The sequence below is a fragment of the Cupriavidus sp. SK-3 genome (assembly GCF_000611145.1).
Classification (GTDB): domain Bacteria; phylum Pseudomonadota; class Gammaproteobacteria; order Burkholderiales; family Burkholderiaceae; genus Cupriavidus.
Genome location: NZ_JFJV02000088.1, coordinates 192 through 57862, shown reverse-complemented (window position 1 = coordinate 57862; position 57671 = coordinate 192). Strand labels below are relative to the sequence as shown.

Here is a 57671-nt window from a genome sequence, read left to right as displayed (position 1 = left end):
GATTAACGCTGTGCGGGTATGCTTGCCTATCAGATCTGTAATTCGGATTATGGGGGTGTCGTCGCTCGGCTGCCTTACTTGGTTCGCCTACGCTCCGCGTGTTTTGAAAGCGGGGCTAAATAGATGTCAACGGGCTGGGGCAGGACGGATCTAGGTGTGGCGCGGGGAGACTCCGGAAATCCCGTCGTAGAAGGAAAAGGTGCTGTAGCCTGACTGCTACGATTTAGATTTGGTTGAAATTATGGCCAAATGGGCGGTTTGGGAATGATCGGCCCATTTCGGGACGGTGAGGATCAGGGAGGGATAACTATATGCGTGACGGTGTATGGGGACGAGATCTGCTGGCGCTGGATGGCTTGCTAAGGGATCTACGGGCAGTGGCTTCCGAAAGCAAAGCGAACTCGGCGGCATCATTCTCGTTGGGAGAAGGGCAGCTTGGTTGGGTAAGCATTGGCTGTCTGGTATCGGGCTGGGCTATATCGTTGAGCGTACCCTGGGGATTCCCGGCTCAGGCAAACTACCTTGCCCTTATCCTATTGCTGCTGGGCGCGATTGCAGCCGCGGTTTCCGCGGTCGGTGTGGTAATGAGTACCGTGCGAGAATGGGGGGAGATGGAGTCCAACACTCTAGATGCGGTAGGAGAGAACATGTCTCGCTGGTACGGGACAATTTCCAGGATACGCGCTACGTACTCTCGTGAGCAGATACTTTTTGCCCAAGGATATGTGTCGGACGTAGCTGTGCAGGCGCGCGCGCGCTTAGCCCTCTTTGTTGGCGCGCTGGAGAAGGTCGGGATCATCCCTCTGGTTGCTTCGGTTGCGCTGACACTTGCCAATTTTTTTAAAAGTGGATCGATGCCATTGTTATGGTTCACGGCGGCTGTCGTGGCAGGTGTCTTTTATGTGTTGGCATTGCGGCTAGTGGACATTGCGTTCACGCTTGAGCGCTTCGCGTTAATCCTACGGCATGCGATAGCAGAGAAGGACGGTCGCTAAACGAGTCATCGAGGCTCGCGGGCCTGTCTTCTCGAATTGCCTGAGACTAAAACTTGCGAGTGAGTAGCTATGCGGGAAGAATGGCTTCGGATTTCCTAGCTCATATCTCGCGAACTCAACTATCCGGGGACATTTACCTTGACTATGCCACAGTCTGGTTCCATTGCTTACTGGAATTACTTCCGGTGCTTGGAAGATGATATTAGTGAGCTATCCCGTTGGATCGAGCTATCGGAAGCAAACTTCGGATGCTATTCCATTGAACTTGCTCGACTGTTGATGACTGCGTCAGCGGAAGTAGACGTTCTAGCTAAACTAGTTTGTCGGAAGTCAGATCCAACTTCGACGGCAGAAACAATCAATGCGTATCAGGATGGGTTGATCAACCAGTTCCCGAACTTCCACCTAGCGACGGTCGAAATCCCTCGGCACGGTCTGTCGCTAACCCCGTGGTCCAGTTGGGGGCGTGCAAGAAATCCACCGCTTTGGTGGCAAGCGAACAACAAGGTGAAACATCACCGGTCCGAGCACTTTCAGTTAGCGACGCTGAATAACGTCCTGAACGCTGTTGCAGGGTTGCTGCTACTTCTCATCCTTTATTATGAACAAGGAATCTCGCAACTTGCCGAGATGGGAACTTTGTTTGTGCCCCGGTCACTCTGTGCAAAGCTCGGGGAGGAGCTCATATTCTTACCCAAGGCACTGTAGTCCAAGAACCTACCGCCGCCATCCGAGATGGGGTCCTCGTAGATGCCGCCTATTTCTCTTCCTGTCTAACTTTCTCCAAATCCCGCGCAATCCGCTCCCGGATAGGCGAAGTATGCCCGTGCTCCTCGTCCGTCTTCCCAGTGACGAGCCAGTACGCATACTGAGGCCAAACCGCCCCGATAGCCTCCACCATCTCCTGTGTCACGCGCTGCTGATTGCGGCAGGTGTTCTTCCAGCTATCAGATTTCACCCCGGTCAGCTCCTCCATGCGCTTGAAGCGCCGGTGCCCGCCTGCAACGAAATCTATCAATTCTTCTACCCGATCGCGCATTTCAATTGGGCTATTTAAGCTTTGCTAGGTAAATTTAGCCTCGTTCAGCGACTCGAACGAAGGAGTGGATTGGCAACTTGCGAGCAGTAGTGGCCCTTTGCCGCGCGCGCTGGTGTTGGCTTACTACTCGCGACACGCCGGCGTGGGCCAACCTATTCGCGCCGCACGACGGCGAACGCACCTTGCCACCTCTCTTGTGAGGGGGGGCGTATGCGCTCGCGTCGAGAATTATCAGCCGCATTATGGACCATGCGGAGGGGCTTCTGCGCCCTAGGGATCTGCGCAGCGTCGCGACGCTGCTTTGCAGAGGATTTCGACTGACATCCCAAACGAGGAGGCGCCCATGACCGCTCGCCAACGTCACCCCCGCACCCCCGCCGAAGCAAGAGAGGCCGCCACCGAAGCCAAGCTGATCGCTGAGCCCCTCGCCCAAGAAGGCGAAGCCGCCCCAACCCACGAAACCATCCACCAATCCTGCCACGACCTCCTGCGCGTCAGCGCAGGCCTGGAATCCCTCCTGCTCCTACTGGAGCTACAGGCCGACGAGCAAGCCGCCAACAACGGCCTGCATGCCCTGCTGGCGCCGCTAAAGCAGCAACTGGACCAGGCAGTGAACCGCGTGCAAGCACTGTACTGAGCCACACTCGTTCCCCACACCTGCACTGCAGCCCGCAAGGCCGCAGGCGGTGGGGATACACACGCCTGTTGAGGCAAGCACCCGCCGCCGCCGCGTGCCGGGACGATGGTCGCCAACGCCGCCCATCGCCATACCGATGTCTGAGATCGCCCCCCGATCACAAAACAGGAGGTACCCATGACCGCCCGCCAACGTCGCCCGCGCACCGCTGCCGAAGCACGGGAAGCCGCCATGGAAGCCAGGCTGATCGCCGAGCCCTTGCTGCCGGACAACGAAGCTGATCCGAGCCACGAGGCTACCCACCAAGGCTGCCACGAACTGCTGCGCATCAGCGCGCATCTGGAATCTGTCATCACGCTGCTGAACCTGCATGCGGGCGATAGCCGTCTGCATGCCTTGCTGACACCGCTGAAGCAGCAGCTGGACCAGGCATTGAGCCGGTGCAGGCGCTGTACCCGGGCCTGCGGGGGTCGTTCGCAATCAGCGCCTGCGTCGCGGCTCGCCAATGATGCGGGGAGGATCGAGTAGTCGGCAAGCCGAGCCAACACTGCCGCCGCCTTGCGCGGCGTCCGGATGAGAGCCCGCCTCCCAACTTCACGGCGTATTCCCGCTCACTAAGGGAATTTTCTTCGCGTTCTTGCAGACTTTTCCCAATGCCGATCAGGCGATCCGCGGGCACATTGGCAAGCCGTCCGACCACTTTGAGTGTCGGCGCCCTGACAACGGAGAATGGCATGCACGATATGCGAGAGGCCCTGAAGCATGGCGACAAGACCGGCACAGGTGGGGTGCTGATGTCCACAGTGATTGGCTTTACGCATCACGGTGTCGCCGTCGCGGCGGAAGGCGACCACGCTACTTGTCCAGCTTGCAAGGTGGGTGGCCCGGTGATGAACGACGCCTATCCGCACTTCACGCTCATGGACGGGCGCCAGATTCTGGTGCGGGGCGCCAGGGTGATGTGCCAATGCACGGACAAGCCACTGGTCATCCCGTCACAGCGGGATTTCATCATTCAGGTGAACCGGGCAGGCCGCCTCCAGCCTTCGACCGCGCCAGGCACTTACGCACCAAGCGCCGCCGAGAAGCTGTCTGACGGGCCAAGCCGCCTCGTGGACGATTCGGATCGGATCTGTGCAAACATGAGCAATGCGGAATTTCGCAGCCTCGTTCTCAGGCTCCGCGACACGGCCGTTCTGTGCTGCGGCAAGAGGTTGGTGGAGCTTCGACGGTGGGGCCACGCGGATCGGGCGCGAGTCGAGACGTGGTTTGGCGTATCCGATGAAAGGGTCCGCCAACGCCTGCTTGAGGGAATTCCCCATTGTCTAAATACTTCCGCGCGGTTGCTGCAGCAGCAGCGATCTTGGCGCAGCCCGCCCTGGCCTGCAGCTTCGATATTTCCTTCAACAGCAATTTCGAGCCCGGTGCGGATCGCCTGCCGGCTTCGGAAGTTCGCAGACTGGCGGAGTGGATGATCGACGACCCGGCAGCCTATGAGAACAAGAAGGAGTTTCACATTCTCGTCTACGAGGCCCCCACCGTTGGTGTCAGTCATGCTCTCGCACGCAAGCGCGTATCTCACCTGGAGCATTTGCTGACGACTTTTGGTGTGCCGGTGAGCATGATTTCCATGGAGATCCCCCGCTACAAACCTGGCAAGTCAGCGGAACCGCCGAATTTTGCGCATATCAATTTCATGCCGGGGTGCCCGCACCCTTGCTGCCCAGGTCCGGAACCGACCTCGCAGATTCGCTAGGCGTGCGCTAGATGACGTCTCCCTGTCCGGCAGCCTGTTGTCAAACGGCAGGCTGCGGCAAAGAACCCGCCGTGCATTGAGAACTCCGATAACGTGGCCGCCTATGTCATTGTCCAAGCACTTCCGCACGGTCGCTGCAGCAGCAGCGATCTTGGCGCAGCCCCTGGACGGCGCGCAGCTTGATCAGCACCCGATCGCCGAATAGCACGCGAACCAAGGCGGAACAGGATGGACCGATGCGCTTGGCTTCGCGCAAGCACCACTGGACATCGTGCAATTGCCAAGCCTGTGCCTCGGGTGGCAGATGGTCGGTGACGGCACTGCGGGAGGAACGCACGCGTTCGAGCAACGCTGCCGTGGACACGGCCTTTGTCCAGCCCCAACTCACCACTGGAGAAGAGATTCGGAAGGGCAGCGCGCTCCCGCGAACCGAGACGCCATCGAAAGGCCCCTCGCTGCCGGCCAACTTCTTCGGCACGCGCAGGGCCATCCAGGGTGACTGCAGCGCAACGGCGCGCGGCCCGTCAAAGCATGGCGACCGCGCTGATCTCGCTGTTGCTGTCGAAGCTCAATGCCATCCGAATCTTGCCGTCATCATGCTGAAGACGCCCAAGCCGGTCCTTTAGCTGAGTCATCATCCTGTCATAGCTCCGCTGCTGGCCCACGGCAAGCGTCAGCATGGCCTCGGCATTGTCGATGATCTCACCACGACGCACTTCCAGGGTCTCCTGCTTGTTCCAGAGCGACTTAGACAAGAGCTGATTAGCCCGATCGCGCAGAGACCCCGAGACACCGGTCATCGCCTTGAGCGGATCGTCCACGCCAGATTCAGATATCACCGGCAGTGACTGCCTGTTCAAGGGATCGACGTATGCCTTGCAAACATTCAACAAGGCCATCAAACGCAACAACAAGTTGCGTTTCTGAACCAATCGTCGGGCGGAATCGGCATGGCCTAGCAGTGCCTTGTGCGTATTCTCCGTCCCGCCCAGGGAATCAACATCATTCTGGGCGAGAATGCGCTTTGCAAGCGCCTCTCCCTCGAGCCGCAGCTGCACGATCCATTCCATGGCCTCGCGACAGATGGCTTCGAGCTGCCCACGCTTTTCCAGAGGCAATTCGTCCGGCGATCTCATGTCATTCATCAACGAAACCAAGGATCCCAGGTAGAGTACTGCCCCTTCAAGCTTGGCCTGGTCCTTGTTGTCCAGGTAGATATGCAGGTCCGAAATGCCCTGCTTGATCTCGTCAAGTCCCCTGTTGATATCGTCCAGATGCGATTGCGCCACGGCGATGCTAAGCAGCTGGAAGGCGCCGGCAGTCATCTGACGGGCACGTCCTCCCTCGATCACCCTGCCATTGCCCGCAAACTTTTTTGAACCCACTTGACGCGCCGTCGGGAACACCCCACCTTTTTGCGCAGCAATGAGCTCCAGCGTACCGTCCTTCAACCCTTGCTGTACTTTCGGATCGAACACCAGCTCCACCGTCTTGTTCGGCAGGCCGACGGCCCCTTTGAATACATCCGCTGCAAGTTGGCGAGCGCGGTGTACGGGAATATCGGCTCGCCCCGCCAACGGTTGAGCATTGGCAGGCATCGCGGCGAGCTCGCGCGTGCTGATCATGATGTTGCCGTCCTCGTCCTGCACCAGCAGCTCGGTACCTAGCACGGCTCGTACTTCCTCAGGCGCAGCGCTCGCAATGACGCCACCTGCCGCAGGGGACGCTCCGATGATCGGCTTCCCCGCGCGCTGGCTACGCTGCCCGGCGTTGTAATTGTCATCGCGGTGGCGCAACGCGATGCTGTAACCGAGATAGACAGCCACCCCGACCAATGCGATTGCCAACGCAATTCCACAAATCCACAAGATGCCCACGATCTTCCCCTGCCTCCATTTCAATTTCTAACACTGAAGGGCCCCGCTATTGCGAGAGTCGCCTCACGATACGGCCCCATCTTTTCGCTTGTTTGACAACGAGCTAAACAGGCAATGTCGCCGCTGGACCTGGCCTCTTACTATTCCACGCCGTTCACTGGACAAATTCTGGTCGGCTTTCTAGGATACGCATTCCTGCGAAGAAAAATAAATAGCAAAACATGATTGAGCCGGAACATCAAGTCGTCCTGGACGCAATGGCGTCGCACCCGAACAGGGTCTGGCGATCTACCGAGCTAAAGAAGATCATTTGGGCACGGTTTCATGGTCTTCACGACCGCAAGGTCCGACGCGTCCTTGAAGATCTCGAGCGTATGTGCCTACTGGAGCGGGAAGGCGATGGCCCGGCCACCAGTTGGAGGCTCCTCGCCAAAGGGCCAAGGCAAGCCATCCGTCCCCCGGTTGACCTGTCGTTGGCACTTCTGAAGCTCAGACAACTGGCGAAACACCATCTCCCAAACAGCGTTATCGGCGACTTCGAAGGATATTTTGAGGGCGCCACCCGCGTGTTGCACGAGAGTACGTTCGATACTCGTCTGGAAAGCGCTCGCGCATGGATGGGAAAGACCGCGCGCCTGGACCCCGGCTATCCGCTGATTCCGCCTCAGGTCCAAGAGAGCATGTTCGAGACGATCTGGGCTGCGCTATACCGTGACGAGTCACTCTACGTGCGCTACCAGAAGGCTGACCAGGATGCCGCGGAGCCGAAGGAGCACAGGGTGCTGCCCTATGCCATCGTGGAGAAAGGCCCCTATTGGTACCTGGTCGTGAGAGGCAAGCGCTCGAGCGGCAAGCAAGGGGAGGCCTTTCTCTTGCGATTCGACCGTATCGTCGAAGTCAGAAACCTTGGCCATGACCTGGTACGCGAGAGCGACTTCAACCTCGACGCGTTCATCAAGAAAGAAAAGGTCCTGGAATGGTTCCCCGAAGAGCCGGAGCAGATCGTGCTGCGCGTGCGGGAGACCCGAGCCGTGCCAAGCCAGTTCCGTTCCGTGAAGCTGTCAATCGACCAGAAGATCGAGCCAGAAGAGGGCGGCTTTGTCCTCACCGCCACGGTAACGCCATCCGTGGCGCTCAAGAACCTGCTCCTGGAGCGCTCGCCGTTTATCGAAGTCCTCGCGCCTCAGCACCTGCGCGAGGAGATCGGTAGCTTGCTTCACGCCGCCGCGCAACGTTACGCGGCGGGCCCGGCGTAGTGCGTCCCCGCCTCCCCGCCTCCCCGTTAGAAGGCCAGATCCGGCCAGGGAAAGGCCACCACCACATCGGCGTTGGACTTCTCGAACGGGCGCGCAGAGTACTTCAGGCGCCCGGCAATGACCCGGGTGGTCTGGCGAATGGCGGCTATCGCCGCTACCGGCGCTGCGACGGAGATCCAGGCGGGCGCTGCATAGCCCTTCTCGAACAGCGACACCAGGTCTGCCTCGATCTTTCCGGCCAGGCGCTCAGGCTCGGTATCGGCGTGCTGCAGGAGCAGGCAGGTCGTATCGAGCGATGCCAACTCCCGCAGCGACCTGAGCGAGGCGCCACGCCCCGCCGACAGATCCGACGGCTCCACCGTCGACCGGAACAGGATCGCAAGGGCGGAGGCCACGCTGCGGGGCCCGGCCATGATCCAGCAGCCGGCGCGCACCGCAGGCAGTTGCCTGGCGGCACCGAGAACAAGTGCGATCTCGATGCTGCCGGTCTGGCGGGCCTTTCTCATTGCCTGCACCGGCCCCATCGCATTCCATAGGGCGCCACCGTTAGCGCCGCTCAGGCGCCCGGCGTCCACGAGATGCACAACCATGTCGGCTTGCGTGGCACGCCGTCCACCGAGCACCCAATCGATGCCACCGGCAAACGTGGGGCAATCCATCATCACACCCTGTGCCTCCTGCTCGGAAAAGCCCCACCGCTGGATGGCAATCCGCAGCGGCCGGATCGGCGTCAGTTCGCCTTGGCGGATGGGCAGATCGAGAAGAGGGTTCTGGGACATAGGCGAGCTCCTGAGTTGCGATAGGCGCCAGTGTCATGTCCAGACCGGACAGGCAGTTGTCCGGTATCGCATCTAGCATTGGATCCATGCGAGGAGATGCTGCTCCGTTGATGCACTTGCTCGCACCGGAAGAGAACCGATCACGCAGTGCCGCCCTCAGGCGGAGACATTCATGGGGAAACAAGGATGAGAAGCGATCAGCACAAGATCGAAGAAGCGGCGGACTGGGTGAGGAATGCGCGGGCACTGCTGATTACGGCTGGCGCCGGCATGGGCGTCGACTCCGGCTTGCCGGATTTCCGTGGCACGGAGGGATTCTGGGGAGCCTATCCCGCGCTGGGCGCAGCGGGCCTGAATTTCCAGGACATCGCATCGCCCCAAGCCTTTGCCAGCCACCCCGCGCTTGCCTGGGGCTTCTACGGCCACCGCATGGCGCTGTACCGGCGCACGCAGCCGCATGCCGGCTTTGAGATTCTGCGGCGCTGGGCCGAGGGCATGCCGCAGGGGTATCGGGTCTATACCTCCAACGTGGACGGACACTTCCAGCGTGCCGGCTTTACGCCCGAGAAGGTCCACGAGTGCCACGGCTCCATCCACGTGCTGCAGTGCCTGCAAGCCTGCACCGAGCACACCTGGAGCGCTGACGGATTCCAGCCGGAGGTGGACGAGGCGAAGTGCAAGCTGCTGAACGACCCGCCGCGCTGCCCGCACTGCGGCGGCGCGGCCCGCCCCAACATCCTCATGTTCGACGACTTCTCTTGGGTGGAAACGCCAACGGTCGAATCGCGCGACAGGCTTGATACCTGGACCCGCACGCGCGAGAACATCCTGGTGATCGAGGTGGGCGCGGGAACGGAGATCCCGACGGCCAGGCGATTTGGCGAGCGCCATGCGACGCAGTTCATCCGGATCAACACCCGGCAGGCTGGCGTCCGGGGTGGGAAGCACAATATGGGGCTGGCGGGAACCGCGCTTGATACGCTGGCTGCAATCGATGCGGTGATGCGCCGGGCGTGAGCCCGATCCTCCCGGCCGCCATCGCGGCCAGGAGGCAAAACGGCTAGCGGACGAACCGCACTTCCACGCGGCGATTCCTCGCGTCGCGCGGATCGACACCCGGCAACGGATGCGAGTCGCCAAAGCCCGCCACAATGACCCGGCGCGCCGTCTCCGTCGTCATGCCACCTGTGAGCAAGCGGCGTGCCTCGCGCGCACGCGCAGCCGACAGCGTGTAGTTGTCGTCATAGACCGTGCAGAAGCGCGCGAAATCCGTGACCGGGCTCTGCACAGGCAGGCTGTCCGTATGTCCCTCCACGAAGATCTGCCCTTCTTTCGCTTCCGTCAGGTAATGCGTGAGCTCACGGTCCACTCTCGCGAATGCGGCCTTGGCCTCGGGCGTCACGCAGGCGCTGCCGCGAGAGAACACATTGTCCTTCAGGGTGACCTTGCCCGCCGCCGGATCGAAGGCGACCAGGCCGGCCGCGCCTTGTGCCTCGAACGCGCGCTTCATGTCGGTCAGCATGGCCTCCACGCGCTTTCGCTGCGAGGCCTCGCCTCTTTCCGCTTCTTCCTTGTGCTGGAGCGCAGCAAACTGGCTCTGAAGGATGGACACGACAAGCAGCAGCATGACCACCGCCAGGGTGCCCGCCATCAGGTCCGCAATGGATACCCATTCGTTTGGCTTGTCCTTCATCCTTTGCACCGCCCTGGTTTATTGAATTTCAGCATTCTCTGCAGCCGGCGTGGCTTGCGCGCGTTGCTGGATGCGGGCGAGGTGCGTCAGGATCTGGTCCATCTGCTTGCGGCTGTCGGCATCGCCCTTTACGCGCAGCGCCAGCATCTGGTCGAGAGCGGCGAACAGGCGGCTATCCTTGTCCTTGTCTGCGTTGAAAAGCTTGCCGGCGGCGGTGGATATGCTGTTTGCTGCAGCGCGCAGGTCTTTCGCCTGGTCTGCTCCGCTATTCACTGCCTTTTCGCTGATAGCGATCATGCCATTGCACTGCTCGATCAGGCCATCGAAACGCTTTTCCATCGATGACATACGCAGGCCAGATTCGGAGACTGCCTTCAACCCCATCTGGATGTTTGTCGCCACTTTATCGATGGTGCCTTGCATGGTCATCACCACCTTCTGCAACGTAGTGCTGATCTCGGTGAACTCGCCAATCGCACCGTTTTGCTGCGCGGTGGCTTTCGCCATCGTTTGCTCGATCTTGCCCATGGTCAGCGAAACGCTGCCCTTGAGCGCATCCACCGCGGAAGAGATGTTCGCGGTCGTGCTTTTGAGCTCCTCAGCCATGGATCTGAGGTTTTCCTGGAAGCTATCGTTCATATCGCCAATGTTCTGCGACAGATCGCGCTTGAGTCCGACGACGACTTCACCGATCCCTTTCTCGAAGGTGTCCACGCCCTTGCACAGTGCCTCCGCGGACGCCGCGACCTTAACGGCCCCGGCGGCCATCTTCTTGCCCGCTTCGCTCATGGCTTGAATGTTGGCGTCGTTGGCCTGCACGAAGTGCTCCATCGCCTCCTGCGTCTTCTTCACCGCCAGCTGCATCTCCTTTGCGGAAGCTAGCTGCGCCACGGCGCTGTCCCGAATCTCGGCGATCGCCGTCACCGTACCTGCGGTGGCTTTGGCTACGGCTTGCAGTGGCACTTGCAGCTCTGCTGTCTGCGCGCCGATCGCGGTCGCAAATTGCTTGCCGATGGATTCCATCGCCTGGATCATGCTGTCCTGCATGCGCGAATCGCGTTCACCGCTGGCTTGCCGCGCGCGCTGCAAGATTTCATTCAGCTTCGCGGAACACCAGTTCAGTCGCCTTTCTTCGTGGCGAGTGAACGTGCTAATGACCTTCAACAGCAGGAAGAAGAGAATCCCCCATGCCGATGTCCTGAACTTGGTGCCGAGCCCTTCCATCATGTGCGTCAGGCCTTGCATCGTGCCGGCCATCGCCGCACTGTCAGGTTGGGGTTTCGAGAGCATGGCGGAGGCATCGTTCAGCGCAATGCCAAGGCCAAGGAACGTGCCAAGCAATCCGAGAATCAGCAGGACGCCGGGCATGACCTCAATCGCTTTCTCCGCGCGAGACGCCACCACATCCGACATCTCCGCCAGGGAAACGGGAGCCGCCTCGGCAGCGTCCCCGCCACTGGCGGCGCGACGCTGCCAGTTGTCTTGCCAGGTGTGCGGCCGCGCGTTGCGCCAGACGCCGTAGCTGGTGCTGGCAAACATCAGGAGCATCAGTGCGCCGATCAGGCCCTGGACCAGTTCCGCACCCGGCGACAAGAAACGAAGTACGTCAAGAATGGACATCAGGCTTCCACCTCAACCAGCTGCTCGGCACGTTTCCGGCTGGCTGCTTCAAAGATGTTCGAGAAGTCGATCACCAGCGCCTGCTGGTCCTCACCAAGCTGCTCCCAGCGCTTGCCGAACTGCAGGCAATCGATCAGGATCTGCCCGGCCTCATTGCCGCTATCCACCAGGTAGTCGAAGTTTTCTTCCCGCAAAGTGGCCTCGTCCTTCTCCATAAATTGCAGAAAGCCCTCGGCAGCCTGCACGTAGATGCGGAACTCTGCGTTTTCCGTCTTGGCGGCTTCCAGTGCGCTCATGCCTTCACTAACCTGCGCCTGCAGCGCAGGCAGCTCCGCGGCGTCTTCCGGCGTCAGCGATTCGCTCTTCTGCGCGCGCAGCATACGGTTGAGCTTGATGCGGTTATCGATGACTCTGGATTCCAGACGCTTGCCGGACGCCTCGCGGGTCTGCAGATCAGCCGCCCAACCGATGATCAGCTCTTCGAAGACAAACGGGATCAGCCCCTTGCCAAACCGCACTGTCACAATGGCATCCAGGCGCTCGGCATCGGCGTCCGACAGCACGGGCGTCTCCGCCAGGAGGTCAGAGCCCACCGTGACGAGGAACATGTCGTCCGCGGTAACGGCATCTACGGTCGTCGCTTCCTGCAACTGGCTTTCCGTATTGACCAGCAGCTTCTGCGCGGCGCGCAGCCGCAAGTAGTGATCAAAATCCCGAACGGTGTCGCGCTCCATCAGCGTGTCGATCCGGCTGCGCACCAGCATGGAGTCGATCATGAACTGCGTGACCTTCAACGCGTGCTGGGCGCTCCGGGCAGCGTGGGCTTCCGCCTCTTTGACGGCTTCCTTGTGCTTCTCGGCCTCAGCCGCGGCTTCCTTGTCCAGGACTTGGTCCCGATACTTGCGGGCAGCCGCAATGACCCAGGCAACAGCATTGTCCAACCGCTTGGCGATCGCGCTGTCGCCGAATCCAATGGCGAAATCGAGTCCCTTCTCCAAGACCATAAGCGCTGACCCGATCCATGGATGGAGCTTCGCCCCGGCGCGTGCCGTGGCAACTAGTGCCTTCGCCTTGACCAGCCACGGCTTGGCCATGTTGTAGAAGCGCTTGATATCGCCGACGATCCGTTCGCCCTCCGCGGCCATCGCGCCAACCACCTTGGCCGCCACTTCCTTCACTTTTCCGTAAGCGCTTTTCGCCAAGGATGCAACACTGCTCGCGGCGCTGCTGAAAACAGAACCCACGCTCGAAACCAATTCAGAAAAAAACCCCACGTTATCCTCCCCTGTTCAGGAATCGATGCCCAGCAGCTTCTTCGCTGCCTGAGCCGTTTCACTACGTTCGCGGCCTACGGGACTGCCAACCGCTTTGCTGGCGCTCTTCACTTCCGAGATCGCTGCTTCGATATCTTCGGCGCGCAGGCGCGCCGCCACGCCGCCCGCCTTGGCTGAGAGCAGGGCCTTCGGGAGTGCCAGCCGCATGCATGTGCGGATGTCGCGCCCGCACAAGCCTTCGGAGCGGTGTGCGGCGTCGTCGATCATGGCTTGGCGGTCTTCTGCCAGCGGGATGCTCTCTATCAGCATCCGGCCCCAAATGCCCTTGCGCGTATCGAGATCGGGCAGGTCGAAGTGCACGTGGTGCGTGATACGGCTGCGGAAGGCCTCGTCGTAATTCCTGACAAAGTTCGTCGCGAAGATGACAATGCCGTCGAAACGCTCGAGCTCGATGAGCAGCGTGGAACGCATGGCATTGACCTCGTTGTCGATGCCCTGGGTCACCGAGGACAGCCGTTTGCCGAGCAGCGTGTCGGCTTCGTCGAAGAACAACACAGCGTCGAGCTCATAGGCGGACCGGAAGGCGGCCTTCAGGTTCTTCGCGGTTTCACCCATGAACTTGCTTTCGAGCTCGGCGATGCTGATCTGCACAATGTCCATGCCGAGCGTGCCGGCGAACGCCTCGGCTGCCATGGTCTTGCCGGTTCCCGGCGGGCCATAGAAGTTCAGGATGGTGCTGCGTCCCATCGGATCCACCGCGGCGAAGCCCCAGTCCACATAGATCTGATGATGAAAATGGATCTTGGCAACACTCTCGTCGAGCTGGCACCGCGTTGACGCCGCCAGCACCACGTCTTTGTCGAGCACGTAGCGCGGCGAGCGGCTTTCGAATGCAATGCCGGGCACCTGTGCCTGTGCCTGCGCCGCGAGTCCCGGGCTCCTCGGCGCCTTGGCGGCCGACTGAGCGGATTCTTCCAAGTTGCTTCTCCGTATGGGTTGCGCCGGACCGGATGCCCTCTGGCTTTCCGCAATCCCGGCCCGTCACTGGTATCAAGATCAGCCGACAACCGCCCGTAAACCAGATGGCTCATATGAGCCGCACGCGCACCGCAAGGCACGCCCCGGTTGTCTGATGCGGAAGCGATCGTATAGGGCGTTCTGGACAAGCTTTGGCCAGAACAGATAGGAATATCGGCAACTGAAACGTTAACCTGAGGCCACATGGCATTTCTGGAGAAGTGGCGCGACCTGAAGCAAGAGGTGCTGCAGGTCCTGGCCGACGGCCAGGGCTACCAGCTGACCGCCTCCGTCGTCCCCTCCGTGGAGTTCACCAGCCTGCTGCTGGAGCGCGCGCACCTTGTCGAGGTGGTGTCACCCGCTCACCTGCGCCGCGACATCGCTGCCAAGCTCGGGCAGCCCTACATGCCCTATGCCGACGATCTCGTTGCGCAAACTCCGGTACCGGACAACGTTTCGTCCGGTAGCCCGCGTAGGATCGCTGGTCGGCGTGGTTGACGCACAGCAAGCCCGCACGGCAACGCAGCGCCACCTTGCACCCCACTGTAGAGGGGGTATTCAAGGTGGGCTGCAACTTGAATCATGCGCGGGGCATTGTGTAGGCGTGGAGGTAGTCAACTTGAAAGAAAATTATCGTCGGACAGTCGTCCTCCAAGGCCGGCTGGCCGCACGTGAGTGGCGCTTGAGGGCTGCGCGCGAGCGCAGCCTAGGCTTGCACATCGTGAGCATCGAGCAGTTGGCTGCCCGCCTCGCGGGCGGATTCCTCAAGCCGCTGGACGACGAGAGCCTGCGCGCCGCCATCCAGGCGGCATTGCCCGAGACGCAACTGGGCGAGCTCGACAGCATCAAGGACTTGCCCGGCATGGTCGACGCCGCCGCCGACAGCCTGCGCAAGGCCTGGCGCGCCGGCATCGACCTGCAGGCGCACGCAGCCCGGCATCCCCGCCTGCACTCCATGGCACAGCTCGAAGCCGCGGTGCTGGCCCGTCTGCCCGCCGCCATGAAGCGGCCCACGGACCTCGCAAACGCGGCGATGCTGCGTCTTGCCCATGTACCGGCGCTGTTTGGTCCCATTGACCTGACCGGCCTTGCCGATGTGGCGCCGTGCTGGCACGCACTGATCAAGGCCATTGCCACGCGCACGCCAACGCGCTGGGTCTCCGGGCCCCACGCGGTGCCGTCCTGGCTCGCGGGCAGCGCGCTCACGATCGAGCAATCGGCGCCGCAGCAGCCCGCGTTGCAGGCGGTGAGCGCCGCCACCGCTTACCACGAGGCCATCGAGGCCATGCGCTGGGCCCGCGGCCTGCTCGCCTCCGGTCGCGCGAAGCCTGCCGAGATTGCGATTGCCGCGGTGGCTCCTGCGGAATACGACGATCACTTCCTTGCGCTGCGCGCCGATGCCAATCTCGACCTGCATTTTGTGCACGGCGTGAAGGTGAGTGCGAGCCGCGACGGGCAGGCCGCCGCCGCATTGGCCGATATCCTGGTGCGCGGCCTGTCCCAGACACGGATGCGCCGGCTGGCAGCGCTGCATGCGGGCGCGAAGGGCGCTTTCGAGACCCTGCCCGCCGGCTGGACGCGCATCTTGCCGGCGGACGCCCCGCTGACTTCGGCGCAGGCTTGGGATCGCCTGCTGGATCGCGTGTGCGCCGAGTCGTGGCCCGACCAGACCGATCACAACGCCGCGTTGTGCGCACTCATTGCATTGCTGGACAAGGGCATCCACGCAGCAGGCGAAGTCGGCGAGGCCGTGCTAAGCGGACGCGCGCTGGGCATCTGGCGCAAAGCGCTGCTGGCGGGCCCTGCCGCATCGATCGACACCACGCTGGAGAACCTGAAGCAGGATGACGGGCTGGAGGCCTGCGTCTCGGTGGCATGGATGCCGGCCAGCGAGCTGGCGGCCGCGCCACGGCGCTTCGTGCGCCTGCTGGGCCTGAACTCCTCGCGCTGGCCGCGCGGCATTGCCGAAGACCGGCTGCTTTCCGACCACATCGTGCCGGGGCAGGAGCTGGACCCGTTCCCGGTTGCCGTCGCAGACCGGCACAGCTTCAACACCATTCTCTCCAGCACCACGGACGAGGTCGTGCTGTCGCGCTCGCGGCGCGACGGGGAAGGACGTGTCATGGGACGCAGCGCCCTGTTGCAGGGCATGCCCGCCGAGACGTACCTGCGCCGCAATGCTGTCCCCGAGCACGCCTTCAGCGAGACCGACCGCCTGCTCGCGCGGCCCGCTGAGTTCCGCGAATCGGCGCAGGCGATGGCAGCCAGCCAATGCTGGCACAACTGGCATGTGGCCGAACTCACGGCGCATGATGGCCTCGTGCGCGCGGATCATCCCGTGCTGCGCGCGATCCTGGACCGCACTCAATCGGCCAGCTCGCTGCGGCAGCTGCTGCGCAATCCGCTCGGCTTTGTCTGGCAGTACGGCATGCGCTGGCGGACTCCGGGGGGCGACACCGAGCCGATCATGCTGGACGCCATGAGCATGGGCAACCTTGTCCACCTGACGCTTGACACTGCCTTGCAGACGCTGGAAGCCGCTGGCGGCATGGCGAAGGCCACTCAGGAACAAGTGGCCGCCGCCGTGCACGATGCCGCCAATGCCGCAGCCGCGCAGTGGGAGGCCGAGCAGGCCGTGCCGCCGCGCGTGATCTGGCAGCGCACGCTTGAGGACGTACGCATGCTGTCAGTACGCGCGCTGACCTGGGGAGAATCGCTGCCCGGCGCGCGCGCCTATGGAGAAGTCCCGTTCGGTGATGCCAAGCCGCGCCATGACGCCGCGCTGCCCTGGGACGCCACTGCACGCGTCGAGATTCCCGGCACGGGCTTTCATATCGGCGGGTATATCGACCGGCTGGATATCTCCCAGGACGGCCGCCACGCACTGGTGCGCGACTACAAGACCGGCCGCGCGCCCGCCACCGCGATCCGGCTGGACGGTGGCAAGGAACTGCAGCGCTGCCTCTATGCCTTCGCCGTCAAGGCACTCCTTGGCGACGACGTACAGATCACGGCCTCGCTCCTGTATCCAAGGCAGATGGTGGAGCTGCCCCTCGAAGATGCAGATAGCGCGCTGGCCGACATCTGCGGCCACCTGCGCGTTGCCAGGAGCAACCTGCTCGCCGGCACCGCGGTCATCGGCACCGACACCGGCGGTGCCTACGACGACTTCGCCTTCGCCCTGCCGGCCAACGCCGCGGCCACATACTGCAAGCGCAAGTTCGCCGGCGCGAACGCGCTGCTTGGCGACGCGACCCTCGTCTGGGGGGCCGAATAATGAACACGACTGCCATACCACTGAACGACAACCACGCGCGCCGCGCCGCCATGGCCGACCATGGCCGCTCCCTGCTGGTGGAAGCCGGCGCCGGCTCGGGCAAGACCGCGGTCATGGCCGGCCGCATCGCCATGATGCTGGCCGAAGGCATCGCCCCCCGGCACATCGCCGCCGTGACCTTTACCGAACTGGCCGCCAGCGAGCTGGTCATCCGTGTGCGCGAGTTCGTCGCCGAGCTCACCGAAGGCCGCATCCCCGCGGAGCTGAGCGCCGCCTTGCCCGATGGCCTCCATGCGCACCATCAAGGCAACCTGCACGCCGCCAGCGCGCGCATCGACGAGATCACCTGCTCGACCATCCACGGTTTCTGCCAGCGCCTGATCAAGCCCTATCCGGTCGAAGCCAACATCGACCCCGGCGCCGGCATCATGGACCGCGACCAGGGTGCACTGGCCTTCGCCGACATCATCGATGGCTGGTTGCGTGAGCAACTCGACGGCGCGCAAGCCGGGCTGATTGCCGAGCTGGTCCTGCACGATCCCGACGGCACGGTCAAGCTGGTGCACCGGATCGTCGCGGAGTTGCGCAATCACCGCAATGCGACGGTGCGGCCAGCACATCCGCTGGCCCCGTTGGTTTCCGCCTTCCGGCGCGGGGCGGCAGAACTCAGCGCATTCATGGATGAGTCGGAGATTCAGGAAGCCGAGACCATGGAGATCGCCGGGCTATTCGCGGCCATGGCGCAAGCGCTGGATTTCCGGCTCGACGAGGCACACCCCGCCGACCTCGCGCGCTTGCTGATGACCCGCCCCGACCCCGCGCTTTGCAAGGCCACCGGCGAGTTCAAGGGCTTCCGGCGCAAAGGCAAATGGGCCGACGCAGCCAGAGACGCCGGCAGGCCCCGGGCTGAAGGCGAGCTGCGCTTTGCGGCAGCCGGGCTGCTCTACCAGGCGTGCTGCGAGGCCTGGGAGGAACTGGAAGTACAGGCGGCTACCCGCGTGCTCGCCGGCCTGGTTGCCGCCGTGCAGCCCGTCATCGAGCGATTCAACGACTACAAGCGCTCCGCCGCGCTGCTCGACTTCGACGACCTGATCTTCGCCGCCCGCGACCTGCTGCGCGATCACGAACCCGTGCGCCAGGCGCTTGCTGCGCGCTACCGCCACGTGCTGGTGGACGAGTTCCAGGACACCGATCCCCTCCAGGCAGAGATCGTCTGGCGCCTGTGCGGCGAGCCGGCCAGCGCGGACGCCCGCGACGACTGGACCCGCTTCACGATCCGCCCCGGCGCCCTGTTCCTGGTCGGCGACCCCAAGCAAGCCATCTACCGCTTTCGCGGCGCGGATGTCGCTGCCTATGTGCAGGCACGCGACGCCTTTGCCACGCTGGACGCCGGCAGCGTGCTGCCGATTGCCACCAACTTCCGCTCGCGCGCGCCGATCCTCCAGTTCGTGAACGAGCGCTTCGAGGCCATCCTTCGCGCCGACGGCCAGCCGGGATTCACCGCACTCGATCCGTTCCACAATGCGGACGACGCACAGCGCTGCGTCGTCGCGCTGCACGTGGAGGTAAAAGCGGAAGGCGACAAGGTCACCGCCGAGAACCAGCGTGACGCGGAGGCCGAAGCCGTCGCCGATATGTGCGCGCGCATGATCGGCAGCCACCCCACAGCCGACCGCAAGAGCGGCGCGCAGCGACCGTGCCGGCCCGGCGACATCGCGCTGCTGGCGCCCACGGGCAGCGACCTGTGGCGCTACGAAGCCGCGCTGGAACGCCGCGGCATCCCCGTCGCCACGCAAGCCGGCAAGGGATTCTTCCAGCGGCAGGAAGTGCAGGACCTCATCGCCGTCACCCGCGTGCTGGCGGACGTGCGCGACACCCTCGCGCTTGGCGCGCTATTGCGCGGCCCGCTGGTCGGCCTGACCGAGGAACAACTGCTCGACATCATCTGGGCGCTTCCCCGCCCGGAACACGCACCCGACACGCTGCCGCGCCTCGATATCAACGTGGACCTGACGGCCATCCAGCATCCGCTGGCGCGCGACGTCATCGCAAAGCTGCAAGCGGTGCGCCGCAAGGCCAACGCCACCACGCCGTACGACCTACTGTCGCAAGCCATTGACATGCTGCGCATGCGGCCCATCCTGCAAGACCGCCACCGCGGACAAGCAGAGCGCGCGCTGGCCAATGTGGATCTCTACCTCAACCTCGCTCGCGCCTACGCCGTGCGCGGGCTGCGCGCCTTTGCCGAAACCATGACGGCAGCCTGGACCGACGCATCCCGCGCCAGCGAAGGCCGCCCCGATGCACAGGAAGAAGCCGTAGCCCTCTACACCATGCACGCCGCCAAGGGGCTTGAATGGCCAATCGTGGTGCCGATCAACACCATGACGCAGGTAGTGGCGGCGGACACCGCGGTGACCGAGCGCGCCACCGGCCATCTCTACTGCCCGGTATTCGGCATCAAGCCCGCTGGCTACGAAGTTGCGCGCAATGCCGAGAAGGCCGAGCTCGAACGCGAACGGATTCGCCTCTGGTACGTGGCCGTCACCCGCGCTCGCGAGCTGCTCGTGCTGCCGAGGCTCGACGTGCCCGTTCGAGACTCGGCGTGGATCTCTCTGCTCGACCTTTCCCTCTCACAACTCGACGCGCTGGACCTGGAAGGCCTGGAACCCGGCATCGGGGCTGCAGCTGCAACCACGGCGAACCACCAGACCCACGACAGCTTCGGGAAAGAAGCGCTCAACATCGTGCTGCAGCGCAGACACCTCAACTGGCTCGCGCCGAGCCGCGACGAAGGCGCCAACGGCCCGCTGATGCAGGAGGAAGTGCCCGAGATCCTGATTGCGTCCGTAGACGGCGAAGCAGGCCCGTCGGCCTTGTTCCCGGTGGTGCAGGGCGGGCGCGAGCGCGGGCTCATCATTCACAAGCTGCTGGAAGAAGTGCTGACCGGCGAGACCGACGATGCCGTTGAGGCGTTGGCCGCGCGCGCGGCCGAGCTGATTCCGATGCTCGGGGAAGATGCGCATGAGGACGCGGCAGTCGGCCTGTCGGCCGCGGAGATGGCCGGCTGCGTGGCACGCACGCTGGCCTTGCCCGAGATTGCGGCGCTGCGGCCGACGCTGGTGCCGGAGCTGCCGGTTTATGCGTCGACGGACAAGGTGACTACGGAAGAGGCCACAGTGGGTATCGCGGATGCCGCAAGCTTTGCGCACGACGGTACCCCGCAGGTCATTATCGACTGGAAGAGCGACGTCAATCCGGACCCGGCCACGCTTGAGCACTATCGGGCGCAGGTGCGGAGCTATCTGGGCATGACCGGCGCGGCGCGTGGGCTGATTGTTCTGGTGACGCCGGGGTTGGTGATTCCGGTGACGCCGTGGTCTGGCGCCAGCCAGCCTGCCTGCCATTGACACGGGACCCGTTCCCTTCCACAACATGCCTTCCAATCAGACTCAATGAGCGAACTTGACCCTGGCGCTACGGCCACAATGGTGCCCTCCGGGCTCCCATACTTCACGGACGCGGACCCTTCGCTGAGCCGGTCAGCGGGCGGCCGTGACCCACTTGGTCTGCTGCCGGTATGGAGCGCGTTCGGCCGCCGACTGGTACCGAACCTGGCGTCGCCAGTTTTCCAGGTCAACGGCATCAAGGCGGTAGTCCTGATCGAATGGCTTGCGCTGCAAAAGCCGATCCAGTCTCTGCTCGATCGCGACGAGCGTGTGCGCGGGTACTTTCGGCTCATGGAAGGCCTGATCGAATACTGGCTGTTCCGCAACAACCGCCCACATTGCTTCGGCACCAACTCGCTCACCGCCGCAAAGGGCGGCTTCACAGTCGACACAAGAACGACAAAGACCGTGGCGAACGGCCTCTTTCAGTACTACCGTGGCAGCTGTCGGCGAGCAGGTTTTCTTGCTGACGACGGAACGATACATCTGGGCGCGGCCAGAGAGCTGGCTCGAATCTGGCCACAAAAGGCCATAAATGAACTAGCAGGCGCGCTTGGAGATCCCCTCAAGACAACGGTTGCACTAGTTCCAGCCGTGCATCTGGAAGGCACTGCACTGTCGAGGGCCCTCGACACCGTCTTCAGCGATGAAGCGCTATCTACCATGCTGCGCGAGGAGCTGTTCGGCCAGACCGCACAACGCCAGCTAGCGCTCGATTTCCTGCAGCTCCGCAGATTAACCACCCCAGGCAAGCTGCGCCTAGACGAGCGAATTGCACGGCTTGCCTCGTCGGAGCTGCGGCACGCCATCGATTGCGTGCAGTGGTGCGAGCCCTTCCTGCTCGTGATGCAGGACGTGTTTGACCTGCTGCGTGCCTCGCCCGGGAAGCGACTTGATCAAGTCGCCGCCGAACTCAAGCACCTGCACGCCCGGATCGCAAGCCGGGCGACAAACTTCCTGCGCCTGCGTGGCGATCTGGATTCGCGGCGCATGAAGCAGATGCTCGTCCTCGCCGAGACATTGGCTGGCACCTCCGTGCCTGCCACCGGTGCCACCGACAACGCGCGCCTGGTCGCCTTCATGCGGGAAATGGTGCTCTATCACGCCCGATGCATGACCGAGCGGGCACGTGACCCGCTAGTTCTGATCGAGGGAGAAGTCGTGGTTGCCCCCGTAGCCGCAGACCGTGATCCTGCCGACGCCAAGGCGCGGCTCCAGGCTGGCTATCCGTGGATGAACGACTACTACCTCAACACCGCCTCGAGCCTCTACGGGCAAGTATTCAAGGATGCGCAATGAGCACGGCGCCCGACAAGCTGGCGCGTGTGATGCGCGGCACGCTCGAACACATACGCGATCGCTTCTCTACGGAGCATGAGCGCTACGCCCTGTTCACGACCTTCAACTTCGCTTCGCAGTTCTTCGAGGCGAACGTGCTGCCCTTGCTGGTGGGAGACTCGGTTGACGACCTCAAAGGCGCATCCGAGACCCGCTATGCGATCAACGACGAACTTGGCAAGCTCAAGTGCGTTGTCGCCTGCGACCGATCCACGGGACCGGAGCCGAAGGGCGACCTCCGCTACGGCGTACTACCGGTAGGACTGCCCAGTGGCCGCTTCCACCCGAAGATCATGCTGATGGCGGGCACGCTGAGGCAGACGCGGAAGCCGGGCTTATGGCTGTCCGTCGGTAGCGGCAACCTCTCGCTGTCGGGCTGGGCGTTGAATCGGGAAATCGTGGGCATGACGGCCGTCGGCGAGCAGCATGCCCGCGAGCTGATTCCATTGATTGAATGGCTGAAGGGTGAGGCGCAGCGCTATTTTGAAGCCGCCGAAGCCCGTGAGGAAGGCGATATACGCACCGTCCTGGACAAGCTGTTGATGGCACTCTCGGCCAAGGACCAGCTGGCCCCGGCCGCTGCCAGTGCCCCTACCTTGCACCTCTCGCTGCCCCTCGGCGAAGGCCCGCACCGCTCCCTGCTCGATTCGCTGAGCCATGCAGGGCCGTGGCAATCCGCAACCATTGTTTCGCCCTACTGGAGCAGCGTGCCGGCTCTCGTGCAAAAACTGGGGGTCAAGGAATGCTGCTTTGTGCCATCGCTGCTGCCCGACGGAACGTACCGCTTCCCCCATGAGCCGGACACCCGGCCCCAAGCGGTCAAGCGGCGTTATGGGAAATTCTCCGCCGATGGCGAGCGCTACACACATGCCAAGGCGTTGATGCTGGAAGACGCAAGCAATCGACAGGTACTGTGCATCGGTTCCGCCAACTTCACGCAAGCGGCGATGCTTGCGCCGGAAGGCGACGCGTTGGCAAACATCGAGGCCATGCTTCGCTACGATCTCGGCAAATCTCCCAACCCCTGGGCCGCACAGATTGAGCCCTTGGTGGACCCATCGCTCGTGGCGCCTGACCCGGACCAGGAAGATGAGCATGCGCCGCCGCTCCCGCCCTTCGAGGCTGTCGTCCTATGCAACTGGAAGGCACACGCGTTTAGCGGGCAACTCACGATGACCAGCAAGGAGCCAATCCGCGACATCGTACTGCACGTGGACGGTTTGTCCCATCGGCTCGCCCTAACGCCGATCCATCAGAAGCAGGTCCTGCCAGCGTTGCCGTTCCGCGGCTCGCAGCCAGTGCGCACGTTCTCGGTCTCCTACCTATCGGCGCGCGGCACCCGCGAGACGTTCCGTGGCCTCGTCACCCAGGTCAACGCCGAACCGGACCAGCTCGGCTACCAGCCGCGCCCCCGGTTGACGAAGGTCCTTGAACTGCTCCGCGGGCTCGATCCGGATGCCCCGGGCGGCAAGACGCGACGCCGCGCGGCAGGCACCGGTGAAGGCGAGGGTGACGGTGAAGAGGAATCCGCCGAGCCGACCTACGACTTCTTTGCCCTGTTCCAGGGGACATGGAAGCTGCTCGAGTACCACCGCAAGCGCAGCGCCGCTGGCGATCCGCCGGACCCCTACGATGCACTCGCGCCCTATGGCGCAAGGAACCTGTTCCGCGCCATCACGCTGCAGCCCGCTATTACCCCGGAAGAGAAGATCGGCAGGTACATCCAACTGGCCGAAATGCGCGATGTCTTGCGCCGGCTCAACACGATCGAACTGCCTCCTCCGGAGGAGTTTGAAGGCGAGATCGAGAACAGCATCGAAGACATGCGTGACGACATCGCCTCGATGCTACGCAAATCGCCCTCATTCACGGCGATGTTTGGCAGGTACACCGACGACCGCGCCGAGCGATTCCTTGAATGGTTCCACGCGCAAATCCGCGCCGAGGTCGTTACCGAATGCGACACGAACACCATATCCCGCACCCAGGCCCGACATGCCGACTAGCAAGAACCTGATACCCGAAAAGCTCACCGCGAGCATGGTTCGAGAATATATCGACTTTGACGGTATTGACGCGGTCGCACCGGAGGCAGCCAGCGCCCAAGCTAAGCTCCAGAGCGCAGGCGTTGCCGGGCTATGGCATCTGCTGGAGAGCAAAGGCTTCGCCTATCTCTGCGATGAAGTCGGGATGGGCAAGACCCGCCAGGCGATGGGGATCATCGCCACGCAATTCCTGCGCAAGCCCGATTCCCGAGTAGTCATCATCTGCTCCAGCGCAACGCTGCAGCGCCAGTGGCAGAGCGAGTGGTCGGAGTTTCTTCGCACCTGCTACAAGCTGCTGGACGGCAGGCTGCTCGACGAGGCAAACGGGCGCCAGCTCAATACCTTGCACTTTCATGGCAATCTCCGCGACTTCGTCGCAGCCCTGCGCCTGGGGGAAACGCGCATTCACCTGCTGCGCTATTCGTCGTTGCGTCGCCCCCTCAATCTTCAGGGCGACAGCCCGGAAGCCATCCTCCAGGACTACGCGAACCTGGTGGGCGTGGACGGCGTGGAGCAGTTGAGCGATGAGGAGCGCAAGATTGCCCAGGCCCACGCCAAGCCGTCGCAGACAAGCAGGGAGGACATTACCCACGCTCTGAGCGAGGAATACTGCAAACGCATCGGGGCGCTGATGACGTGTGGCAGGATCGGCGACGAGCCCGTCCAGCCGCTTGACCTGGCGATCTTCGATGAAGCGCAGTACCTGCGTCATACGGACAACTACCAGAACAGCCATATTGCCGGCATCTTCCGCCGTAACGTCCATCGCTGGCTGTTCATGAGCGCAACGCCACTGCACTCCAGCGCCGGAGACATCCGCAGTCTCGACGCCTATCTATGCCGCTTGCCTTCGCGGCTCAATGCCGAAGGCAAGTCGGCCATCCCCGGCGCGTGCGGGGATTGCAGCCACAAAGCACAATGCAGCCGCGCCACCTGGACGCTCGACCCTAAGCTTGGCCTCAAGGTCGACGTGATCGACCTGCTTGCCGAGATGATGGTGCGCCGGACCCGCACTTACGCGGACAGCCAGCATCAGCGCTACGGCAAGATCGAGTATCGGAAGTATGAGCGCGTGCGCTACACGGGAGCCGACGATCCCTTTCTGTCGCTGACTATGGCACTGGTGCAGAAGCGTCTGGTTGGCGTGCTGGCGGGCAAGCAAAACAGGTTCCGTCAGGGCGAATGCGCGTCGTTCGAGTCTCTGTCGACCTCGGTCCGGCGTTCCGAGGCCAGCCGCAAGTCCGTCGTGGCGAAAGACACCGTAGAGCGTGAGTACGAAGCCGCACTCGACCGAAAGCAAACGGGCGCTGACGACAAGGCAAACAGGGCAATGGACCGGACCGTCATCGACGAGCTGAATCACAGCTTTGTCAAAGCGATGAACGGACGCACGGGCGCGGAGCGCCCGGGGCAGCAGGCCATGGCGCTGCCCCATGCCAAGCTGAACCGGACGGCAGAGGCGCTGTTCGAGCGCAGCCTGAAGGACGGCACAGGCGACAAGACGCTGGTGTTTGTCCGCCGCATCGATACGGTCGAGGAAATCCGGGATCTGCTTCACGTGCAATTTCAGCGGCAGGTCGACCGGCGAATTGAGGCATGGGAAACGCTGGCCGGCCTCGATGCATTCGGCGGAAAGGGCAACCCGGGAATGACGCCTGATGCATTCTGGGCGAGCCGTCTGGCTGAAGATGACTCGCATGATGCGAATGAGGGCGAAGACGCTCCGAGCGACAGCCTCGACGGCAATGAAGACGACGAAGACGATGAAGACGGCGGGAACGGCGAAACATTCCGGGCCAGCGAGTTCCGCGAGGCGATCGCGTTACCGTACTTCGATGCACTGAAGCGCGCGTCGGGTGAGAGGAAGCAGAACGGCAAGCTGGTCTCGTTCAGCCAACGACTGCTTAGCGCAACCTTGCCCTCGCAGAAGCCGCTACGCGGCTTCCTGCTGAAGCGCCCCGAAGAGCCGACTGGTACCGAGGAGCAGAACGAGCGCATCTGGCGGAAGAACGCTGAACGGTGGGCGCGTTTTCTCGACATCGTTCTCGGCGCAGCCCGCATCGATGCGCTTCGCGTCGATCCGCGCAACAAATGGCTCTTCGATGACACGGATGAACCTGCGGATGCGGGGTGGAAACGCGCCGCTTTGCAACGCTGCATACTGCAGTCGATGCGGCAGACCGACTTCATCGTGGATCTGTACGTGCTGCACTCGCACGTCGCCCGCACGCCCGACAACGCAACCGAGCTGCCGGAGAAACTCCTGTGGCTGTTGGAGCATGCCGGCGACCCGGTTCTGGGTGAGCTATCCGTCTACGTAGCCAACTGGAAGGAGAAGTTTCGGCGCTGGATCGAACACTTCGACCTGATCGTCGACAAATGCCTGCGGGGCGGTGACGCCACAGACTGGAAAGGGATCTGTGAAGAGGAGATCAATCGTGCATTCAGTTTGATGTCGCCAGTGATAGGGCGATCCAGCCGGCTCAAGAACCAGAACGCGGTCAGGCAATTCAAGTTCCCCACCCATCCGAACGTGCTGATCTGCACCGACGTGCTCAAAGAAGGGGTGGACATGCACCTCTTCTGCGACTCAGTTGTGCACTACGGCGTCGCCTGGACCTCCGGCGACCTCGAGCAGCGCATCGGACGCGTTGACCGGCTCGGCAGCCTCATCGGCCGGCGCATCGAGCAGTATGCCCGGGCTGAGCAAGCCGGCGGGCCGGCCGAGCTACCACGCCTGGGCGTAGCCTTCCCTTATCTTGACGGCACGCTCGATCAATACCAGGTGGACCGAATCATCCGTGCAAAGATCACCAGCGACCTGCGGATGGATCTTGGCAAGCGCAAGGATGAGATGGGGGAGGTCGATGTTGCCTCGCTGGAAGCCGACGAGCGCCTTTTCCTGACGGCAGCAGGCAACAGCGTGTCTGATGAGCCGTTCTTCCCCGAGTCAGCCAGGTTCGTAATGAATGACGAGGCCTCGGTGCCGCTAATGTTGCCCACCAACCTCCGCGACGGGCAAGCCGAACGCGGCAGCCCGCGCGAAGCGGGCACGGTGGGAGAAGGTCAGTACCTCACCGCCATCGACGCCGTCCGCGTGCGGCGGCATGTGGACAGCCAATCGCCCTTGCTGCGCGTCGTTCCAGGCGAAGACAACGGAGCACGAAAGAAAGGCAAGGCATCGCGCAAGGAAACTGCGGTCAGGCGAACGGAAGAAGTGCTGGTACCCTGCGCACGCAATCGATGCGGCACGACTGCCGCCAGTGCCGACCGCGCCGCATCGCCCGCTGCGGAACTTTGCATCACGGTTCCGGCGGGGGTGCGCAGCGTCCATGGCCACGGATTCGCTGTCGATGACAAGTTGAAAACGCTGACATGCACGGCGGACGTGTCGTTTGCGCTGGCTGCCGCCGGCCCCATGAGCGGCAAGGTGTTGCTGGAATCCATCGGCGACACGCTCTGGCTGCTCCGCGCAGCCGTATGTGATGCATGGGATGAGAAGAACAAACTAGACGACACGCTGGCCGGCCACAACGCCATGAGGCAATGGGGCTACCTGATGAAGGATGCCGGCATCATCTGGCTAGCCGCTGTCGTCCAGAAGAGCGCAGGCGATGAATGGCACTTGCTGACGCGGCTCGCAGCCGACATCGCACGCGCAGCGCTGCATTACCGCAGGGTGCTCCCAGTCTCGGCTGACGACAAGGTGAAGAGCTTTCGATCGCGTAGCGCATTTCCCTCATTAATCGCATTCAGCAGCCCCCGCAGCAATCCGGCAATGCGCCTCTCTGCGCTAGCCGGACAATTTACCAACAATACTCTCCCAAATATGCAGAATGATGACCTGTTGGCCTGCGGCCAGATGCTCGCCGGCGTGAGGACCTGGTTCTCTGAAGCTTTCCAGGCCGTATTAGACAGCCTCCACGAAGCCAGTGGTGACAGTGCCGAGCGCAAGCTGGCCGTCGCGCCACTGGCATTCCTGGAAAACGGATTGCTGCATCTGCGCACTACCGGCAAACAGCGCTACAGCCTGCAAGGCTATCTGGATCTAAACGGCGTGATCGCAGGGAAGGGCGTGATGGACGGGCCTAAGCTTGTCTGGGAACTTACCGCCAGCCCGATCCAATCCGGCAGGTTTCCCACTCTTGAGCATTCGGGGCTTGAGCAACTGCCTCACGCCCTGCCGGACATCTGGGAGGGGCAACCCGCAGACGGCTACGGCGCATTTACGTGCAAGGACGATAGGTATCGCTATCTCGCGCTCTACCATGAGCCTGCTTTCTGGGACAGCGCCCGTGACGAGCTGCTGGGCGCTTGGCAGGTGGCACTAGGGAAGATGCAATCGTCACCCAATTTTTTACGACAAAGCTGTCGCGACGCGTTTCTCGAGGCCATGATCGCGCAGCGCATTGCGGCGTGAACCTAAGCGCATTGTGGCTGGGTTCTCTCCCCATGAGGGCTCAGGACCCACTGCCTGCCCTCTCGATTCAATAGCCATCCATGAACAATACCATTTCCACCAGCCGCGCGGTCCAGCGTGTCGCCTTGCCGTCGATCAGCAGCGCAGCGATGCCAAGGCGATTTAGTTCATCGCGGATCTCCCGCACCAACGCGCTGCCCGCAAACACCGCGGGCCAGCTGCGGTAGCCACTCGGCCAGGGCAACGTGTAAGCGACCTGCTTGCGCGTGCCGCCCCTGCCCGGCACATGGCCAATATGCTGGAGGTAAGATGGGATACCCAGCTGCCCGTCGGCAACTAACAATGCATCGATGCGCCGGATAAGCGAGTGCGCAACCCGGCTGTCCCAGATGACCAGACCGTTGTCTGCCCCAACGTGCCCGGTGGCAAACGCAGCCACCTTGGTCCAGCCGCTGTTCATCAGCGCGCCAGGCTGGGAGATGCCGCCGATGGCGGACAGGAATACCGCTTCCACCGTGCGGGCATCGAACGGCTTCTGTGGCACACCGCCCCATTTGAAGACCGCTCTGGCAAAGTCGTTTGCCTGCTCTTTCTCCTGATGCGTCCAGCGTCCTGCGGTTGCTGCAAGCGCCTGCGCAGTGTTCAACAGGGGAGTCAGACGCAGCTGCGTAGCGCGATGATCAACGTCGGGAGTTGGCCAGAAGTAGGCCTCAAGCCGTTCCGCCCAGCCTTGCACTTGGCCCCGTACGGCCTTACCGCGGTATCGCGGCTGAAACGGGTCTTGGTCAATCCACTGAACCAGGCGCGCAACCAGGTCGCCACGGCTGCCGGCTCCGCCAACAGGAGCGGCCATCACTGCCGCCGTGCCTTGCTCGACATACGGATCCAGCGATGCCGCTAGCAATTCGTCCACGCCACCAGCCTCCACCTCAATATCTGCCGCCAGCAAGGCCTCGATTTCTTCGGCCCATGCCGAATCGCTAGCAGATGTCTTTAATAGTGTCTGGGCGTCCGGCGTGAGCCGCGCCCCTTCCACAAGCCGTCCGGACGCCGGGTTGCGGACGTCGCCCAGAGGTTCCAACAGATGAGCATTCGCCGCCATCAGATCGCCGGTAGCCTGCATCGTGTTCCGGTACGGCGGCGTTGCGAGGGTCCGGCAAAGGACATTTAGCGAGAAATGTCCGCCCGCGGCAAGCTGCAGCGCCAGAGGATCTATGCTAGGCAACCTCGGCATGGCGTCAGTCAGGGGGTCAAGCGATGGCTGAAAGCGCTGGAACCAGATCGACCATGCAGCGAGGAATTTCTCATCGGGAATTTGCTGTCCATTTGCGTGGGAAAGTGTGAACACTGTCTTGTCTAAATATTGTGTGGATTGAAAGCCAATGGGGAGACTGCCTAGATCTTCTCCAGCAATGTCTCCGCAGCGCGTGCCGAGATCACCAGCACCAGCTTCATCGTCGCCCGGGTAGCGCCAACAAAGAGCCGCGGATCTCCTTCTCGGTCATCGACTCAAAGTCGATCTCAGCAAAAACAACGGCTGGCGCTGACTGCCCCTTGAGCCGAAACACCGATTCCGCCAGCACATCGCCCTGCGAGTAAATCGGCTGCCCCAGCGCATCGTAGTTACCCGTGAAAGAGCGCAGCTTGTGCGGGCCAAGCTGGTCATAACCAAGCAACCGAGAATTCTTCCGGCCACGATAGCTCAGCAGCGCGACGTCTTCCTTGCGAAAGCCCGCCGAGTAGCACATGCGGATGCCATCCTTCACCGACTGCAACAACCCCGCGTTGTCCTCATAAACCAGGAACTCCACCTCCGCCGCAGAAATCGGCGCGGTAGCTTCAATCTCCACATCCGGCGGCAGCAACGGCTGCAGCATCTTCACCACCGGCCGCGGGCTACGGAAGTTGCTCTCGGCGCGCAGGCGCACCCGCCCCGGCAACTCCGCCGGCGGGTGACCGCCCGCCAACGTCGCCTGCGCACCGCTGCCGAAGCACGGGAAGCCGCCGTGGAAGCCAGGCTGATCGCCGGGCCCTTGCTGCCAGACAACGAAGCTGATCTGATCCACGAGGCTACTCGTGGATCGGGACAGGAGTGCTGCGGCGTTATCGTTGCTGCGATCCTCCTTGGCCGGCATCACCCAAAATCAGCGAAGTCGGCTGCCTTCAAGTCGCTGCAACCATTCAACATATCGGAGGCCAGGGCGCGCTTCTTGCCGAGTAGCGCGTCTAGCCTCACATCGAAGCTTGGAAAGCTCTCGCTGACCACCCCTGGGTAGTAGACCGTAACGGTTCGTGTTTGGCCAATCCGATATGCGCGAGCTGTCGCCTGATCTTCCTTCGCCGGGTTCCACGTCCTCGTGAAGTGGATTACATGGTTCGCGGCTTGGATGTTCACCCCGAATCCCACTGCCAGCGGCGAGAGGATAATCACATTGAACCCAGGCTTTCGTTGGAAGGCATCGATCAACTGCTGCCGGTTTCCGGCGGTACGGGGATCCGCGGACGTATCGCCATTTACGATATTCGGCGCGAAGCCAAAGAAGGCTGCGATCACGCGCTGCAAAACAAGTTGGAGTTCCCTGAACTCGCAGAACACGATCACCTTGTGATTGCTGTCTCCATCGGCGGCAAGTGTCTTCAGACGCTCTACCATCCAGCCCATCTTCGGGGATTCGTTGACCAGTCGTTCGATAGAGATCTGCCGGATATCTGGCTCGGCGAACCCGTGAGGATCTGAGCAGATTTGGCGAATGGCCAGCAGCGCCTGCAACTGCGCGGATGGGTTGGTAGCGCGCTGCTCCCGGAGCACGGCCAGCGCGCCTTCATAGAGCCGTTGCTGGTAGCCGGACATAGGAAGCTGTTTGCAGACGGGATCCTCTATCGGAGTAGGCAGATCTTTGGCCACATCGGTCTTCTTCCGGTGCAGAATCTGAGGTTGAATCACCGCCTTCAATTCTTCGACTTTGGCCATCTGCTCATCGGTCTTGGCTTCGATGGGTTGGCGATAGGTTCGGGAGAAGTGATTCAATGCGCCGAGCATGCCGGGTTGGACGAAATCGAACAGACACCACAAGTCCGCCAGGGTGTTCTCCACTGGAGTCCCGGTACATGCGATACGAAACCTCACCTTCTGCTTCTTGGCTGAACGCGTGACCAGTGCCGCTGGATTCTTGATCTTCTGTGCTTCGTCACAGACCATAATCGACCACGGCTGGCTAGCCATGGCGAACTCAAGATCACGCATGGTCTCATAGGTCGTCAGCACCAGTCGCGCGTCACCCACCCAGTTCTTCTTGAGGAGCCTGGTGACGCCCTGAGATTTCAGCTCCGCATCGAGTTCGTGCTTGCTGACGCGAAGTGACTTGAGGGCGTCTCCATACAGCATCAGGAGAGGAAGTGTTCCGGGGAGAAAAAACCCGCTCAGCTCATTGCGCCAGTTTTCCAGGAGCGCTACTGGCGCGACAACCAAAGCGGGTGGCAGTGACGGATCCTGTTCGAAGCAGGAGGCGATAAACGCCAGAAGCTGAAGGGTCTTCCCCAAGCCCATGTCGTCCGCCAGCACCGTGCCGCGGCAGTTGTGCGGGGACGCCTCCCAGAGGTGCTGCATCCAGGCTACCCCGACGTGCTGATGGTCCTTAAGCAGAATTTCGGGCTTGAGCGTCTGCGGAAGGCGTGCCTTGCGGCCCTCGGGCATTTGTAGTGCCTCCGCGCGCGACTCGCTGTAGTCGATCTCCTCGAAGTTCCGTTTGATCACCAGGCGCTTCCTGGTGGCATTGGCTACATTTTCCTTCGGAGGCTTGAAGTCGTTGCGCTGCAGCGCAGCTTGCGCCTTCAGCAGTGCATCGACTGCATGACGTGCGTCGGTCACCGGTACCGGATCATCGAGTCCCGGCAAATGTAGCTTCGTATGTCCTGCCTGCTCCGCAGCCCTGACAGCCTCTTGGAGTGACGGTATCTCACCGAAGGCAATCGGGACGATATTACGAGCGCCTTCCGCATCCCGGCTGACCAGGACACCTACGGTGGTGTTGGTTTCGAACCACCCACCACCCTCGTCGTTCTTGGCGATGACTGGAACGATGAACGGCTTCTCTACCCCGATATCCTCGATACGCTCAGAGTAGTTGCTCAAGTCCAGCACTTCGGCTGCAGTCCAGAGCGCTGGATGGCTCCAATCCCGCAACCAGTTCTCGAGCGTAGCTAGGCAGGATGGCGTGTCGCCCAGGATCTCGAGATCATGCTCCCCCCATGTAACGCATTGCGACCCGTCATCGAGACAGCGGCTCAGCTTACCGGTGAACCGGGACAGTTCATCCGCAGACGCAAACCAGGTTGTGACTGGCTCACGAGCCGATGCGCTGACGTCGTCGATCGCTTCGATCAGCAATGCGACGCGCAGTACTTGTCCCGCCTCGCTCCGCTCGACTTGCGGTGCGAAACGCTTGAAGCGGACATCCGCGGCAGCCAGGCTCTCCTCAAATTGACCGGCGTCGATGACGGCATGGGCGCATTCCCCGAGCAGTGCGAAAGGGTTCCGCACGAACGCCTCCGCACGCGGGCCGGATACCCTGCGGCCGTGCATCCGCTTGACTTCCCCAAGCACGGCCTTCACCTCTGGCGTCAACACCACGCGCACGAGGGATGGGCCGTCCGGCACGTCATAGCTATCTTGGAGCGGGAGCCTGTCGAACAGGGGTAGCCACTGCGCGGGCGCCTCCGCGAAGCCAGGAATGACCTCAACTACCTTTGCGTCACCCGTGCCGCGTTGCTCCATGGCGAGTTCCAGACGCTCGGGAGTCAAGACAATCGTGCGCGCGACATAGTCTGAAACGGGGCATCCGATCGTGGTCGCAAGCCGTCGCATCTTGCCGAAGACCTGCTCCTTGAAGGCCTGGGTGCGCTCGCCTGCAGGCGTCGCGTGGAAGCGTTCCAACTCGCCTAGGATCTCGTGAATGTGCGCTGACAGCAGCGATACCGAGTTGCCGGTCTGAAGTGTGCGTCCAACTAGCTTTGGCGTTGGTTGCAGCGGTCGCCATTGCGGGTCAACCCATTCGTCTAGAAGAATCGTAAAGCTGGGATCGGCAAGAGCACCTTTGCTGTTCAGGCGCGGCCGTGCGTCGGATTCGGGAGGAAAGAGCAGCGGCTCGCGATAGGCGGAGAGCTCAGGGTGGCGTAGAACTGCATATACGCTGTCCCAAGGCAGGAAAAACTCTGCCCCACTGCATTCACCGAGACCCTCCAGCTGAATCTGGGAAAGCCGCGCGCCAAGGTCGGCGGCCTTGGGAAATGCGAAGGGCGCCGCTAGCCACTCGGCAGCCATGCCAGCGGGCGCCCGGTAACGAATGCCGTTGGCGTCAAAAGCGGCCTGCGGGGCAGTTTCAACGGGATGCGGCTCGGATTGTGTCTTACGGAACCACGCGCCAAACATGCTTTAGCCCTCTCCCTTTAGCCAAAATCCTGTACCTTGCTTGAACCGGAATCCGTGCGCTTCCAAGCGCTTCGCAAAAGTGGGATGCTTTTGCGGGTCTGGTATTAGTATCCAAAGCGCCCCATTCCTGCGGCGATTGTCTTCCCAGTCGATGCCGTGCTGCGTGCACAGGTTGCAGATGGCCTCAATGTCGCTATCGCTGAGCGACCTGGCTTGCGTCTGCGAATTTCCAGTGCGAGTGGGGGTGGGTAAAGTGCCTGGCTTCGCGGTCTGTGGAACCTTCCAGCTGGCTGCTTCTTGTTGGGAGCGCTCAGCTGCGAAGCCACGACCCGCACTCTCCTGTTGCACGCCAGATTTGTCATTGCCAGCGCCGCGCAATTCGCCCTTGGACGCAGGTACAGACTGCAACATGCTCTTCAACTCGTAGTCGAAGCGATGCTCCCAGTTCGCGATGTGGGAGAGGCGCTTGGCATGCAGACGCTGTTTCAAATCGCTGATGGAAAAGGTCGGCGCGTCCAAGTTTGTGCGGAAGTCAGAGGCAGCGAAGACATAGCATGCGTTTCCGGTGACGCCGAACTCAATAATCAGGAGCGGCCCGATTCTCATGACGAACGCGTTGTTCCTATCGTTGTTGTCGATCAGCGTTCGCTCCTGCTCCTCCATGCTCTTGCGGAGTTTGACAAAGGACGCGCTCTTGTTGCGCCGAGCATCGGATCCTAGAACGAACCACATCTGGGTGATCTTGGGTTCCCACATCAACCAATAGTTGAGGCGCCTTAGATCAGCAGCCCCATCTTCGGCCAGAAGTTGGAAGAAGTCCTTGATCTGTCGGCGCTTTACCCATCCCTCCACCATCTTGCGTGCAGGCTCATGTCCTACCTCGGCATCCCAGGCAACGCGCTTAAGCCACGGGTTGCCAATCCAGTTCACACAGGTGTCACGTAGAGATGCGTGTTCGGGCTTTTCGCTACAGTGCGAATAACGCACGACCGTCATCGCGGTCGCTCGCTTGGCTAACGTATGCGGCAGCTTCAAGTCAGAACGGCCGTTCACGAGTTGCAGTACACCTGACAAGCCATTGTGGAACGCCCCGTCCTTGCTCGCACAAACAGCGCGAACATAAGCCATGAGAGCCTCGTCCCACACCCATGAGTTGCTGGCAATGCCGAGCCCCGTGCACAGCTCCTTCAGCTCGCTCGTGTTGCCCCCGACGAGCTCGTTGGCGTACCGGCTGCAGGGATCGTCAGTGAGTAGGTTGCGGTGCAAGGTAAGTGTTTGCAGCCATGTCGGGACAACGCCCCGCCTAGAGGCTGTGTGTGCAATCGGCTCCAGCTTGCTCCCGAGGAAGCCACGCAGCGTCTTCCAGTTGACCTCGCTCGGGGCGGCGGTATCGCTGTGCGTGAAGCTGAAGTAGCCATTCAACAGCCCTTGATAGCAGCGCCGATATTGCTTTGGCCTCACCTCTTGCTCGTCGACCAGCGTCAGCAGTCTCTTGAACAATGGCCCGTTGTCGATCACGCGCCATTGTTCCTCGCCAACCGGTACGCTAATGCCATAGCAGACGTACTTCAGCTCTGTGAAGTTCTGGACTTGCTGAGTGGCACCGAAGCGTCGCAAGGATGCCTGGACTTGATCGGAGGCGGGCTCACTGGGCTCGGCTTCGCTCAAGTCGCGCTTGAGAAGACGAAGCGCCTCTGTCATGGCGTGCGGGTTGCCCCAGACCGGAGCTCGAAATACTTGCTCAGAGCCCATTTCGGCAGCCAAGCGAGATCGGAGGGCGTCTATCGGTCGGCGATCGGGCATCGTTCTTTCAGATCCAGAGCCTGGGTCAGTGCGTCATCATCTACTGGTGGGGCTGGGTGAGCTAGCTCCTCCTGGCGTTCCTGACGTGTCTTGAACTCGAGCTTGAATTCGATCCGGCGGCTATCATCGGCCGTCGAGCGCAATGAGTTGAACGACGCGCCACCGACGAAGAAGCGGGTTGCAACAAGCTTACGATCTGCTTCGGAGAGTGCGGGCTCTCCATGCGGGGGCTCACGCAGAAGTTCGCAGAGGACTCGCTCGCTACGCTCCAGACTGAGATTGAGGTTGAAGAGATACTTGCCGGTCTGGCTCGCATAGCCTTCCACTACCGCCCGCTTGAACCACTTGCGCCCAGCCTCCGTGGTCCGCAACTGCTCAAACAGTTTGGGCGTGAACTGTCGCACCAAGGTGCGTTGCTGCGCGGAAAGCGTATTTTGGCCCTCCCGCTCGAAGCGTCCCCGCGGGCCAAAATCAATGGTCCTGTCGATGACCCTCACGCCATCGAACTGTGCGGCCACTTTCTGGACTTCCGTCATGAGTTCGCTGATCTGCTCCGACCGCGATTTCTCTTCCCGTTCGTCGTCGGAAATCTTCTTCGTGACTGCAAGGAGCGCTACGCTGAGCGCCACCAGAAATAGGACCATCAATGCCGTCATCAAGTCAGAGAAAGAGATCCAGAACGGTTTCTCTCCTTCCTCGCGCCCGCGTCGGCGTGACGCCATTCGTATGCCGATCATGTTTTAGTGCCCCTTGCCTACGCCGCAGAAGGAACTGCGTCGAGCACATCGGCCAGATCCTGTATTGCCCCCTTGAGTAAGCCGGTTGCCTGCGCAAGCTCCTCGTGGAACACCTTGTTTCCCTGACGGAGTGTGATTTCCATTTGCTGGGCGAACGCGGCGTGCGCTTCTGCCAGGACCTCGTTTAGATCTTCAAGGTAAGTACCCGCCGTGTTCTGGGCCTCGGCCAAATGCTGGGAGGCAACTTGCAACTTGCTGACCAGCTCCGATGTCATTCCTGCTTCGCGTTTTGCGTTTTCCACAATGTCGCGGAGCGATGTGACCATCGTCGTCAGCGCATCCCGCACCGCCTTCTGCTCGCCGAGTGCCTGCTGGGTTGCGATGAGAGCCGTATTCAGCGTGTTCGTCGAGCTGTTAAGCTTGTCGGTGGTGCTTGCCATGCCATCGCTAGCGGACTTCATCGCATCAAGGTTCTCGCTCAAGCGGTTGGAGGCGCTTTGCAGCCGCTCCGCACCAAGACCCATGCGCTCGACGTTCACGTTGGTGGCGCTCTCCAAGCGATCAATCGTTTGCCGCATCATTGCGCTGCTTTCCTTGACAGCGTTCGTGAGACCCGTGACTTGGTCCGACTGTTGGGCTACCAGCTCACTCGTGTGAGCAGCCAGATCCGCCTGATGCTGCGTATGCGCTTGTTGTGCGTTGTGCGCTTGCTCCTGCAAACCTTTGACCAAGGCCCCGGTGCTCTCGCTGAGCTCGCGCATCATGTTTCGCGTGAGCACAGCAGACTCGCTTTGCCCATCTGCGACGTTCTGCTTCAGTTGGTCGATGAAAACTCGCATCTGGTCGTTGGCTTCTGCCTGGCGCGCCTGCATCTGCTGTAGTGCCTCGTCCATCCGCTTGGCCATGGCGTCTGCCGCGCCCGATCCCGCCTGTTGAATCTGCCCGGCAAGACGTTCGAAGCTCTGCGACGCACTCTGGATGGTGTTGGCAGTCTGCACCAGCATGTCGTTCATGCCGCGCATCTGGGAGCCAAACATGTTTTCCATCTGCGCAGTGAAATTGGCCAGCACGTCGGTCAGAAGCTTGCTGACAGCCTCTCCTTGACTGTTGCCAACCGATTGCACTGCGTGAGAAATGCGCTCCAAAGGCTCAGCCAGTCCCTCGGACAAACTGCTCGTGATCGACTGGCCAAGCTGCGCGCTGGTCGAAGTAATCGTCGCGATCTGTTGCTGCGTAAGTTCGCTGAGGACTTGCTTCAGATCGGTGACCAACGACTCCTTCATCTGCATGGCCTGCGTTGCCGAAGTTTCAGACGCCTCTACCAGGCGTTGCAGGTACTCTTCACCGGCGCCGGAATCGAACAGGCTGTCGATGACGCCACAAAGTGCTTCAACCTGGGTATAACGACCGTTGAGCATTAGCTTTTCAACAGTCGTGACGATCATAGCGAGCGCAATCGCGATGCCTGAAACGACAAATGCACCGCCAACGCTGAGGATCAGTGCCTCCAGGCTGCCCCGGACCACCGCCGCATCGTCTGATACCTGAAAGCTCTGAAGACCGAAGATTAGGCCGGAAAACGTGCCAATAATCCCCAAGCCGGTGAGAATGCCGGGCAAATGCTTATAGAACTCCGTACGTAGTGGCGAGTCGACCAGTGCTTGCTCAGTAAAGAAGCCATTCGCCATCGCGCCGGCTCGCAAGCGGACGACCTCCATCATTCCGGTCGCCGTTGCCTGCTTTTGCCCGTGCAATGTGTCGCGGTACTCGTCCCAGCAATGTCGTAGTGTGTCGCTCAACATTGCCTCATCCGCTACACGATCCAAGTCCAAAACCGGCCCTATAGCCTTGAGTTTGCTGAGTTGCTCCAGTGCATGTCTTAGCTCGCCACGGGTGCGCCAAGCTGGGCGAAGGAATTGCCAGAAGAAGGCGCAGAGTGCTACGGAGAGAAGACTCCCGACTACCCAGTGGAGAGCTGTTGACGCAAAAGCGAAGGAGTCTGGGGTCATTGCTATAGTAGTTTTTTATTGATATGACTCGCGCTATAGTCATCGGGTGATCAAATGTACATTGCGCGAGTGTAGCGGCATTGTAGCTGGCGAGGTCTTTCCGAATTTGCCGTATCCCCACTAAGTGGGGTGCACTTTGGTGAGTCCTCGACGTGCAACGGTTTCCTATGTCTTTGCAGCGTACAAATGCAAGCGTCAGATCAGATGCTCCAAGATTTCGGTAATCTCTTCGCTGAACGCGTAGTCGCCATTTTGACGCTACAGAAGATCGGAGGCCGAACAGCGCTTCTACCGGTCACTAGGATTGAGGCGCAATGTCACGCACTGGGAAACGAGATCTCTGCGTCACACGTGGCGGGAGGTAGATAACGGTTGTTACCTGTCGGGAAAACAGAAATGCGCTACCAGCGCCGACCTTGGCAGTCACTCCGACGACTTCGTTCGCGAACAGGGACAAAGCGGACGTCTCAATAGGATCAAGAGCAAGTACCGCACCGCGGACAAGAGCAAGCACCGCCGATGCGGCTCACGATCACGCCGCTAGCCGGGCAGGACCTGGAGTCCACGTACTTCATCTCTCCTCCGTCCCGCACCTGGCGATATGAAACTGCCTCAGTTTCGCCGGCGATATCTGCGGCATGTCGTACGCAATGTTTGTCGCCTCGGTGGCCGTGGAGAGAAAGATCGGATCGCCCCCGCCAATCTGACTCACCTTCTTCAGTACATCTTGCCTGGGCACCCCTGTATCGCGTTGTCGAGCGGCCATGAAAAGGAGGTCGGCTACGCACAGGCAGACCGACATCCTTTGCGCCTTGCTTACCTCGCCTTGCCTCGCTTGCGTTTGCGCATAGGCTCCGGCAGCGACAAGCAGGCCAACGGCCGCAATCATTGCGGCTCGTACAGCTTGGTGGCTCATATTGTTTCGCCCCCTCTTCTTATGAGGTGGTCTGGTCCTGCTACGCAGGATTCGCGCTTGTGACCATTATTCCCTTGTGCAGGAGGCAATCTGTCTGGAACCGAACCTTCGGTGCAGCTTTCTGCGACGACTCGTCAGAAGCTGATCGCCGCTGAGATCACGACGATCTGCTCGTGCGACGTCGGGTTGAACCAGTACACCGCGCCGGAGACGCGCTTGCCCTTTACTTGCGCAAAGACGCCGCGTTGCAGGTCGCGGCCGTTTTCATACGCGCGCGTGCGCTGTCCGGCAAGGCCGATGCGGAGCCAGCCCACGGGACGGAACGCTAGCTCGGTCCAGGCGTAGGTGTAGCCGGACGGCTCGGCGTTCGGCACGTATTCGAACTCGATATAGGCATCCGCATACCGGCCGGTCACCGTGGCCTCGAATCCGGGCACCACGCTGTGCGTGCTGCCCGTGACCACCCCCAGGATTGGCGTGACCTCGAAGCGTACGGTTTCGCCGGCGGCAAGGTTGTACCCGGCGAAGAATGAGTACGCGTTCTTGCCTTCATAGTTGCTCCGTGCTTCCAGGTGCAAGGCGCCGCGATTGGCGATGGCGATACCGGTGACATAGGCATCGCTGCTGCGCGGCAGGTTGAGGTAAGCCGAGACCGCGCCACTCCACGCGGGCGCTTCCGCCGCGGGTGGCTGGCTTTCGCTTTCCCCGGCTGCGCGCGCAGGCAGGGGCGCGGTTGCCGCGGCCAGCAGGAGGCAGTGCGCGGCCAGCCGGGCGGCCCACACGCTCAGCCTCCCAGAAGGATGATGGCCACGGTCAGCGCGACGCCCAGCACCGTCATGGCCAGGCCTGCCATCCAGCCGCCGAAGCCGGCATGTCGCCCGAGGGCGAGGCCGGCGCCGAACAGCATCACGATGGTGAGGACCCGCGATACCAGGAGCGCCGTCGATACCTCGGGGAGGAGAATAAAGGGAAGGGCAACCGGGAACGTGGCGAGTACGACAATCAGGAAGATCGCTGCTGCCGCGAGAAAATCCTGGCCGCCCAGAGCGGGCGTCGCGGGCCAGTCGGATGTCCTGGCGATACGGCTGCGTATCGCCTCCAGTTCCGCGTCTTCCACCAGTGGCCGCAAGGCCGGCGAAAGCGCGCCGCGCAGGCGCGCAATGGCGTCAGACGGGTCGTTTGCGCTTCGCACCGCCTTGACCAGCGACAGTTTGCGCCCCCGTTCGGTCAGGGTGCGGACCAGGTACATCACGGCATCGACAAGCCCCCAGGCCAGGTTGCAGCCGAGGGCCGTAAGGAACATGGTGCGGGCGGCATCCGCCGGGGCTGCCACCGCCGATACCGCCCCCACGAAGGTCAGCGCCATGAACAGGCCGAAGCACATCTCGGAAACCCGGTCGACAGTATCGAGCAGGCGGGGCCGGGCTTCGGCGGCATGCGGATCGATTGAAGTAGTCAACACTGGCGCGCACCTCGACAATGTCTGCCCCCGCTGAGGTCTTCATCGATGCCATGGCTGGCTTGATGGCATCGATCCTGCGGATCTCAGGCGGGCAGACGCCTGGACGCGACCGGACGGCGATGGCGGCGCCCCCCGACTGTTTGGCTGCCGCCGTTTGCAGTGTAGGCAAGAATTCACACCGCGGCTGGAATCCGGCGCAAACGGCACTTTGTCGCTGGCCCGCATGGCAGAAGACGAAGAGAGTGACGAATCCGGGTGACAATTGCGCATCGCGCCCGCGTCGGCGATGTCGCATGACGCAGTGTTGCCCTACCGCGCCAAATACCCCGAAGCCCCACAAATCCACCCCAGATGCAGCTCCGTCTTCGGCAGCCTCTTCGCGCTGTAAAAGCAATTTGGCCTCGCATCCAATCCGAATAACGCAGCGAACGCCCGATAGTCTTCAAACCAGGCATTGGTCGGGCTGAACGAGTGAACGAGCATCACCGCGTGATCCGCGTTAAAGCGTTCCGCTCCCAGGATCGCGGAGGCGGCTCTGCGCAGCAACTGGTACCTGATCGATAAAGGAATCTCCCGCAGGCCGAGCGTTTCGGCGAAGAAGTCGAGGCGGGTGTGCCTTCCCGGCGTTCCCGATTCCAGCCACTCGGCCAGCGTGCGGTCGAAGGGTTCGCCAACTTTGCCTTCCACAGCGAAGGAAATCAGTTGGCCGTCGCATTTGCCCAGTACCCGGATGTCGCTCTGCGATTTGGTGGCGCGGTGCGCAAGCGTGGCCTGCTGCTCCGGGAAGGCGGGCAGCATGGCTGTGCCTCGCAGGACCGGATAGGCTTCGATGGCATTGGCGACTTCCGTTGGAAAGCCTTTGGCGTCCTGCCAGCAGTGGGCCAGCGTGCGGGCGGAGTAGCTGGTTTTCCAATGCTTCACCAGCTCGGCAAGGATGGGTGCCCAGCCATCGGCCACGGTGGCTGGGGTGTAGGTTCTGCTCATCTTTCTTCCCCGTCGGAGAATAGCGCCCCGGCTCGGCGCATGCCGGGTGCTTGAGAGGAAGTTAGCACTGGCGGGTGGCGCCATATGTTCGGTCGCCAATAGAACACGAAGACGCCTGCCGGCCAATGCGCGGTACGCGCATCATTGCGTCCGGCGGATGCTTCGTTGGCTTACGTAAGCGATGGGTTGCCGGCCGAGGCAGGACTGAATCCATCGGGAGGCGGCCCACAGCCTGACGCGGCGGCTCGGCGTCCTTGACATGCATTCCGTCCCCATGTTCCAATCCGCCCACATTCTGATTTGGGTCGACGCCCATGCCAACCTGCCTACCCGGGCAAGGTGGATCGCGAGAGCGGATGTGGTTCCCTGGTCGTTGGGGAACAACCAAGCGGGCACTGCGTCGACCCTCCTTGCACGGAGGGTTTTTTGTTTTCTGCCTCAGTCATTGATCGCGAACTCATCCAGGCTTACCTGGAGACGCACTATCACGTCCACGGAGATGCGCCCGCCACGTTAAGGGTCGGCGAGCCCAATGCGCCGCTGGCGGCGTTGCACGATGCATCCGGCGTTACGTGCAGCGCATTTATTACCGCCTGGAACCCGTTCAGCCAGCAGGCTTGCGACGACGCTACCAATGCACGCCGCCAGGCGGCGCTGGCGTGCGAGCTGACGCGGCGCGGACTCACGTTCATCGACGGCATCGGCCAGCATCCGTCGAACAAATGGCCGGGCGAGGCCAGCTTCCTGGTGCTTGGTATCCCGCTGGAGGACGCCAAGGCGCTCGGCACCGAGTTTGAACAGAACGCGATCATCTGGTCCGGCGCCGATGCTGTGCCCCAGTTGATTCTGTTGCGATAAGCGGAGGTGACATGAAGCAAGATATGCCTGTAATCCAACCCGCTTCCAACCCCGTTTCGCCCCCCGTTTCCAAGCCGACTTCGCGCAGCCGCTTCCATGGCTGCCTGCTCGGCGGCGCTGTCGGCGATGCGCTGGGCGCGCCTGTTGAGTTCATGACGCACGCGGAGATCCTGGAGCGATTCGGCGCCGGCGGCATCACGGAGTACGCGCCGGCCTATGGCGGCGTCGGCACCATCACCGATGACACGCAGATGACGCTGTTCACCGCGGAAGGTCTGTTGCGCGCCTGGGTGCGGGGCGTCAGCAGCTATCCGGACGCGGTCGCGCGCGCCTATCTGCGCTGGCTGCATACGCAGGGGATCCGGCCCGCGTGGCATGCCGATCTCATCCTGGCCGAGCCGGGATGGCTCTGCCAGCAGGCTGCGCTGCACAGCCGCCGCGCGCCGGGCAACACTTGCTTGTCCGCGCTGGAAGCAATGATGAAGCTGGGTGAGCCGGCGCGTAACGGAAGCAAGGGTTGCGGCGGCGTCATGCGCGTGGCGCCGGCAGGGCTGTTCGCGTGGCGGCATCCGGATCAGCGCTCGCCCCGGCATGCCTTTGATCTTGGGACCGCGCTTGCCGCTCTCACCCATGGACATCCAACGGGTTCGCTGACGGGCGGCGTGCTGGCCGCGCTGGTCCACGAACTGGCTGACGGGGCGACGCTGCCCGATGCCTTGCGGACGGCCAAGGCATGCCTGGCCGCGCGGCCGGACCACGAGGAAACACTGCTGGCGATCATGCACGCGGAGCAGCTTGCCGGTTCCGGCGTTGCGCATGAGGATGCCATCGCCCGTCTCGGCGAAGGCTGGGTCGCCGAGGAGGCGCTGGCGATTTCCCTCTATTGCAGCCTTGTCGCTCGCGATTTTCGCCATGGTGTTGTTGTCGCCGTGAATCACGACGGCGACTCTGATTCGACCGGCGCCATTACTGGCAACTTGCTTGGTGCGATGTATGGTGAGGAAGCGATTCCGCGTGAATGGCTGGCTCCACTGGAGCTTCGGGAAGTGATCGCCGAACTTGCGGATGACCTGAATAGCTTTCCCACGTGGGGTGTCAACATGGATTCAGGGAACGAGGCGTCGGCCGGGCGGATAGGGAGCAAGTACCCGGGATTTTGACGCGTCCGGCGGGTGAGGACCGGAAGTCCCACGACAGCAAGCGTCGTGGGACTTCCGGTCCTGCGGCTCCGTGTCTAACCGAACCGGGCTATCGATAGTGGCACAAGCGCGATGCCGTGTCCGTGGCGTACTAGAAGCTGACTGCGTTGAAGCGCGCACTCAGATCGATCCACGCGGCGCGGTCGATCTCCAGCTGGCTGGCAGTGCGCTGCAACTCCACCCGTTTGCTCTCATAGGGGCGCAACTGTTCTTCGGTGACCAAGTTGACTACCTCGGTGACGCTTTGCGTCAGGCCAACCTGCAGTTCTCCGCAAATCTCCTCGATCCATTGGCTGCGCTGCAAGGCCTGTCTGCGGTTGCGCTCGTTCTCCTGTTCTTCGCCACGCGCGGCCATCGCGACTTCGGCCAGGGAGAAGACTATCTGCAACACCGGGGCCGCTCGTCCCGCCCAGACTTCGAGGGTCTTGAGCCAGCGTCCTTTCAGCCCAGGTATCTTCAGGCTGCGTCCCCAGACCAGCAGCTTGGTCAGATAATCCTTGTTGACACCCTTCAGCTGCGACAGGATGGGGCCAACGAGCTTGTCGAGCAGTTCACTCTCATTCAGGTTCGCATACTTCTCCGGGTCCAGCCCTGCTTCCCGGAGCGCCGTGTTGATACGTTCCCTCTGGAAAGTCTCCAGTTCCTTCTCCAGCCAGACCTGGATCACTTGCGAAACTGACTGGGCGATCTCCGCCAACTTCGCGGCAACCGACTCCGCCGTTGTGGAATGATCAAGAACGGCCCCGATCGCGGGCCGCCTCATCGAGAGTTCGGCACGGATCTTGTTTGTCGCGGCCTGGGTCAGCAGGTGGTGCTCGCGCTTCAGGTGCTCGACGTAGTAGTCAAGCTCGGCGAGTTCCCCTTTGGCGGGGCTCTCTTGCTCCATCACTGCCAGCACGGGTTTCAACAATGTGGCTTCGATCGATGTAAGTGTGGTCGCCAGCAGTTTCTTCTCGTTGTCGTACTGCTGTAACCATTGCTGGAAGCGTGCGATGAATACGTCATAGCGCGAATGCTCGAGCAGAAGCGTCTTGCCTTCCAGGCGTGCGCGGCAATCCCTGCCTGAGGACATGTCATTTCCCGCAAGATGCCAACTCGGCTTAAGCATCCGCTTAATATGCCGATATCCCGGTGTTCAGGCGTTAAGCGGTCCAGCCTGGCCCGGCACATCACAAAGGCATCATGGAACACGTATTTGAACTTGAGGCGGACACACAGGTGCCGTGGACTGGCTCGTACATTGCGTCATATCGCGACCTGGTTTCGTACTTCTCGGAGCGGGATGTGTTGAGCGCCGCGGATGTCGTGCGCGGCGCGCACATGGTTTACGGGTGGATGCCGACGGTCCTTGATATCAACCCAGGCCTGTCGCCGCCTGTCGACTTGCACGCCGCCGCAGGCCTGCTGATGGCGGCACGCGCGGGAAGACTGACGCATCGCGACCTGTCGGCGTTGAAGCGCGTGGTCAATAATTCCATCGTTGGGGCCTCGAAACTGCTTCACTTTGTGGCGCCGGACCGCTATGCGATCTGGGACTCGAAGGTGTGCGCATTCTCGAAAACCGGCCCGTGCTATGCGGCGCAGGTGAACCGGGTGGACCGCTATGAGCGTTACCTGGATGGCCTGACTGCGTTGCAACGCGATGCAAGGTTTCCGGCATTCCACGCCTCGGTCAATCGGAAGGTTGGATATGACGTCACCGGCATGCGTGCGCTGGAACTGATCATGTTCCTGAACGCTTGAAAGTCCGCATTCAGGGGTGACTGCGCAGCAACCGGGCGCCGGCCGCTGCAACCCAATATGAATTGGTAACGCACACATGGATAAACATAAAGAAAAGGAACTGAAGCGGAACAAGGGCCGGGCTCTCGCATTGCTGCTGGTTGCGACGGCGGTGTTCGGGGTGACGGCGTTCCTGCCGTCAGGCCTCGGAGTGAACTGGATCAAGGCCATCGCCGAGGCGGCGATGGTGGGGGCGCTGGCCGACTGGTTTGCCGTGGTGGCGCTCTTCAGGAAGGTTCCGATTCCCTTTGTGTCGCGGCATACCGCCATCATCCCGAGCCACAAGGACGAGATCGCGGACAACCTGGCGGTGTTTGTCAGGGAGAAGTTCCTGGACCCCGACTCGATCGTGGCGCTGATCCGCAAGCACGATCCGGCGCAGCAGGTGGCGGAATGGCTGACCAGCCCCGCCAATACGGACCGGCTTGGCGCCTATGCCGTCAAGATGCTGAGCGGCATCCTGGAGGTGATGGAGGATGCGCGCATCCAGGGGTTCATCAGGGGTGCGATCCACGCCGCCATCGACAAGGTGGACCTGTCGAAATCCTCGGGCGCGATCCTGGATAGCCTGACCAGGAACGGCAGGCACCAGGAACTGCTCGACGAAGGCATCCTCCAGTTGCTCAAGCTGCTGCAGGAGCCCGGGACGCACAGCTTCATCTCTACCAGGATCATCGAATGGCTCAAGAGCGAGCATCCGGTGAAGGAGAAGGTGCTGCCTTCGGAGTGGATTGGAAACAACGGCTCGGAAATGATCTCCAACGCGATCCGGAGTCTGCTCGACCAGATCGGGAAGGATCCCGGCCACGCACTCAGGCGGAATTTCGATGAAGCCGTGGCGAACCTGATCGGACGTCTGAAGAGCGACCCGGCCTTCCTGCAAAAGGGCGAGGAGATCAAGCAGTTCGTGAAGAACGATGAAATGCTCAATGCTTACACCAGTGAGCTGTGGGGCGAGTTGCGCAACTGGCTCAGGCGAGACCTGGACAGCAGCGATTCCCTGCTGCGCGGCAAGGTGGCCGCTTCCGGCCAGTGGATGGGAAAAACGCTGGCGCAGGACCCTGCGTTGCGCGGGTCGTTGAACGGGCATATGCAGGAGGCGGCGCGGAATATGGCGCCCGACTTCGCCCAGTTCCTAACCCGGCATATCAGCGATACCGTCAGGAACTGGGACGCGCGCGAGATGGCGCATGTCATCGAACTGAATATCGGCAAGGACCTGCAGCTGATCCGGATCAACGGAACGATCGTGGGCGGGCTGATCGGATGCGGGCTCTATCTGGTGTCGCACCTGGGTGAGATCGTGCGCGTGTTCGCGCATTAGGCGCCGGGCGGCGCTGGTTTTCCGCATATCGGGCGCTGCATCCGTGACAGCGCCCGACCCGCCGCAACCCACTTATTCGCTCGCAACCGGCGCGCGCCTTACATCGCTCACCTGGTCGCCAAAGCCCCGCAACCACCATTCCAGTTGCGCGGTCTCGACGACAGTCGCACTGATCTCGAACAGGTCTCCAGCGTCTTTGACTTCCTGGTCCAGCGACAAGCGCGATTCCAGCAGGTGCAGCCCGGCCTCCTTGTCGATGCGGAAGGTGAGGCGGATCAGTTTGCCATCGCCGAAGCCGAAGCGTCCGTCCGCGTCGAATTTCTGCAGATCGAACGCCGCCGGCCGCTCGAACGTCAGTGTCGATGCCTGCGCGGCCACGATGCGGTGCAACGCCAGACTCCGCTCGTTGGCATAGCCTTCATAGCGGCAGACCAGGTACAAGCGCGCGCCTTGCTGGGCGAGCCCCAACGGCATCACCCTGGCGTCCTTGCGCTTGCCGGCCGCATTCTTGTAGTCCACGTCCAGCCAGCAGTTCGCGTAGAGCGCGTTGCTGACTGCCTCGAATACGCCGGGCTTGATCTTGGGCGGCAGCAGCGGCTGGGTGGTGCTGACCACTCTCACCTTGGACAGCCACTCGCGCCCGCGCTTGCCGTTGGCGTGCGGTCCGAGATTGGTGCGCGCCTGCTGGAAGAAGGCTTCCATCGATTTCATGAGGCTGGCGGGAAGCAGATTGCGCAGGTGCTGCTCGGCCAGCGCGAGCATGAGCGACTCCTGCTCGTTGAGCACCGGCAGCGACAGGCCGCTGGCCTGCTCTTTCCAGCGGTAGCCATAGGGCTTGCTGCTGTCGTCGCGCTCGATGCCGAAGTGCTCGCTGAGCATCTCGAGCTGGCGCTGGATGGTCCGCAGGTCCCGGGAGAGTCCGGCGTTGGTCAGCTGGACGTGCAGGTCGGCGGCGGAAACCTTGCGGTTGCGTGGAATGCGGCGCAGCAGTTCCAGCGCCAGCTGCACCGTTTCCAATGTGTCGGGTCGCTTGGGCATTGGCGTTACAGCTTCAGGTCGCCGCGGCCGGCAAAGAACTGCCAGAGCCGTACCATGGCGAAGGTGTCCAGCCCGCAGTAGTCCAACAGTTGCCGTTCGATCTGCTCCTTGCGGGCGCGGGTCGTGCCCGGATGGATGGCTTCCTGGTAGGCGCTCATGGCCATGCCGCCGTCCTGGACACCGTCCAGTGCGTCGTATCGCAGGTCGGGGGCAACGGCGGGCAGCACTTTCTTGATGCTCCAGCTGCCTTGCTGGCTCGGGTGGTAGTAGCGTTGCTGGGCAATGGGCAACAGGTCGACCACGCGCGCGCTGATGGCCTGCAGCGGTGCCGCCAGGCGGGGAAAGCGCTCGGCCAGTTCGCGGATGCGCGTGGTTTCAAAGGCGGCGTTATAGACGAATACCGGCCCGCTCTCCCCGCAACCCGCAACCAGCGCCTGCGCGAACGCGAGGGAGGGGTCGTTGCCAGAGAGGTCCAGGAAGGACCGATGCTCCAGCTTGCCCGTGCGCGACAGGCGGTGCACGCTGAACTGGAACGGCAGTTGCTGGTAGGGGCGCGTCCCTTTCCAGATCGGTACGGCGAACTGGATCGTCTCGAAGTCGAGGAAGTAGGCGGGCAGCTTGTGGGGCGCCAGGTCGGCCGCGGCGCCCGCGGCGTCGAAGAATGCCTGTCCGGACAGCGTATGGGTCTTGACGAGGCGCTGCCGCTCGTTCAGGAGGCGGTCCGGTACGTCACGCAGGTCGGTCACGCCGTCTTGCTCGATCAGCGCCTTGAGCGCCTTGGCCTGGATGCGGGGCAGCCAGTGCACCGGGAATTCCGCCGAGGGCTCCTGGCTCTCGCAGTAACCCAGGAAGCCGCACTCGTAAGGCTGGTTGCAGTGCCGGCCGCTCTTCATCGCGGGCTCGCCCGGCTGGCCGGCGATGCGCTGCGCTTCGGCAATCCAGCCCTTGACCTCTTCGGCGCGCCCGAAGGCTTGTTCCGTCAGGTCGACTTCCGTGAGCAGCCCCTGGTAGTCGCCTGCACCCGGATAGACCCACTGGCTGTCGATATGCGCCAGCGCGATGGCGCTTAGCGCCACGCCGGCGCTCGTGGCGACAAAGGCCTGCACGGCGGTGTCGTCCTGGTGGTAGTCCTTCACGCTGGTTGATGATTTGACTTCGATCATCCGCCAGGTCCGCTTTCTTGCCGTCGCGCCGGGCAGCATCACATCGGCAAACGCCAGTGCGCCGGCCGCGGAGAAGCCGGCTTCGAAGATCGGTTGCGCGGCGTCCAGCGCGGCCTGGCTGCGGGCAAAGGCGGCGGCGAAGCCTTCGCTCTGCGCGTCGATCAGCACGCCCTGGCCGTCCGGGTCATAGAGGCGGCGGGCAATGTCTCCTACCTGGTGGCCGATCGCGAAGCTGGCCTCGGTGGCGGACGAATCCTCGCGGCGTTCCGGGCGGTGAATCTCCAGCCAGAGCCGTTTGGGACATTGCCGGAAAGCCATCAGCTTGGACTTGGACAGTGAGCGCATTTTTCTTCTCGTTCTCGTTCTCGTTGCCGTTCTTGTTCGATTGTTTCGTTGTTTTCGTGGTTTTCGTATGCGAGGCCACGGGATTATTTCACGCGGATTGTCTTCAAAGGAAGCCGAACGTGCCCTTTGCGCCTTCCTTCATCGCGCACTCCGCCTCGAGCGCGGCGACGAAATCCGCGGGCGAGCCAATGGGCCGGAAGCGGTGCTGCCGCGAGACTGCCGCAAAGTCTCCGGGCGTGAGCTCGCGCAGCCGGCCGAGCCGCGCTTGCAGCGCCACGGAAGGCGCCGCAAGCGCAAGCGCCTGGCAGTGACGGAAGAGCAGCGCCGATGCCTGGGCGGGCTGCAGGTAGTCAAACCGCACTTTCAGGTCGAAGCGGCGCAGCGCGGCCTGGTCCAGCCCTTCGACCAGGTTGGTCGAGGCGATGAAGACGCCGTCGAAGGATTCCATCTGGGTCAGCATTTCGTTGACGAGGCTCACCTCCCAGCCGCGCTGCGCGCCGCGGCGGTCTTGCAGGAAGCTGTCCACCTCGTCGATCAGGAGTACCGCGCCGTCCTGCCCGGCCTGCCGGAAGGCGTGGGCGATATTCCTTTCGTTGTCGCCCACCCATTTGGACATCAGGTCCGAGGCGCGCTTCACATGCAGGGGCACGCCCATCTGTTCCGCCAGCCAGCGGCCATAGGCGGTCTTGCCGGTGCCCGGCGGCCCATAGAGGCAGAGCCGCGCCGTTCCGCTCCGGACCACTCCCGCTGCGAGTTCGCCCAGGTCGGCGTCCGCTTGGAGGCACGCGGGATCGTAGGTCTCGGGCAGCCGGCCGGGGTTTGCCTTGCCGAGTGGCTCGTGCCCCTGTGCTTGCAGGGTGTTGTCGATCAGCAGCGCCATCGCGGACGCCGCGCCGGGCGCGCCCAGCTCTTCGCGGATCGCCTGCACGACCGAGGCGGCGCGGGTCACGATGGCGGGCGCCAGGACCTCGGACTCGGCCATCCGCTCCACGGCGCGGGCGTCCAGCAGGCCCAGGCAGGCGCTCTCGATAATCCTGGCGCGCTGTTTTCTGCCCGGCACCGGCAACTCGATGACCATGTCGAAACGCCGCAGGAAGGCCGCATCGAGGCTGGCGGAGTTGGACAGCCACAGGGTGGGCACCGGGTTCGCCTCCAGCATCCGGTTGATCCATGCCTTGCGGGCCTGTGCCGTGCTCTTGCGTCCGAAGAAGCTGTCGCCGTCGTTGAAGACGTCTTCCACTTCGTCGAAAAGGATCAGCGCCTGGCGCTGCCCGAAGAAGCTCTGCGCCGCCCGGAAGGCACGCAGCCTGCGCTCGCCATCGATCGGGTCGCCGTCGTCGTCCTCGCTGGCGACTTCGAAGAGTTCGCTGCCCAGGTCCCTGGCCAGCACCTTGGCGAGCTGGCTCTTGCCGGTGCCGGGCGCGCCATGCAGGAAGATGTTCACGCCCTTGCGCCCGGACGACAAGGCATGCCGCAGGTAGGGCCTGAGCACGGCCAACGAGGCGTTGACGTGCTCGTAGTCCGCCAGCGCCAGTTGCGCGGGCGAGGCCAGCGCCACGGTATCGCGCAGCAGGCCGACTGGATCGGCATCGGACGAGACGATATGGTCGGCGAAGCTGTCGGATAGCAGCTCCAGCTTGCCGTTCAGCGTGGACCGGCAGCTCCGGTCGACCGAAACCAGGCCGGACTGAGCGAGCACGCCCTGCGTGGCCAGCGCTTCGCGCACGGCCGCTTCGGGCAGGTCGAGCAGCACCGCCACCACATGGAACACCTTGCCCGACGAGAGCTGGCCGAGGCAGTCCGCGGTGTCGTCGAGCAGGCGTTCATTCTTGAGCATCACGACAAATTCGAGGATCCGGCAATCCGTCCCGGAGAGGCCGACGAGCTCGGCCAGGCGCGCGATATTGGTGTTGAGGTAAGCCGAGGCGGGCGTCTCCCGGCACGCATCCTCCGCGTCCTGATGCACTTTGCGCAATTGGGTCCGGACTTTCTTCGCATCGAAATCCCCGGCCTCCGGATCGATCCATTCCCCCAGCCCCAGCATTTCCGCCAGCCTGTCGTTGCTGAAGCCGCCGGACTGGATAAAGTCCTGGTGGCCGCCCAGGGGAACGAGCAGGCGCAGCAGCCAGAGCCGGATGGCCGGCGAGAGATCGTGCGGAATGCGGGAGTAACGGGTTGGGCGGCGGCGCGGAATCACGGTGATCTCCTGTCTGGAACGAGGTCATTCTCGGCACACCTGCGTCAACATGTGTCGCATGCGCGAGCCGGCGTCAATGCGACACGATTTGTCGCACCAGCCGGTTATCCTGGTTTCCGTTCAAAATGCCATTCAACAGGGCTGTCCGTTCCGCCACTGCGCAAGACAGCCCGCCGCAATTCTCGGGAACAGAACATGGAGCAAACGATTTCACCGGAGCTGGTGGCCGCCCTGCGCGGCGCCAGGCATCTCGTCATCCTGACCGGGGCAGGCGTTTCCGCGGAGAGCGGCGTTCCGACATTTCGCGGTCCGATGGGCGGACTTTGGGAGCGCTTCGAGCCGGCGCAGCTTGCCAATGCCGATGCGTTCCGCCGCGACCCCGAGCTGGTGTGGGGCTGGTACGAGTGGAGGCGGATGCTGGTGTCGAAGGCGCAGCCCAATCCGGCGCACCTGGCGATCGCCAGGATGGCCGCGAAGGTGCCGCGCCTTACCCTGGTTACGCAGAATGTCGATAACTTGCACGAGCGAGCGGGCAGCGATAACCTGCTGCATCTCCATGGCAGCCTGCATCATCCCATCTGCTTTGCCTGCCGGCGGCCGCACGCGCTCCCGCCCGGCATCCCCGAGGAGCCGGACGATGGCCGGCGGCTGGCACCGCCCCTGTGCGGCCATTGCGGCGCGCGTATCCGGCCCGGCGTGGTCTGGTTCGGGGAAAGCCTGCCAAAGGACGTCTGGGCGGCGGCGGCGGCCGCCAGCGACGAGTGCGACATGCTGATCAGCGTGGGTACGTCCGCGCTGGTCCATCCGGCTGCCAGCCTGCCCCTCAGGGTGGCGGAGCGGCGCCGGCCGGTGGTGCAGGTCAACCCGGAGCGCACGGCGCTCAGCGCGGTAGCGGACTACGACCTGACGGGGCCGGCGGGGCTGCTCATGCCCGCGCTTTATGAGGCCGCCTGGGGGCCGGCCTGACGCTCGGGCGCAGCGCCAGGCAGGGAGGCCCCGGCCTTACCGCCCCCTGCCTCGCCGGTATTCCGGTAGCACGCATTCAGGTATCCTCGCGTGATTTCAATGCGAGGAGAAGTCTGGTGGCGCGCGTGATTCCTGACGGCTGGGAAACGATGCAGGCAAGTGGTCCGGTCCAGCGTGAACTGGAAACGCTCGCAACCCTGAGCGCCGGCCTGCCTGACGACTATACGGTCTACCATGCCGTGCACTGGACCAACGTGGAACGCACGCACGCGATCTACGGGGAGATCGACTTTGTCGTCGTGAACCGTGCCGGGCAACTGTTGATCATCGAGCAGAAGAGCGGCTATCTCGAAGAGACCGCCGAGGGCCTGGCCAAGAACTACGCGGGGAAGATCAAGGTGGTATCGGTCCAGATGGGCCGCACCGCGGACGGCCTGCGCGGCAAGCTGATGCGCAGCCTGAATGGCCAGGGTGTGTTCATCGAGCACCTGCTTTACTGTCCGGACTATACCGTGCGGAATCCGCTGACCGCCGGCCTGTCGCCGGAGCGCATCGTGGACGCGCGGCGGCGCGGGGAGCTGTGCGGGCTGATCCAGGCAATCCTGCCGGCGGGCGAAGACGGTCCCCTGGCCGGGCGGATCCATGGCTTCCTGTGCGACACCATCCAGCTGGAGACTGACGTCAGCGCGCTCATCGGCCAGGCGCGTACGCTGGTCACGCGGGTTTCCGGCGGGCTGTCCCACTGGGCGCGCCAGCTCGATATCGAGCCCTTCCGCCTGCGCGTGACAGGAACGGCTGGCTCGGGCAAGACGCAGCTGGCGCTTGCCGAGTATCGGGACGCCATCGCGCGTGGACGGCGCCCGCTCTATGTTTGCTTCAACCGCCCCCTGGCCGATCATTTCGCGCGCATTGCGCCAGCCGGCGGGCTGGTCTGCACGTTTCATATGCTGTGCGACCAGTTGCTCAGGCATAGCGGCGGCACGCCCGATTTCAGCGCATCCGAGGCGTTCTCGAAACTGGTCGCGGACGTGGCGCATCTGCCCGTTACGCCGGCATTCCTCTTTGACACGGTGATCGTGGACGAAGGACAGGATTTTGCGCCCGAGTGGCGCGACCTTGTCCTACGGCACGCCAGCCCGGATGCGCGCGTGCTCTGGCTGGAAGATCCCATGCAGAACCTCTACGGCCATCCGCCCGCGGAGCTGCCGGGTTGGGTCCGGCTTCGCGCAAGGAGCAACTTCCGCAGCCCGCGCCCGGTTGTGAAGCTGCTCCAGCCGCTGCTGCCGCCGGGCGTGGAGATTGAGGCGACCGCGCCGATCTCCACGGCGGAAGTGGAGTTCCTGGTCTATCGGGACCACGCCGGGCTCTTGCAGGCGGTCAAGGACGGCATTCGCATGTGTTATTCGGCGGGCTTTCGCAAGAACGACGTCGCGCTGCTCAGCTATCGCGGCCGGGAGAATTCCCGCCTGCTCGGCTATGACCAGCTTGGTCCCCACACCCTGCGCTCGTTTACCGGCAACTACGATGCTTGCGGGCAACCCGTCTATTCGCAGGGCGATGTGCTCGCCGAATCCGTGTTTCGCTTCAAGGGCCAGTCCGCGCCCGCGATCGTGTTCGCCGAGATCGACTTCGAGGCGATGGGGGAGAAGGAGATCCGGCGGCTGTTTGTCGGCGCCACACGCGCCACGATGAAGCTCATCCTGGTGCTGTCGGAGCGTGCCGCGGGGGCGTTGCTGGAAAAGATCTAGCCAACGCCGCCGCCGTTGTCCTCGCGGCCCGCGCGTCATTGGCTCGCGCAGGGCGGACGCACCGTCATCTGTGGCCGTTCCATGCGGGATCCATATCGTTGTCAAGCGCCGGCGCGAACTGCACCCCGGCCCACCTCGGGTGGGAGCGATCAAACGGCGCAGCGCCGAGCCGCGGTTGCGCCGCGTTATAGACGAAGAAATGGCGTCCCGCGGCGATCAGCTCCGCACGCAGCCGCATGTGCTGCGCGGTGCCGAGCTTCGGCGCATGCGCAAGGAACGCCTTTCCTTCCAGTTCGGTGTCTGGCGTCCATATCTGCCACGTGTACTTGTAGAACGCGGGGTTCGGGTGCATCTTCTGGCTGAAGTAGTAGCCACGGGGCGGCGCCATCGCGAACGCGCGGGCGAACCCCGCGCGAGACGGTATCCACATCGCGCAATCCTCAGCGGTACATGACGAGGTACGTGACGCTTTCCGCGGCACGGAAATTCGCGTCCTTCAGCGTGTCCTGGCGCATGCTGCTCTCCTTCATACCGGTGGGTGGGAACAGGCATCATGTTGGTTGCGTATCCGCGCATCGGATGCGCAGATGCGGGCTGAAACTGCACTCCTCAGATCGGAGGGCAAGTCATGCAAGTCACTACCAATGCCGCGTCCAGCGAGCGGACGCAAATCGCCAACCTGAAGCACTACCCCCGCCGCGTGCTGCTGCGCCGCTGGGGCTTCTCCGTGGACGAGGCTGCCGGCCTGTTGCCGGACCTGCCCTCACTGGAGGGCAGGCTGGAATGGACGCTGGACGACAGGGAAAAGCCCCGGCCCGACCTGGTGGTGCACCTGGTCGACGCGACGCGGCTGAGCGGGGTCTGCGCAGGCGCGCGCTGGAACGCCATGGGTCCGGTGGAAGCCATGCGCAAAGCGCGCCGGCGCGGAACCAGCGAGATTGCCATCGTGCTGGGGTCGGTGCAGCACCTGCCGGCCGAACGCACCGGCTGCTGGATTCTGGCGGGGGAGCGCAGCCTGGCCGCGGCCCTCACCATCGTTGCGCGAACCGCGATCGAGCCGCTGTTCGCGGCGGGTGCGGGACGCCGCTCCGGGTTCCACGAACTGGCTGCGATGAATGCGTTGTGCATTCTGGCAACGGAGCAGGAGCAGACCAGCGAGGCGCTGTCCAAGCGCCTCGTCTCGGTGCTGTGGACAGCCGTCAACCGCTCGTATGCCGTGCCCGCCCGCCTCATGGTCGCCGCGCAAACGCATGTCATGGACCATGTGGATTCCTTCAATCCGCATCTGCTGCAGCGCATTCGCGCGTATCGGCGCAATTCGGGCCCGGTGGACCTGACGGCCGATATCACGATCGCCTATCCCTGGCCTGTGAGCGCAGGGCCGGCGCTATGAGTCCGGGCCCTGGCGGTGGCCCGGCGGCGCTTAGTCGGCGCCGGGCTCCTGCGAGTAGGCGGCGCAAGCCTGCCTGAGCTTCTCTCCGATCTCTTTGCGCAGCCCGGGGGGCGACAGGACTTCCACCGTTGGTGACCGCTCCATCAGCAGGTTCCGCAGTTCGATCGAAGGGATGACGGTGGCGCTCAGCCGGAAGCCGCCCTCTTCCTCGATGATCTCCTGGTCGTCGGCAAGCCATTGTTCGCGGAACAGGTTCCTGATTTCTCCATCTTCCCGGATCCTGAGTTCGAGGCGGATCGGCGCTTCGGGAAAGAAGGAGAAGTACTGGTTGTCCAGGACGTAGGCGTTCAGATTGAAGTCCGGGTCTGGCCTGCCCGCCTCGTCGGTACAAGCCGCGGAGACAAAGCGATCCAGGCGAAGCTGATAGCGCCTGAAGGTGCGGTCGCTGCGCTCCCTGCTAGCGACGAGATACAGTACCGGGCCGCGCTCGACCAGTGCAAGTGGCACCACCAGGAACGTGGCGGGCTCGTCGCTGTCCAGCCTTGAGTTCTGATAGCAGACGGACAGGACCCTGTTGGCGTAGAGCGCGCGCCTCACGGCGTTGAGGATCTCGTCGCCGATCGGCGGCGACATCAGTGGATAGCCGGCATCGATTCGCACGGTCTTGGTTGCCCAGGCACGGGCATCCATCAGGGTCGGGTCCACGGGGCTTTCGCGCAGGACCCGGTCCGCGCCGGTGAAATAATCCTCCAGGTCACTGATCACATGACTCGGGAGATGGTTGGGCGCGTGCTTTTGCAGCGTCAGGAGCGCAATGGCGAGTTCCAGCGGCGGGCGGCGGGCCATATCCGAGATCGCCTTCCTGCCGGTGCGCCACCATACCCGCGCGCGCGAATTTCCGGTCTTCCCGACCAGCCCGTCGCTCTCCAGGCGCTCCAGCGCCCGGTTGATCGTGTCGCGTTCCGGCGGGTCGTTAGGGTGGAGCCGCTTGATCCTGGCGATTATCTCCCCGGATGCGATGCATTCTTCCGCCGCCGGGGGCATGCAGGAGAGGATGTCGCTTTCCAGGCGAGGCCATTTAACCGAGGTGACCATTTTTATTTTTTTGTCGTGCGATTGGGAGCAGTATCGTAGCGGATTCACGCATGGAATGCGCAGATGGCATGGTAGGGCGCCAGCGCCGCATCACCATGCCGTTGCCGGTCACGCATCGCTGCGCATTCGTGGTTCAATACACGCAGTACCTATTTCCCGCGCAGTGAACCATCATGACCCTGATCGACATCAAGAACCTCCAGCAAGCCGCGGCCGCGTTCGGCGAAGCGCGCGGCTGGGGCAAGTACCACAGTCCCAAGAACCTCGCCATGGCGCTCAGCGTGGAAGTGGCCGAACTGGTCGAGATCTTCCAGTGGAAGACCGAAGGCGAAGCGCGGGAGATCATGTCCACCGATGAGCGCGCGCATGTGGAGCAGGAGCTGGCGGACATCACCATCTATCTGGCGCAGTTGCTGAACGCGCTCAATGTGGATCTGGATGCGGCGGTGAAAGCCAAGATGGAGATGAATGCGCTGAAGTATCCGGTGAAGGCCGGCAGTGCGGATTGAAGTGAGGCGGCGCTAAAGCAAGGGCGCAGCCCTTGTCATGCCTCAGCGCGCGGCGGCACGCTTTTGCACGCCCAGGCGCGGATTGGGATACTCGCAACCGACTTCGACCCGGCCCTTGTACTCCCGGGACGATCCTCGCGCCACGCATACTCTCCCAGGCCAGGGCCGGCCACGCCCCGCAGCCTGTCTTCTTCCAGCGCATCGACATAGGCAGAGACACCACTGGCCTGGCCCTTGCAATCG

44 protein-coding genes, 1 pseudogene and 1 riboswitch are annotated in these 57671 nt (G+C 62.7%); of the genes and pseudogenes, 21 read left to right on the top strand and 24 right to left on the bottom strand.

Annotation, left to right across the window (positions count from 1 at the left end; genetic code table 11):
• The first annotated feature begins 311 nt into the window (after positions 1-311).
• The gene (locus CF70_RS09355; protein ID WP_152561752.1) at positions 312-995 is read left to right on the top strand and encodes a hypothetical protein; all 684 of its coding nucleotides are present in this window, start codon (positions 312-314) and stop codon (positions 993-995) included.
• A 757-nt stretch (positions 996-1752) separates the two neighbouring features.
• Here CF70_RS09355 and CF70_RS09345 read toward each other — a convergent pair.
• Positions 1753-2034, bottom strand: coding sequence for a hypothetical protein (locus CF70_RS09345; protein WP_051648189.1), 282 nt, complete (start codon positions 2032-2034; stop codon positions 1753-1755).
• Between the two features lie 343 nt (positions 2035-2377).
• Here CF70_RS09345 and CF70_RS09340 point away from each other — a divergent pair, with 343 nt between their 5' ends.
• The 4 genes and pseudogenes from CF70_RS09340 to CF70_RS09325 all read left to right on the top strand — a co-directional run bounded on the left by CF70_RS09340 (position 2378) and on the right by CF70_RS09325 (position 4427).
• Positions 2378-2671 carry a DUF1484 family protein gene (locus tag CF70_RS09340; RefSeq protein WP_035863378.1) on the top strand — a complete coding sequence of 98 codons (294 nt, stop codon included), beginning with the start codon at positions 2378-2380 and terminating at the stop codon, positions 2669-2671.
• Positions 2672-2848: 177 nt separating this feature from the next.
• Positions 2849-3199: a DUF1484 family protein gene (locus tag CF70_RS09335; RefSeq protein WP_035863377.1), complete on the top strand. Its 351-nt coding sequence runs from the start codon at positions 2849-2851 to the stop codon at positions 3197-3199.
• Positions 3200-3324: 125 nt separating this feature from the next.
• Positions 3325-3633: pseudogene (locus tag CF70_RS38910) on the top strand (PAAR domain-containing protein); the annotation flags it as partial.
• Positions 3634-3992: 359 nt separating this feature from the next.
• The gene (locus CF70_RS09325; protein WP_235184970.1) at positions 3993-4427 is read left to right on the top strand and encodes a hypothetical protein; all 435 of its coding nucleotides are present in this window, start codon (positions 3993-3995) and stop codon (positions 4425-4427) included.
• 106 nt (positions 4428-4533) lie between these two features.
• Here the strand turns inward: CF70_RS09325 and CF70_RS38905 are convergent, their stop codons facing one another.
• Positions 4534-4917 carry a hypothetical protein gene (locus CF70_RS38905; RefSeq protein WP_035863371.1) on the bottom strand — a complete coding sequence of 128 codons (384 nt, stop codon included), beginning with the start codon at positions 4915-4917 and terminating at the stop codon, positions 4534-4536.
• 34 nt (positions 4918-4951) lie between these two features.
• Entirely contained in the window at positions 4952-6304 is a 1353-nt protein-coding gene (locus CF70_RS09315) for a hypothetical protein (RefSeq protein ID WP_152561750.1), read from the bottom strand.
• A 221-nt stretch (positions 6305-6525) separates the two neighbouring features.
• Here CF70_RS09315 and CF70_RS09310 point away from each other — a divergent pair, with 221 nt between their 5' ends.
• Positions 6526-7560 (top strand): helix-turn-helix transcriptional regulator, encoded by a 1035-nt coding sequence (locus CF70_RS09310; RefSeq protein ID WP_035863366.1) that lies wholly within the window; start codon positions 6526-6528, stop codon positions 7558-7560.
• A gap of 26 nt (positions 7561-7586) precedes the next feature.
• Here the strand turns inward: CF70_RS09310 and CF70_RS33760 are convergent, their stop codons facing one another.
• Positions 7587-8339, bottom strand: coding sequence for a hypothetical protein (locus tag CF70_RS33760; protein ID WP_051648188.1), 753 nt, complete (start codon positions 8337-8339; stop codon positions 7587-7589).
• Between the two features lie 186 nt (positions 8340-8525).
• Here CF70_RS33760 and CF70_RS09300 point away from each other — a divergent pair, with 186 nt between their 5' ends.
• A complete protein-coding gene (locus tag CF70_RS09300) occupies positions 8526-9356 on the top strand; it encodes an SIR2 family NAD-dependent protein deacylase (RefSeq protein WP_035863363.1) in 831 nt (276 codons plus the stop codon).
• A gap of 43 nt (positions 9357-9399) precedes the next feature.
• Here CF70_RS09300 and CF70_RS09295 read toward each other — a convergent pair whose 3' ends face one another.
• Genes CF70_RS09295 through CF70_RS09280 form a run of 4 tightly spaced genes read right to left on the bottom strand, consistent with a single transcriptional unit; the run spans position 9400 to position 13904 of the window.
• A complete protein-coding gene (locus CF70_RS09295) occupies positions 9400-10032 on the bottom strand; it encodes an OmpA/MotB family protein (protein ID WP_035863361.1) in 633 nt (210 codons plus the stop codon).
• 18 nt (positions 10033-10050) lie between these two features.
• On the bottom strand, positions 10051-11652 hold the full coding sequence (locus CF70_RS09290; protein ID WP_035863359.1) for a hypothetical protein: 1602 nt from the start codon (positions 11650-11652) through the stop codon (positions 10051-10053).
• Positions 11652-12926 (bottom strand): hypothetical protein, encoded by a 1275-nt coding sequence (locus CF70_RS09285; RefSeq protein WP_152561749.1) that lies wholly within the window; start codon positions 12924-12926, stop codon positions 11652-11654. Before CF70_RS09285 ends, CF70_RS09290 begins: the two co-directional genes overlap by 1 nt.
• A 15-nt stretch (positions 12927-12941) precedes the next feature.
• Positions 12942-13904 carry an ATP-binding protein gene (locus CF70_RS09280; protein ID WP_235184969.1) on the bottom strand — a complete coding sequence of 321 codons (963 nt, stop codon included), beginning with the start codon at positions 13902-13904 and terminating at the stop codon, positions 12942-12944.
• A 243-nt stretch (positions 13905-14147) separates the two neighbouring features.
• Here CF70_RS09280 and CF70_RS09275 point away from each other — a divergent pair, with 243 nt between their 5' ends.
• The 6 genes from CF70_RS09275 (at position 14148) to CF70_RS09250 (ending at position 28472) form a co-directional block, all read left to right on the top strand.
• Positions 14148-14441: a hypothetical protein gene (locus CF70_RS09275; RefSeq protein ID WP_035863355.1), complete on the top strand. Its 294-nt coding sequence runs from the start codon at positions 14148-14150 to the stop codon at positions 14439-14441.
• A gap of 223 nt (positions 14442-14664) precedes the next feature.
• Positions 14665-17220: a PD-(D/E)XK nuclease family protein gene (locus tag CF70_RS09270; protein ID WP_200876721.1), complete on the top strand. Its 2556-nt coding sequence runs from the start codon at positions 14665-14667 to the stop codon at positions 17218-17220.
• A complete protein-coding gene (locus tag CF70_RS09265; RefSeq protein WP_035863351.1) occupies positions 17220-20630 on the top strand; it encodes a UvrD-helicase domain-containing protein in 3411 nt (1136 codons plus the stop codon). Before CF70_RS09270 ends, CF70_RS09265 begins: the two co-directional genes overlap by 1 nt.
• A gap of 45 nt (positions 20631-20675) precedes the next feature.
• Positions 20676-21968 carry a hypothetical protein gene (locus CF70_RS09260; protein ID WP_035863349.1) on the top strand — a complete coding sequence of 431 codons (1293 nt, stop codon included), beginning with the start codon at positions 20676-20678 and terminating at the stop codon, positions 21966-21968.
• On the top strand, positions 21965-24013 hold the full coding sequence (locus CF70_RS09255) for a hypothetical protein (protein WP_051648186.1): 2049 nt from the start codon (positions 21965-21967) through the stop codon (positions 24011-24013). Before CF70_RS09260 ends, CF70_RS09255 begins: the two co-directional genes overlap by 4 nt.
• On the top strand, positions 24003-28472 hold the full coding sequence (locus CF70_RS09250) for a DEAD/DEAH box helicase family protein (protein WP_051648184.1): 4470 nt from the start codon (positions 24003-24005) through the stop codon (positions 28470-28472). The genes CF70_RS09255 and CF70_RS09250 overlap by 11 nt, the downstream gene beginning before the upstream one ends.
• 67 nt (positions 28473-28539) lie before the next feature.
• Here CF70_RS09250 and CF70_RS09245 read toward each other — a convergent pair whose 3' ends face one another.
• The 9 genes from CF70_RS09245 to CF70_RS09205 form a co-directional block, all read right to left on the bottom strand.
• A complete protein-coding gene (locus CF70_RS09245) occupies positions 28540-29820 on the bottom strand; it encodes a hypothetical protein (protein WP_152561748.1) in 1281 nt (426 codons plus the stop codon).
• 103 nt (positions 29821-29923) lie between these two features.
• Entirely contained in the window at positions 29924-30538 is a 615-nt protein-coding gene (locus CF70_RS33755; RefSeq protein ID WP_200876720.1) for a hypothetical protein, read from the bottom strand.
• A gap of 68 nt (positions 30539-30606) precedes the next feature.
• Entirely contained in the window at positions 30607-33900 is a 3294-nt protein-coding gene (locus tag CF70_RS09240; RefSeq protein WP_035863344.1) for a DEAD/DEAH box helicase, read from the bottom strand.
• A gap of 3 nt (positions 33901-33903) precedes the next feature.
• Complete coding sequence (locus CF70_RS09235; protein ID WP_160172241.1) at positions 33904-35664, bottom strand: EH signature domain-containing protein; 1761 nt, start codon at positions 35662-35664, stop codon at positions 33904-33906.
• A gap of 17 nt (positions 35665-35681) precedes the next feature.
• Positions 35682-36440, bottom strand: a complete 759-nt coding sequence (locus CF70_RS09230) for a flagellar motor protein MotB (RefSeq protein WP_035863341.1) — start codon at positions 36438-36440, stop codon at positions 35682-35684.
• Positions 36441-36457: 17 nt separating this feature from the next.
• On the bottom strand, positions 36458-38242 hold the full coding sequence (gene zorA, locus CF70_RS09225; protein ID WP_235184968.1) for an anti-phage ZorAB system protein ZorA: 1785 nt from the start codon (positions 38240-38242) through the stop codon (positions 36458-36460).
• A 1257-nt stretch (positions 38243-39499) separates the two neighbouring features.
• Positions 39500-40147, bottom strand: a complete 648-nt coding sequence (locus tag CF70_RS09215; RefSeq protein WP_235184967.1) for a hypothetical protein — start codon at positions 40145-40147, stop codon at positions 39500-39502.
• A gap of 2 nt (positions 40148-40149) precedes the next feature.
• Positions 40150-40827, bottom strand: coding sequence for a hypothetical protein (locus CF70_RS09210; protein WP_035863333.1), 678 nt, complete (start codon positions 40825-40827; stop codon positions 40150-40152).
• Positions 40828-41136: 309 nt separating this feature from the next.
• Positions 41137-41811, bottom strand: a complete 675-nt coding sequence (locus CF70_RS09205; protein WP_035863331.1) for a DUF6946 family protein — start codon at positions 41809-41811, stop codon at positions 41137-41139.
• Positions 41812-42096: 285 nt separating this feature from the next.
• A riboswitch (SAM-I-IV-variant riboswitch) is annotated at positions 42097-42209 on the top strand.
• A gap of 28 nt (positions 42210-42237) precedes the next feature.
• Here CF70_RS09205 and CF70_RS09200 point away from each other — a divergent pair.
• Positions 42238-42669, top strand: coding sequence for a DUF3293 domain-containing protein (locus CF70_RS09200; protein ID WP_035863329.1), 432 nt, complete (start codon positions 42238-42240; stop codon positions 42667-42669).
• Between the two features lie 23 nt (positions 42670-42692).
• A complete protein-coding gene (locus tag CF70_RS09195) occupies positions 42693-43829 on the top strand; it encodes an ADP-ribosylglycohydrolase family protein (RefSeq protein WP_051648191.1) in 1137 nt (378 codons plus the stop codon).
• A gap of 130 nt (positions 43830-43959) precedes the next feature.
• Here the strand turns inward: CF70_RS09195 and CF70_RS09190 are convergent, their stop codons facing one another.
• Positions 43960-44940, bottom strand: a complete 981-nt coding sequence (locus CF70_RS09190) for a hypothetical protein (RefSeq protein WP_035863328.1) — start codon at positions 44938-44940, stop codon at positions 43960-43962.
• 110 nt (positions 44941-45050) lie between these two features.
• Between CF70_RS09190 and CF70_RS09185 the strand changes: the two genes are divergently transcribed.
• Positions 45051-45611: a hypothetical protein gene (locus CF70_RS09185; protein ID WP_035863325.1), complete on the top strand. Its 561-nt coding sequence runs from the start codon at positions 45051-45053 to the stop codon at positions 45609-45611.
• A 76-nt stretch (positions 45612-45687) separates the two neighbouring features.
• Entirely contained in the window at positions 45688-46974 is a 1287-nt protein-coding gene (locus tag CF70_RS09180; RefSeq protein WP_035863324.1) for a DUF445 domain-containing protein, read from the top strand.
• 72 nt (positions 46975-47046) lie between these two features.
• Here CF70_RS09180 and CF70_RS09175 read toward each other — a convergent pair whose 3' ends face one another.
• The 3 genes from CF70_RS09175 to CF70_RS09165 form a co-directional block, all read right to left on the bottom strand.
• A complete protein-coding gene (locus CF70_RS09175) occupies positions 47047-48012 on the bottom strand; it encodes a helix-turn-helix transcriptional regulator (RefSeq protein WP_035863322.1) in 966 nt (321 codons plus the stop codon).
• A gap of 5 nt (positions 48013-48017) precedes the next feature.
• The gene (locus CF70_RS09170; RefSeq protein WP_035863321.1) at positions 48018-49520 is read right to left on the bottom strand and encodes a DUF2779 domain-containing protein; all 1503 of its coding nucleotides are present in this window, start codon (positions 49518-49520) and stop codon (positions 48018-48020) included.
• A 103-nt stretch (positions 49521-49623) separates the two neighbouring features.
• On the bottom strand, positions 49624-51717 hold the full coding sequence (locus CF70_RS09165) for an AAA family ATPase (RefSeq protein ID WP_035863319.1): 2094 nt from the start codon (positions 51715-51717) through the stop codon (positions 49624-49626).
• Positions 51718-51912: 195 nt separating this feature from the next.
• Between CF70_RS09165 and CF70_RS09160 the strand changes: the two genes are divergently transcribed.
• Together CF70_RS09160 and CF70_RS09155 are read left to right on the top strand one after the other, a co-directional pair.
• Positions 51913-52683, top strand: coding sequence for an SIR2 family NAD-dependent protein deacylase (locus CF70_RS09160; protein WP_035863318.1), 771 nt, complete (start codon positions 51913-51915; stop codon positions 52681-52683).
• Between the two features lie 116 nt (positions 52684-52799).
• The gene (locus tag CF70_RS09155) at positions 52800-54431 is read left to right on the top strand and encodes a nuclease-related domain-containing protein (protein ID WP_035863316.1); all 1632 of its coding nucleotides are present in this window, start codon (positions 52800-52802) and stop codon (positions 54429-54431) included.
• A gap of 64 nt (positions 54432-54495) precedes the next feature.
• On the opposite strand, the gene CF70_RS09150 is transcribed toward CF70_RS09155, so the two are convergent.
• Complete coding sequence (locus tag CF70_RS09150) at positions 54496-54861, bottom strand: hypothetical protein (RefSeq protein WP_035863313.1); 366 nt, start codon at positions 54859-54861, stop codon at positions 54496-54498.
• A gap of 198 nt (positions 54862-55059) precedes the next feature.
• Here CF70_RS09150 and CF70_RS09145 point away from each other — a divergent pair, with 198 nt between their 5' ends.
• Complete coding sequence (locus CF70_RS09145; protein WP_035863311.1) at positions 55060-55824, top strand: hypothetical protein; 765 nt, start codon at positions 55060-55062, stop codon at positions 55822-55824.
• Positions 55825-55854: 30 nt separating this feature from the next.
• Here CF70_RS09145 and CF70_RS09140 read toward each other — a convergent pair whose 3' ends face one another.
• On the bottom strand, positions 55855-56919 hold the full coding sequence (locus CF70_RS09140) for a helix-turn-helix transcriptional regulator (RefSeq protein ID WP_081862091.1): 1065 nt from the start codon (positions 56917-56919) through the stop codon (positions 55855-55857).
• Positions 56920-57092: 173 nt separating this feature from the next.
• Between CF70_RS09140 and CF70_RS09135 the strand changes: the two genes are divergently transcribed.
• Positions 57093-57428, top strand: coding sequence for a nucleotide pyrophosphohydrolase (locus CF70_RS09135; protein ID WP_035863306.1), 336 nt, complete (start codon positions 57093-57095; stop codon positions 57426-57428).
• A 35-nt stretch (positions 57429-57463) separates the two neighbouring features.
• On the opposite strand, the gene CF70_RS37575 is transcribed toward CF70_RS09135, so the two are convergent.
• Positions 57464-57671, bottom strand: a 208-nt coding sequence (locus tag CF70_RS37575; protein ID WP_235184966.1) for a hypothetical protein, incomplete at its 5' end; no start/stop codon positions are given.

What these genes read in the sequence shown, in the direction of transcription:
- CF70_RS09145 (WP_035863311.1), top strand. Translation starts at nt 55,060, where the DNA reads ATGCAAGTCACTACCAATGCCGCGTCCAGCGAGCGGACGCAAATCGCC.
- CF70_RS09240 (WP_035863344.1), bottom strand. Translation starts at nt 33,900, where the DNA reads ATGTTTGGCGCGTGGTTCCGTAAGACACAATCCGAGCCGCATCCCGTT.
- CF70_RS09255 (WP_051648186.1), top strand. Translation starts at nt 21,965, where the DNA reads ATGAGCACGGCGCCCGACAAGCTGGCGCGTGTGATGCGCGGCACGCTC.
- CF70_RS09265 (WP_035863351.1), top strand. Translation starts at nt 17,220, where the DNA reads ATGAACACGACTGCCATACCACTGAACGACAACCACGCGCGCCGCGCC.
- CF70_RS09160 (WP_035863318.1), top strand. Translation starts at nt 51,913, where the DNA reads ATGGAGCAAACGATTTCACCGGAGCTGGTGGCCGCCCTGCGCGGCGCC.
- CF70_RS09230 (WP_035863341.1), bottom strand. Translation starts at nt 36,440, where the DNA reads ATGATCGGCATACGAATGGCGTCACGCCGACGCGGGCGCGAGGAAGGA.
- CF70_RS09250 (WP_051648184.1), top strand. Translation starts at nt 24,003, where the DNA reads ATGCCGACTAGCAAGAACCTGATACCCGAAAAGCTCACCGCGAGCATG.
- CF70_RS09135 (WP_035863306.1), top strand. Translation starts at nt 57,093, where the DNA reads ATGACCCTGATCGACATCAAGAACCTCCAGCAAGCCGCGGCCGCGTTC.
- CF70_RS09290 (WP_035863359.1), bottom strand. Translation starts at nt 11,652, where the DNA reads ATGTCCATTCTTGACGTACTTCGTTTCTTGTCGCCGGGTGCGGAACTG.
- CF70_RS09335 (WP_035863377.1), top strand. Translation starts at nt 2,849, where the DNA reads ATGACCGCCCGCCAACGTCGCCCGCGCACCGCTGCCGAAGCACGGGAA.
- CF70_RS09195 (WP_051648191.1), top strand. Translation starts at nt 42,693, where the DNA reads ATGCCTGTAATCCAACCCGCTTCCAACCCCGTTTCGCCCCCCGTTTCC.
- CF70_RS09275 (WP_035863355.1), top strand. Translation starts at nt 14,148, where the DNA reads ATGGCATTTCTGGAGAAGTGGCGCGACCTGAAGCAAGAGGTGCTGCAG.
- zorA (WP_235184968.1), bottom strand. Translation starts at nt 38,242, where the DNA reads ATGTTGAGCGACACACTACGACATTGCTGGGACGAGTACCGCGACACA.
- CF70_RS09300 (WP_035863363.1), top strand. Translation starts at nt 8,526, where the DNA reads ATGAGAAGCGATCAGCACAAGATCGAAGAAGCGGCGGACTGGGTGAGG.
- CF70_RS09140 (WP_081862091.1), bottom strand. Translation starts at nt 56,919, where the DNA reads ATGGTCACCTCGGTTAAATGGCCTCGCCTGGAAAGCGACATCCTCTCC.
- CF70_RS09180 (WP_035863324.1), top strand. Translation starts at nt 45,688, where the DNA reads ATGGATAAACATAAAGAAAAGGAACTGAAGCGGAACAAGGGCCGGGCT.
- CF70_RS09185 (WP_035863325.1), top strand. Translation starts at nt 45,051, where the DNA reads ATGGAACACGTATTTGAACTTGAGGCGGACACACAGGTGCCGTGGACT.
- CF70_RS09355 (WP_152561752.1), top strand. Translation starts at nt 312, where the DNA reads ATGCGTGACGGTGTATGGGGACGAGATCTGCTGGCGCTGGATGGCTTG.
- CF70_RS09170 (WP_035863321.1), bottom strand. Translation starts at nt 49,520, where the DNA reads ATGCGCTCACTGTCCAAGTCCAAGCTGATGGCTTTCCGGCAATGTCCC.
- CF70_RS09190 (WP_035863328.1), bottom strand. Translation starts at nt 44,940, where the DNA reads ATGTCCTCAGGCAGGGATTGCCGCGCACGCCTGGAAGGCAAGACGCTT.
- CF70_RS09205 (WP_035863331.1), bottom strand. Translation starts at nt 41,811, where the DNA reads ATGAGCAGAACCTACACCCCAGCCACCGTGGCCGATGGCTGGGCACCC.
- CF70_RS09260 (WP_035863349.1), top strand. Translation starts at nt 20,676, where the DNA reads ATGAGCGAACTTGACCCTGGCGCTACGGCCACAATGGTGCCCTCCGGG.
- CF70_RS38905 (WP_035863371.1), bottom strand. Translation starts at nt 4,917, where the DNA reads ATGGCCCTGCGCGTGCCGAAGAAGTTGGCCGGCAGCGAGGGGCCTTTC.
- CF70_RS33760 (WP_051648188.1), bottom strand. Translation starts at nt 8,339, where the DNA reads ATGTCCCAGAACCCTCTTCTCGATCTGCCCATCCGCCAAGGCGAACTG.
- CF70_RS09310 (WP_035863366.1), top strand. Translation starts at nt 6,526, where the DNA reads ATGATTGAGCCGGAACATCAAGTCGTCCTGGACGCAATGGCGTCGCAC.
- CF70_RS09295 (WP_035863361.1), bottom strand. Translation starts at nt 10,032, where the DNA reads ATGAAGGACAAGCCAAACGAATGGGTATCCATTGCGGACCTGATGGCG.
- CF70_RS09340 (WP_035863378.1), top strand. Translation starts at nt 2,378, where the DNA reads ATGACCGCTCGCCAACGTCACCCCCGCACCCCCGCCGAAGCAAGAGAG.
- CF70_RS09150 (WP_035863313.1), bottom strand. Translation starts at nt 54,861, where the DNA reads ATGTGGATACCGTCTCGCGCGGGGTTCGCCCGCGCGTTCGCGATGGCG.
- CF70_RS09175 (WP_035863322.1), bottom strand. Translation starts at nt 48,012, where the DNA reads ATGCCCAAGCGACCCGACACATTGGAAACGGTGCAGCTGGCGCTGGAA.
- CF70_RS09345 (WP_051648189.1), bottom strand. Translation starts at nt 2,034, where the DNA reads ATGCGCGATCGGGTAGAAGAATTGATAGATTTCGTTGCAGGCGGGCAC.